This is a genomic window from Phytoactinopolyspora halophila (genome assembly GCF_003287285.1).
GTDB lineage: Bacteria > Actinomycetota > Actinomycetes > Jiangellales > Jiangellaceae > Phytoactinopolyspora_A > Phytoactinopolyspora_A halophila.
Genome location: NZ_QMIG01000004.1, coordinates 1 through 57,671, shown reverse-complemented (window position 1 = coordinate 57,671; position 57,671 = coordinate 1). Strand labels below are relative to the sequence as shown.

The 57,671-nt window shown below is 68.1% G+C and carries 50 protein-coding genes (1 of these 50 running past the window's edge); 39 read left to right on the top strand and 11 right to left on the bottom strand.

Going from position 1 to position 57,671, the window contains the following annotated elements:
* From DPM12_RS06890 to DPM12_RS06860, 7 genes are all read left to right on the top strand, one after another.
* On the top strand, positions 1-261 hold the 3' portion of the coding sequence (locus DPM12_RS06890) for a DUF167 domain-containing protein (RefSeq protein ID WP_112257716.1). Its footprint begins 21 nt before the window's first position; 261 of the gene's 282 nt are visible here — the last part of the coding sequence; the start codon falls outside the window, past its left edge; it ends in the stop codon at positions 259-261.
* A gap of 234 nt (positions 262-495) precedes the next feature.
* Entirely contained in the window at positions 496-957 is a 462-nt protein-coding gene (locus tag DPM12_RS06885) for a TraR/DksA family transcriptional regulator (RefSeq protein WP_112257566.1), read from the top strand.
* Positions 930-1,487 (top strand): signal peptidase II, encoded by a 558-nt coding sequence (gene lspA, locus DPM12_RS06880; RefSeq protein WP_112257565.1) that lies wholly within the window; start codon positions 930-932, stop codon positions 1,485-1,487. Before DPM12_RS06885 ends, lspA begins: the two co-directional genes overlap by 28 nt.
* Positions 1,484-2,416 carry an RluA family pseudouridine synthase gene (locus DPM12_RS06875; RefSeq protein ID WP_112257564.1) on the top strand — a complete coding sequence of 311 codons (933 nt, stop codon included), beginning with the start codon at positions 1,484-1,486 and terminating at the stop codon, positions 2,414-2,416. Before lspA ends, DPM12_RS06875 begins: the two co-directional genes overlap by 4 nt.
* A gap of 293 nt (positions 2,417-2,709) precedes the next feature.
* Positions 2,710-6,177, top strand: coding sequence for a DNA polymerase III subunit alpha (gene dnaE / locus DPM12_RS06870; protein ID WP_425467578.1), 3,468 nt, complete (start codon positions 2,710-2,712; stop codon positions 6,175-6,177).
* The gene (locus tag DPM12_RS06865; protein WP_112257562.1) at positions 6,167-6,754 is read left to right on the top strand and encodes a hypothetical protein; all 588 of its coding nucleotides are present in this window, start codon (positions 6,167-6,169) and stop codon (positions 6,752-6,754) included. The genes dnaE and DPM12_RS06865 overlap by 11 nt, the downstream gene beginning before the upstream one ends.
* An 8-nt stretch (positions 6,755-6,762) precedes the next feature.
* Complete coding sequence (locus DPM12_RS06860; RefSeq protein WP_112257561.1) at positions 6,763-7,671, top strand: SMP-30/gluconolactonase/LRE family protein; 909 nt, start codon at positions 6,763-6,765, stop codon at positions 7,669-7,671.
* Positions 7,672-7,716: 45 nt separating this feature from the next.
* Here the strand turns inward: DPM12_RS06860 and DPM12_RS06855 are convergent, their stop codons facing one another.
* From DPM12_RS06855 to DPM12_RS06840, 3 genes are all read right to left on the bottom strand, one after another.
* Positions 7,717-8,739: an ion transporter gene (locus tag DPM12_RS06855; protein WP_112257560.1), complete on the bottom strand. Its 1,023-nt coding sequence runs from the start codon at positions 8,737-8,739 to the stop codon at positions 7,717-7,719.
* A gap of 183 nt (positions 8,740-8,922) precedes the next feature.
* Entirely contained in the window at positions 8,923-9,429 is a 507-nt protein-coding gene (gene ybaK, locus DPM12_RS06850) for a Cys-tRNA(Pro) deacylase (RefSeq protein WP_112257559.1), read from the bottom strand.
* A 533-nt stretch (positions 9,430-9,962) separates the two neighbouring features.
* Positions 9,963-10,694: a phytanoyl-CoA dioxygenase family protein gene (locus DPM12_RS06840; protein ID WP_112257715.1), complete on the bottom strand. Its 732-nt coding sequence runs from the start codon at positions 10,692-10,694 to the stop codon at positions 9,963-9,965.
* Between the two features lie 151 nt (positions 10,695-10,845).
* On the opposite strand from DPM12_RS06840, the gene DPM12_RS06835 reads away from it, so the two are divergent.
* Positions 10,846-11,721: an AraC family transcriptional regulator gene (locus tag DPM12_RS06835; RefSeq protein ID WP_211658560.1), complete on the top strand. Its 876-nt coding sequence runs from the start codon at positions 10,846-10,848 to the stop codon at positions 11,719-11,721.
* 16 nt (positions 11,722-11,737) lie between these two features.
* Here the strand turns inward: DPM12_RS06835 and DPM12_RS06830 are convergent, their stop codons facing one another.
* Positions 11,738-14,896 carry an alpha-mannosidase gene (locus tag DPM12_RS06830; protein WP_112257713.1) on the bottom strand — a complete coding sequence of 1,053 codons (3,159 nt, stop codon included), beginning with the start codon at positions 14,894-14,896 and terminating at the stop codon, positions 11,738-11,740.
* A 181-nt stretch (positions 14,897-15,077) separates the two neighbouring features.
* Here DPM12_RS06830 and DPM12_RS06825 point away from each other — a divergent pair, with 181 nt between their 5' ends.
* The 7 genes from DPM12_RS06825 (at position 15,078) to hisB (ending at position 22,747) form a co-directional block, all read left to right on the top strand.
* Complete coding sequence (locus DPM12_RS06825) at positions 15,078-16,049, top strand: acetylxylan esterase (RefSeq protein ID WP_112257558.1); 972 nt, start codon at positions 15,078-15,080, stop codon at positions 16,047-16,049.
* Between the two features lie 48 nt (positions 16,050-16,097).
* Positions 16,098-16,826: a bifunctional 4-hydroxy-2-oxoglutarate aldolase/2-dehydro-3-deoxy-phosphogluconate aldolase gene (locus tag DPM12_RS06820; RefSeq protein WP_211658558.1), complete on the top strand. Its 729-nt coding sequence runs from the start codon at positions 16,098-16,100 to the stop codon at positions 16,824-16,826.
* Positions 16,823-17,767, top strand: coding sequence for a sugar kinase (locus DPM12_RS06815; protein ID WP_112257557.1), 945 nt, complete (start codon positions 16,823-16,825; stop codon positions 17,765-17,767). Before DPM12_RS06820 ends, DPM12_RS06815 begins: the two co-directional genes overlap by 4 nt.
* Before the next feature lie 49 nt (positions 17,768-17,816).
* Positions 17,817-19,115 carry an aminotransferase-like domain-containing protein gene (locus DPM12_RS06810; RefSeq protein WP_123788434.1) on the top strand — a complete coding sequence of 433 codons (1,299 nt, stop codon included), beginning with the start codon at positions 17,817-17,819 and terminating at the stop codon, positions 19,113-19,115.
* 544 nt (positions 19,116-19,659) lie between these two features.
* On the top strand, positions 19,660-21,033 hold the full coding sequence (gene hisD, locus DPM12_RS06805; protein ID WP_112257555.1) for a histidinol dehydrogenase: 1,374 nt from the start codon (positions 19,660-19,662) through the stop codon (positions 21,031-21,033).
* On the top strand, positions 21,030-22,136 hold the full coding sequence (locus DPM12_RS06800; RefSeq protein WP_112257554.1) for a histidinol-phosphate transaminase: 1,107 nt from the start codon (positions 21,030-21,032) through the stop codon (positions 22,134-22,136). The genes hisD and DPM12_RS06800 overlap by 4 nt, the downstream gene beginning before the upstream one ends.
* Positions 22,133-22,747 carry an imidazoleglycerol-phosphate dehydratase HisB gene (gene hisB, locus DPM12_RS06795; RefSeq protein WP_112257553.1) on the top strand — a complete coding sequence of 205 codons (615 nt, stop codon included), beginning with the start codon at positions 22,133-22,135 and terminating at the stop codon, positions 22,745-22,747. The genes DPM12_RS06800 and hisB overlap by 4 nt, the downstream gene beginning before the upstream one ends.
* Before the next feature lie 80 nt (positions 22,748-22,827).
* On the opposite strand, the gene DPM12_RS06790 is transcribed toward hisB, so the two are convergent.
* Positions 22,828-24,027, bottom strand: coding sequence for an alpha/beta hydrolase (locus tag DPM12_RS06790; RefSeq protein WP_112257552.1), 1,200 nt, complete (start codon positions 24,025-24,027; stop codon positions 22,828-22,830).
* Between the two features lie 29 nt (positions 24,028-24,056).
* Between DPM12_RS06790 and hisH the strand changes: the two genes are divergently transcribed.
* The 6 genes from hisH (at position 24,057) to DPM12_RS06755 (ending at position 31,274) form a co-directional block, all read left to right on the top strand.
* The gene (gene hisH / locus DPM12_RS06785) at positions 24,057-24,704 is read left to right on the top strand and encodes an imidazole glycerol phosphate synthase subunit HisH (protein WP_112257551.1); all 648 of its coding nucleotides are present in this window, start codon (positions 24,057-24,059) and stop codon (positions 24,702-24,704) included.
* Positions 24,705-24,706: 2 nt separating this feature from the next.
* Positions 24,707-25,450: a class I SAM-dependent methyltransferase gene (locus DPM12_RS06780; protein ID WP_112257711.1), complete on the top strand. Its 744-nt coding sequence runs from the start codon at positions 24,707-24,709 to the stop codon at positions 25,448-25,450.
* Between the two features lie 94 nt (positions 25,451-25,544).
* Complete coding sequence (priA, locus tag DPM12_RS06775; RefSeq protein WP_112257550.1) at positions 25,545-26,321, top strand: bifunctional 1-(5-phosphoribosyl)-5-((5-phosphoribosylamino)methylideneamino)imidazole-4-carboxamide isomerase/phosphoribosylanthranilate isomerase PriA; 777 nt, start codon at positions 25,545-25,547, stop codon at positions 26,319-26,321.
* A 49-nt stretch (positions 26,322-26,370) separates the two neighbouring features.
* A complete protein-coding gene (gene hisF, locus DPM12_RS06770) occupies positions 26,371-27,144 on the top strand; it encodes an imidazole glycerol phosphate synthase subunit HisF (RefSeq protein ID WP_112257549.1) in 774 nt (257 codons plus the stop codon).
* A gap of 268 nt (positions 27,145-27,412) precedes the next feature.
* Positions 27,413-29,413 (top strand): ABC transporter ATP-binding protein, encoded by a 2,001-nt coding sequence (locus tag DPM12_RS23550; RefSeq protein WP_425467577.1) that lies wholly within the window; start codon positions 27,413-27,415, stop codon positions 29,411-29,413.
* A gap of 73 nt (positions 29,414-29,486) precedes the next feature.
* Positions 29,487-31,274: an ABC transporter ATP-binding protein gene (locus tag DPM12_RS06755; RefSeq protein WP_211658554.1), complete on the top strand. Its 1,788-nt coding sequence runs from the start codon at positions 29,487-29,489 to the stop codon at positions 31,272-31,274.
* A gap of 106 nt (positions 31,275-31,380) precedes the next feature.
* Here DPM12_RS06755 and DPM12_RS06750 read toward each other — a convergent pair whose 3' ends face one another.
* Positions 31,381-31,893 carry a septum formation family protein gene (locus DPM12_RS06750; RefSeq protein ID WP_123788435.1) on the bottom strand — a complete coding sequence of 171 codons (513 nt, stop codon included), beginning with the start codon at positions 31,891-31,893 and terminating at the stop codon, positions 31,381-31,383.
* A 97-nt stretch (positions 31,894-31,990) separates the two neighbouring features.
* On the opposite strand from DPM12_RS06750, the gene hisI reads away from it, so the two are divergent.
* The 6 genes from hisI to trpC all read left to right on the top strand — a co-directional run bounded on the left by hisI (position 31,991) and on the right by trpC (position 36,517).
* Positions 31,991-32,359, top strand: a complete 369-nt coding sequence (gene hisI / locus DPM12_RS06745; RefSeq protein ID WP_112257708.1) for a phosphoribosyl-AMP cyclohydrolase — start codon at positions 31,991-31,993, stop codon at positions 32,357-32,359.
* 20 nt (positions 32,360-32,379) lie between these two features.
* On the top strand, positions 32,380-33,993 hold the full coding sequence (locus tag DPM12_RS06740) for an anthranilate synthase component I (RefSeq protein WP_112257707.1): 1,614 nt from the start codon (positions 32,380-32,382) through the stop codon (positions 33,991-33,993).
* A gap of 19 nt (positions 33,994-34,012) precedes the next feature.
* A complete protein-coding gene (locus DPM12_RS06735) occupies positions 34,013-34,768 on the top strand; it encodes a Trp biosynthesis-associated membrane protein (RefSeq protein WP_158542797.1) in 756 nt (251 codons plus the stop codon).
* A gap of 114 nt (positions 34,769-34,882) precedes the next feature.
* On the top strand, positions 34,883-35,143 hold the full coding sequence (locus tag DPM12_RS06730; protein WP_211658552.1) for an HGxxPAAW family protein: 261 nt from the start codon (positions 34,883-34,885) through the stop codon (positions 35,141-35,143).
* Positions 35,144-35,145: 2 nt separating this feature from the next.
* Positions 35,146-35,538, top strand: a complete 393-nt coding sequence (locus DPM12_RS06725) for a winged helix-turn-helix domain-containing protein (protein WP_112257546.1) — start codon at positions 35,146-35,148, stop codon at positions 35,536-35,538.
* 169 nt (positions 35,539-35,707) lie between these two features.
* Positions 35,708-36,517, top strand: a complete 810-nt coding sequence (gene trpC, locus DPM12_RS06720; protein ID WP_112257545.1) for an indole-3-glycerol phosphate synthase TrpC — start codon at positions 35,708-35,710, stop codon at positions 36,515-36,517.
* Between the two features lie 10 nt (positions 36,518-36,527).
* Here trpC and DPM12_RS06715 read toward each other — a convergent pair whose 3' ends face one another.
* Complete coding sequence (locus DPM12_RS06715; RefSeq protein ID WP_112257544.1) at positions 36,528-37,781, bottom strand: MFS transporter; 1,254 nt, start codon at positions 37,779-37,781, stop codon at positions 36,528-36,530.
* Positions 37,778-38,410: an ArsR/SmtB family transcription factor gene (locus DPM12_RS06710; protein WP_112257543.1), complete on the bottom strand. Its 633-nt coding sequence runs from the start codon at positions 38,408-38,410 to the stop codon at positions 37,778-37,780. The genes DPM12_RS06715 and DPM12_RS06710 overlap by 4 nt, the downstream gene beginning before the upstream one ends.
* A 178-nt stretch (positions 38,411-38,588) precedes the next feature.
* On the opposite strand from DPM12_RS06710, the gene trpB reads away from it, so the two are divergent.
* From trpB to pyk, 7 genes are all read left to right on the top strand, one after another.
* On the top strand, positions 38,589-39,836 hold the full coding sequence (trpB, locus tag DPM12_RS06705; protein ID WP_245951218.1) for a tryptophan synthase subunit beta: 1,248 nt from the start codon (positions 38,589-38,591) through the stop codon (positions 39,834-39,836).
* Positions 39,837-39,851: 15 nt separating this feature from the next.
* Positions 39,852-40,652, top strand: coding sequence for a tryptophan synthase subunit alpha (gene trpA, locus DPM12_RS06700; protein ID WP_112257541.1), 801 nt, complete (start codon positions 39,852-39,854; stop codon positions 40,650-40,652).
* 183 nt (positions 40,653-40,835) lie between these two features.
* Positions 40,836-41,675 (top strand): thioredoxin domain-containing protein, encoded by an 840-nt coding sequence (locus DPM12_RS06695; RefSeq protein WP_158542795.1) that lies wholly within the window; start codon positions 40,836-40,838, stop codon positions 41,673-41,675.
* 33 nt (positions 41,676-41,708) lie between these two features.
* The gene (lgt, locus tag DPM12_RS06690; protein WP_245951226.1) at positions 41,709-42,785 is read left to right on the top strand and encodes a prolipoprotein diacylglyceryl transferase; all 1,077 of its coding nucleotides are present in this window, start codon (positions 41,709-41,711) and stop codon (positions 42,783-42,785) included.
* Positions 42,786-43,148: 363 nt separating this feature from the next.
* Positions 43,149-47,666 (top strand): glutamate synthase large subunit, encoded by a 4,518-nt coding sequence (gltB, locus tag DPM12_RS06685; RefSeq protein ID WP_112257539.1) that lies wholly within the window; start codon positions 43,149-43,151, stop codon positions 47,664-47,666.
* Positions 47,667-47,836: 170 nt separating this feature from the next.
* Positions 47,837-49,306, top strand: a complete 1,470-nt coding sequence (locus tag DPM12_RS06680) for a glutamate synthase subunit beta (protein ID WP_112257538.1) — start codon at positions 47,837-47,839, stop codon at positions 49,304-49,306.
* 171 nt (positions 49,307-49,477) lie between these two features.
* Positions 49,478-50,917 (top strand): pyruvate kinase, encoded by a 1,440-nt coding sequence (pyk, locus tag DPM12_RS06675; RefSeq protein WP_170313672.1) that lies wholly within the window; start codon positions 49,478-49,480, stop codon positions 50,915-50,917.
* A 410-nt stretch (positions 50,918-51,327) separates the two neighbouring features.
* Here pyk and DPM12_RS06670 read toward each other — a convergent pair whose 3' ends face one another.
* Complete coding sequence (locus tag DPM12_RS06670; protein WP_112257537.1) at positions 51,328-52,074, bottom strand: TetR/AcrR family transcriptional regulator; 747 nt, start codon at positions 52,072-52,074, stop codon at positions 51,328-51,330.
* A 97-nt stretch (positions 52,075-52,171) separates the two neighbouring features.
* On the opposite strand from DPM12_RS06670, the gene DPM12_RS06665 reads away from it, so the two are divergent.
* Positions 52,172-52,912 carry an SDR family NAD(P)-dependent oxidoreductase gene (locus DPM12_RS06665; RefSeq protein ID WP_112257536.1) on the top strand — a complete coding sequence of 247 codons (741 nt, stop codon included), beginning with the start codon at positions 52,172-52,174 and terminating at the stop codon, positions 52,910-52,912.
* A gap of 27 nt (positions 52,913-52,939) precedes the next feature.
* On the opposite strand, the gene DPM12_RS06660 is transcribed toward DPM12_RS06665, so the two are convergent.
* Together DPM12_RS06660 and DPM12_RS06655 are read right to left on the bottom strand one after the other, a co-directional pair.
* Positions 52,940-53,770, bottom strand: a complete 831-nt coding sequence (locus DPM12_RS06660) for an ABC transporter permease (protein WP_112257535.1) — start codon at positions 53,768-53,770, stop codon at positions 52,940-52,942.
* Positions 53,771-53,774: 4 nt separating this feature from the next.
* Positions 53,775-54,764: an ATP-binding cassette domain-containing protein gene (locus DPM12_RS06655; RefSeq protein ID WP_112257534.1), complete on the bottom strand. Its 990-nt coding sequence runs from the start codon at positions 54,762-54,764 to the stop codon at positions 53,775-53,777.
* Positions 54,765-54,916: 152 nt separating this feature from the next.
* On the opposite strand from DPM12_RS06655, the gene DPM12_RS06650 reads away from it, so the two are divergent.
* From DPM12_RS06650 to DPM12_RS06640, 4 genes are all read left to right on the top strand, one after another.
* Positions 54,917-55,561 carry a TetR/AcrR family transcriptional regulator gene (locus tag DPM12_RS06650; RefSeq protein ID WP_112257704.1) on the top strand — a complete coding sequence of 215 codons (645 nt, stop codon included), beginning with the start codon at positions 54,917-54,919 and terminating at the stop codon, positions 55,559-55,561.
* A 108-nt stretch (positions 55,562-55,669) separates the two neighbouring features.
* Entirely contained in the window at positions 55,670-56,386 is a 717-nt protein-coding gene (locus DPM12_RS06645; RefSeq protein ID WP_158542793.1) for a class E sortase, read from the top strand.
* Entirely contained in the window at positions 56,387-56,542 is a 156-nt protein-coding gene (locus tag DPM12_RS23400; RefSeq protein WP_164465280.1) for a hypothetical protein, read from the top strand.
* Positions 56,543-56,791: 249 nt separating this feature from the next.
* Positions 56,792-57,574, top strand: a complete 783-nt coding sequence (locus DPM12_RS06640) for a hypothetical protein (RefSeq protein WP_112257532.1) — start codon at positions 56,792-56,794, stop codon at positions 57,572-57,574.
* The last annotated feature ends 97 nt before the right edge of the window (positions 57,575-57,671 follow it).

Below are 57,671 nucleotides of genomic sequence, written 5' to 3'. Positions count from 1 at the left end.
AAACCCGGCTCGGCACGTCCGCGTGTCGGGGGGCGGCACGCCGGCGCGCTCGTGATCGCCGTTCGCGAACGGGCCGTGGACGGCAAGGCGACGCGAGCGGCGCTGGACGCGCTCGTGCGAACGCTGGGCTGTCACGGGCGTGATGTTCGTCTCGTCGCGGGAGCGAGAAGCCGGGTCAAGACGGTCGAGATTCCCGACGAATTACGTGCGCAGTTCGAGTCGTTATGCGACGCTGCGACATCGGGCGATGCCGGGAATTGATGCCGAGCTGGTATTGCTGGATCCCTCAGAAGAAGGTGTCGATCAAGGCAATGCGGGTAGCATGCATGGTCAAGTCGCTCGCTTCCAGGGTCCGGGCGTGCCTGATCCGCACGATCGTAGCTGTGAAGACACTGAGAGAGGGCGGTTCGTTGAAGGCGAGCAAGGAAAGATCTATCCTCACCTGACCCGGACAACGAGTGGGCGGGCACGTGGCAGAACAGGGGGTGCGTAGGCATGGCCGAACGCACGGACAGCAAGCAGGCGACGGCTCGGGCGGAGCAGATGACCTCGGACGAACATGCGGCAACACTGGTGGTGGGTGCGGACGAGGATCCGTGGACGCCGGACGAGCTCGAGGAGGTCCGCACGGAGCTCCTGTCGGATGCCAGCCGGCTCCGGGAGGAGATCTCCGACACCGAGACCGAGATCGCCGAACTACTCAAGAGTGGTGTCGATGGCGGCGGTGAAGACCCCGCCGACACCGGGACCAAGGCCTTCGAACGCGAGCACGAGCTGTCCCGCGCGGCGAGCCACCGGGAGACGGTGCTGCAGATCGAGCGCGCGTTGCAGCGTATCGACAACGGTACGTACGGCATCTGCGAGAACTGCGGCAATCCCATCGGCAAGGCTCGGTTGCAGGCGTTCCCACGTGCCACAATGTGCGTGACATGCAAACAACAGCAGGAGCGTCGCTGAGCCACGACGCCGCGGGGCCCCGGAAGCCACGCCGTCGAACGGCGATGTTGCTCGCCATCGCCGTGGCGGTGCTGGGCCTGGATCAGCTGACCAAGGTATGGGCCGTCTCCGCGCTGGGTGATGGCCGTGTCGTGGACGTCATCGGCGAGATCCTGCAGTTCCGCCTGGTCCGCAACCCGGGCGCCGCGTTCAGCATGTTCACCGACCACACGTTGGTACTCACGATCATCGCGATCGCTGTGATCGCGGTGATCGTGTGGATCAGCCATCGGGTGACGAGCCCGATGTGGGCGGTGGCTCTCGGAGGGCTGCTGGGTGGAGCGAGCGGCACCCTGGCGGACCGGCTCTTTCGGGAACCGGGCCCCATGCGGGGCCACGTGGTGGACTTCATCGCGTTGCCGAACTGGCCCATTTTCAACGTCGCGGACTCCGCGATCGTCGGCGCGGCAATCCTGATCGCGCTGCTCAGCTTCCGGGGCGTGGCGTTCTCCACCGTGGGCGAGCGGGAAGCGGGGTCCGAACAGCGGTGAGTGAGCGGCGTGCGTTGCCCGTGCCGGAGGGCCTTGAAGGGGAGCGACTCGACGCCGCTCTGGCCCGGCTCTTCGGTTTCTCCCGCAGCAAGGCCGTCGAGCTTGTCCAGGACGGTCACGTGCTCGTCGACGGCGTAGCCGAGCCCAAGTCGAGCCGGGTGCAGGCGGGGGGCTGGCTGGAGGTGGAGCTCCCCGATCCTCCGGCGCCCGTGCAGGTGGTGCCCGAGCACGTGGAAGGGATGCGGATCGTCCATGACGACGCCGATGTCGTCGTCGTGGACAAGCCTGTCGGCGTCGCCGCGCATCCCAGTCCGGGCTGGACGGGCCCCACCGTGATCGGCGGCTTGGCCGCCGCCGGCTTCCGGGTTTCCACGAGTGGAGCGGCAGAACGGCAAGGGATCGTGCACCGGCTCGACGTCGGCACTAGCGGCATCATGATCGTCGCGAAGTCCGAGCACGCGTACACGTCGTTGAAACGCCAATTCCGCGAACGTGGCGTGGACAAGGTGTATCACGCGCTCGTCCAGGGTCATCCGGACCCGACACACGGCACCGTGGACGCGCCGATCGGGCGTCACCCCCAGCACGACCACCGGTGGGCCGTGGTAGCCGAAGGCAAGCCCAGCGTGACGCATTACGCGACCCTGGAAGCGCATCCGGCCGCGAGCTTGCTGGAGATCCGGTTGGAGACCGGGCGCACGCACCAGATTCGTGTGCACATGAGCGCCGTGCGGCACCCGTGCGTGGGAGATCTCACCTACGGTGCCGATCCCACGCTGGCATCCCGGCTGGGACTGTCGAGACAGTGGCTGCACGCCGTGCGGCTCGGGCTGGAACACCCGTCGTCGGGCGCGTGGACCGAATTCGAGTCCCCGTATCCGGACGATCTGCAGCAGGCGCTGGACACCCTCACGCACCAGTTCGTCTGAGTGCCATCCGGGCCCCGTCACCCACCGCTCTGGCCACCGTGAGAACGGGCCCCACCAGTGGATCCGCGAACGTTCGGAGCCAACCGGGGTGGCGCCACAAGGTTGTCGCGAGGTGCCCCTAGAGTGGCTGTTGTTGCCCGCGGATGGCCGTCCCGGTGGGGCCGGACCGTCCCGCGGCGCGTCGGTATCAACCGCGTGGATGCGCGAGGAGGCTTGATCTAATCGTGTCGAGTGCTGGGTCCAACACATCCGGCTCCAACTTCGTCCACCTGCACGTCCACACCGAGTACTCGATGCTCGATGGCGCGGCCAAGCTGGACGATCTGTTCACCGAGGCGACTCGCCTCGGGATGCCCGCGCTCGCCACTACCGACCACGGCAACGTGTTCGGCGCCTACGAGTTCTACAGCAAGGCCAAATCCCACGGCATCAAGCCGATCATCGGCACCGAGGCCTACCTCACGCCGAAGACCAGCCGGTTCGACAAGACGCGGGTCCGCTGGGCCGAGGGCGGCGAGGACGACGTCTCCGGCGGTGGCGCCTACACCCACATGACGCTGCTGGCCGAGACCACCGCCGGCATGCACAACCTCTTCCGGCTGTCCTCGCTGGCCTCCATCGAAGGGTTCTACTTCAAGCCGCGTATGGACCGCGAGCTGCTGGAGAAGTATGCCGGCGGGATCATCGCCACCACCGGATGCCCGAGTGGCGAGGTGCAGACGCTGCTACGGATGGGCAAGTACGACGACGCTGTGGCATCGGCTGCCGAGTTCCGCGACATCTTCGGTGCCGGAAACTTCTATGTCGAGCTGATGGACCACGGCCTGTCGATCGAGCGGCGCATCCGTGACGACCTGCTCCGCCTGGCCAAGCAACTCGAACTGCCGTTGCTCGCGACGAATGACCTGCACTACACCCACAAGGCCGACCACCAGGCCCAAGAGGTGCTGCTGTGCGTGCAGTCCGGATCCACGCTGGCCGACCCCAAGCGGTTCAAGTTCGACGCCGAGGACTTCTATCTCAAGAGCGCCGAGGAGATGCGCTCGGTATGGTCGGATCTCCCCGAGGCGTGTGACAACACGCTGCTGGTGGCCGAGCGGTGTGAGGTCGAGTTCGTCGAGGAAGCCGGCCGCTACATGCCGCACTTCCCGGTGCCCGAGGGCGAGGACGAGACGTCGTGGTTCGTCAAGGAGGTCGAGCGCGGGCTGCAGCGGCGGTATCCGGATGGCGTCCCGGACGATGCCCGCAAGCAGGCCGAATACGAGACCGAGGTGGTGACGGGCAAGGGGTACGCCGGCTACTACCTGATCGTCTCCGACTTCATCAACTGGTCGAAGAACAACGGCGTGCGGGTCGGTCCGGGCCGGGGGTCGGGCGCCGGTTCCATGACGGCATTTGCCATGGGGATCACCGATCTCGATCCGTTGAAACACGGGCTGTTCTTCGAGCGGTTTCTCAATCCGGAACGTGAGTCCATGCCGGACTTTGACGTCGACTTCGACGAGCGCGGGCGCGGTGACGTCATCCGGTACGTCACGGACAAATACGGCAGCGATCACGTCGCCCAGATCGTCACGTACGGCACCATCAAGGCCAAGCAGGCCATCAAGGACGCCAGCCGCGTTCTGGGTTATCCGTTCGCCATGGGGGAGCGGATCACCAAGGCCATGCCGCCCGCGGTGATGGGCAAGGAGATCTCGCTGGGCGGAATCTTCGACACCGAGAACAGCCGGTACTCCGAGGCGGGAGAGTTCCGCCAGCTGTACGAGTCCGACTCCGACGTGCGCAAGGTGGTCGACACCGCCAAGGGCTTGGAGAACCTCAAGCGCCAGTGGGGCGTGCACGCGGCAGGCGTGATCATGTCGTCCGAGCCGCTGCTCGACACCATTCCGATCATGAAGCGCGAGCAGGACGGCGCGATCATCACGCAGTTCGACTACCCGACCTGCGAGACGCTCGGCCTGGTCAAGATGGACTTCCTGGGGTTGCGCAACCTCACCATCCTCGACGACGCGCTGAAGAACATCGTCCGCAACGGCAAGGAGCCGGTGAACCTCGACGAGCTCGATCTGGACGATCCGGCCGCGTACGAGCTCCTGGCCCGGGGCGACACGCTGGGCGTCTTCCAGCTCGACAGCGGCCCCATTCGCAGCTTGCTGCGGATGATGAAACCGGACAACTTCGAGGACATCTCGGCGGTCCTGGCGCTGTATCGCCCGGGCCCGATGGGCGCGAACTCGCATATCAACTATGCCCAGCGCAAGAATGGCCAGCAGGAGATCACCCCGATCCATCCGGAGCTGGCCGACGCGCTGGAGCCGATCCTGGGCACCACCTACGGCCTGATCGTGTACCAGGAGCAGGTCATGGCCATCGCCCAGCAGCTCGCCGGGTACACGCTCGGCAAAGCGGACCTGCTCCGTCGCGCCATGGGGAAGAAGAAGCGCGAGGTGCTCGACGCGGAGTTCGTGACGTTCTCCGAGGGGATGCGCGCCAACGGTTTCTCCGACGCCGCGATCAAGACGCTGTGGGACATCCTCGTCCCCTTCTCCGACTACGCGTTCAACAAGGCGCACAGCGCGGCCTACGGTGTCATCTCCTACTGGACGGCATTCCTGAAGGCCAACTACCCGGCCGAATACATGGCCGCGCTTCTCACGTCGGTGCGTGGTGACAAGGACAAGACCGCGCTGTATCTCTCCGAGTGCCGGCGCATGGGTATCAAGGTGCTTCCCCCGGACGTCAACGAGTCCGAGGGCGATTTCACGCCGGTCGGAACGGACATCCGCTTCGGGCTCTCGGCCATTCGCAATGTCGGCGGGAACGTCGTCGACGGCATCGTCGCGGCCCGCAAGAGCGAGGGCCGCTACGAGAGTTTCCCGGACTTCATGAACAAGGTGTCGGTGTCGGTCTGCAACAAGCGCGTCGTCGACTCCCTGGTCAAGGCCGGTGCGTTCGATTCCATGGGGTACGCGCGGCGAGCCCTGGTGTCCATCGTGGACGACACCGTGGACGCGGTGATCACCCTCAAGCGCAACGAGGCGATCGGGCAGTTCGACCTCTTCGGTGGCGCCGGCGAGGAGTCCACCTCCGGTCTGGAGGTCAACGTTCCGGAGCTGGACGAGTGGGACAAGAAGGCAAAGTTGGGGTACGAGCGGGAGATGCTCGGTCTCTACGTCTCCGACCACCCGCTCCTCGGCCTGGAGCACGTGCTCAACGCCTCGACCGATCGCCCGATCTCGGCGTTGAACGACGAATCCGAGGTCTCCAGCGGCACCACGGTCACCATCGGTGGCCTGGTCACCGGTATCCAGCGCAAGGTGACCAAGCGCGGAGACACGTGGGCGATCGCCACGGTGGAGGATCTGGAGGGTTCCATCGAGTGCCTGTTCTTCCCCGCGACGTACCAGCTGTACTCGACGCAGCTGATCGAGGACGAGATCGTACTCGTGAAGGGGAAACTGGATCGCCGTGACGATTCGGTACAGTTCATCGCGAGCGAGCTGAGCATGCCGGATATCTCGCAAGCCCCGACGGGGCCGCTGGTCGTGGCCATGCCGCTGGCTCGATGCACCCCACCGGTCGTCGAGAAGTTGAAGGACGTGCTCGTGACCCATCCCGGCTCCACCGAGGTCCATCTGAAGCTGAAAAGCTCACAACGCACGACGGTGATGCGCGTGTCCGACGGGCTGCGCGTCACACCGTCGTCCGAACTCATGGGGGACCTCAAGGCATTGCTCGGTCCGGCCTGTGTCGTCTGAGGCGGACACCGGCGTGGGTACCCGGGCGCATCGGCACGGCGCGGCGGGACGATCACGCCGGCCACCACTGACGCCCAGACGGGTCGCTGCCGAGATCGTGGTGCTGTCGCTCGTGTTCGGTGCGCTGTACGGTGTGGCCTGGTATGCGCTCGCACCGGAGATCACCGGGCAGGTGGACGACAACGGCGTGGCGATCCCCATCGAGGAGGCCCGCGAGCTCTTCGATCGCGTGGCGGTGTTCGCTCTTCTGAGTGCCGGAATCGGTCTGATCCTGGGGGTGGTGTCCGGATTGCGCCACCGCGGGCGTCCCGTCACGGCACTGGCGACACTCGTTCTCGGCGGGGCCGGCGGGTCATTGCTCGCGCTGGGCGTGGGAATCCTGCTCGGTCCGGCGGAGAGCGACGACCCACCCGGAACGCCGGTGGCCCTGCCGATGGAACTCGACACCCCGTCGGCCCTGTTCGTGTGGCCGTTGGTGGCCTTGATCGTCGTTACGGTGATGACGGTCGCGCGCGATGATCGCACGCCGTGGAGTGCCGGGAGCGGGGAGGACGAAGGACGCGATCATGCCGGGTGAGGTGGAGCATGCCGGGTGAGGTGGAGATCGTGGACCGCCGGTTCGCGGATTTCGTGCTCGGTAACGCTTCTCTGGAACGGCTGGCGACCGGTATGCGCTGGGCCGAGGGCCCGGTCTATGTGGCCGATGCCGGTCACCTGCTGGTCAGCGACATTCCCAACGATCGCATCCTGCGCTGGGTCGAGGGTGCCGAGATGTCGGTGTTCCGGCAGCCGTCGAACTTCGCGAACGGGCACACGCGGGACCGCTCGGGCAGGCTGGTCAGTTGCGAGCACGGCACCCGGCGCGTGACCCGCACGGAAATGGACGGCTCCGTGACGGTGTTGGCGGACTCGTACCGGGGCCGGCGGCTCAACTCGCCCAACGACGTCGTGGTGAAGTCGGACGGCAGCGTGTGGTTCACCGACCCCACGTACGGCATTCTCAGCGACTACGAGGGACACAAGGCGCCGTCCGAGCTCGACGGCTGCTACGTCTTCCGGTTCGATCCGCAGACGGGCGAGCTCGACGTCGTCGCCGACGACATGGTCAAGCCCAACGGGCTGGCGTTCTCCACCGACGAGACCGTGTTGTACGTGGCCGACAGCGCCCGCACGCACGATCCCGGCGGCCCGCACCACCTGTGCGCGTACGAGGTCCGCGACGGTCGCGAGCTGCACGCGCCGCGGGTGGTCGGCGACGTGTCGCCGGGGGTGCCGGACGGCCTCGCCGTCGACGACGAAGATTTCTTGTGGTGCAGTGCCGGCGATGGCGTGCACTGCTACGCGCCGGATGGCACCTTGCTGGGCCGGATCCGGGTGCCGGAGACGGTCGCCAACTGCACGTTCGGCGACCCAAAGCGCAACCGGCTGTTCATCGCCGCCACCACGTCGTTGTACGCGATCTACCTGAACCGGCGCGGCCCCCAATTCCCGTGATCATGGTTCCGGTGATCATGAACACTAAGCGTTCCATGTAGCCGCCTAGTGTTCATGATCACCGGAACCATGATCACGGGAGGGGGAGTGGCGGGGCTGGTCCAGGCGTCGTTCCAGTGCCGTCACCTGTTCCTGCAGGGCGGTGATCGCCTGGAGGAGCTCGTCGTCCCGGGCGCGGGTGTCCCGACCGAGCGGGCCGTCCGGGCTGCGGGGGCCGTCTGGGCTGCGCGGGCTGTGTGGGCTATGTAGGCCATGCGGGCTGTCCGGGCGATCCGGGCCGTCCGGACCTTCGGCGCCACCCACCGCACCCGGCTCAGGGGTGTCGTGCGCGTTGTCCCGCTGGTGTTCCAGGGCTTCGACCGTGACCGCGATGAACAGGTTGAGCACCACGAACGTGGTGGTCACCACGAAGATCAGGAAGAACAACCACGCCGCGGGCTGCTGCCGGGCGACGGGTTCGGCGATGTCGCCGAGACCTCCGTCGCCGGTCATGATCCGGAACATCGACGCGGCGGACTGGCCGAGGCTGCCGAAGTGCTCCGGTGCCATCTCGCCGAACAGGTTCGTTGCCATCACGATGCCGACGTAGTAAAGGATGGCCAGCAGGGCGCCGATCGAGGCGATCCCGGGAATAGCGGTGATGAGGGCGCCGACCACGCGGCGCATGGACCGCACTGTGGACAGCAGCCGCAGGATGCGAAGCACCCGCAACACCCGCAGCACGGCCGCCTCGCCGGTGGCCGGTACCAGCGCGACCAGCACGACGAGCAGGTCGAACAGGCCCCACGCGGAGCGAAAGAACGCGAGCCGATCGACGTAGATCCGCAGGGCGATCTCCACCACGAAGATCGCCACGATGGTGCGGTTGAGCGGGACGAGCAACCATCCCCAGTTCGACGTGATCGTCTCGTAGGTCTCCAGGCCGAGCACGGCCGCATTGACGACGATCAGCGAGATGATCACGCGCTGGAAGTGCGTGGAGCCGACGATACGCCGGGCCCGCTCTCGCAGGGTAGGGGCGGGTGGCGGTTCGGGGCGGTCGAGCACATCGGTCGCCCGGTCGGTCATGTGAGCGGTCCTCGCGTGTCGGGTGAGCCTCGCGCTGGGAGCCGTCGCATCCCGGTCGGATCGTGCGGCTCACCGGTGGCGGCGAACGGAAACGGTGAGCACGGCGCTGTGCAGCCCGGCGCGTCCGACATTTTCGCACGAAAGGTGCATGCCCCCCGCGTGCAGGGCGGTTGTCACCAACGGTCAGGCCGGCGCGTCGGACCGGGAGATCGCGGCAATGGTGGCCCCGGTCAACGTCCGCAGGTCATCCGGGCTCAGCTCGATGTCCAGGCCACGCCGGCCACCGGAGACGTAGATGGTCGGAAATTCCCGGGCACTCTCGTCGAGGATCGTGGGTAGCTGCTTTCGCTGGCCGAGCGGGCTGATGCCGCCGGCGACGTAACCGGTGGCCCGCTCGGCCGTGGCGACCTCGGCCATGGTCGCCCGCTTGCCGCCAGCGGCCCGGGCGAGCGCCTTGAGGTCGAGCGAGTCGGTCACCGGGACGATTCCGACCACCAGGCGGCCGTCGACGTCGGCAAGCAGGGTCTTGAACACGCGCTCGGCGTCGACGCCCAGCGCGGCGGCGGCTTCGAGGCCGAACGAATCCGCCGAGGGATCGTGCTGGTAAGGGTGCAGCGTGTAGGACACGCCCGCGCGGTCCAGCATGACCGTGGCCGGCGTGCCCGAGTTGGCACGGCGTCTCTTGCTCATCGGGCACCATCATGCCCGGTGTCGATCAGCTGTCGATGTGTGGGACACGAGTGTCACCGCACTGGCGCGCGCGGCGCGTCGTCCTGAGGAGTGAATGTACAACGACAGAGATCATGTGCAGGACTCCTTGACGTCATGTCTGCACGCATCGCGTGACATCGTTTGTTGTTGACCGATTCATGCCGCTGATAGACGTTCCGTTCTCTCGTAATGCCACGATCGATCGACGAACTCATTGCTCGCGCCGCTGAGCTTGCGGACCAATTCGAAGACTATGAGCCTCGTGCCGAAGATCGGCATGAGCCTCCGATGATGGCATTGCGAAGGCTCGCATATCGCCGATCACAGGTGGAACGTGAGCTGGCCGATGCGGTACGCGATGCCCGTTTCCGGGGCATCGTGGGCCAAGATCGGGCACGAGCTCGGCACCACCGGTGAGGCTGCACGGCAACGCTATGGCGACCGGGTCGCATGACGGTGGCAAGAAGCAGCAGCTGCTCACCGGCCGTCGTCGTAGTCGAGCGGTCAGCGGCTCAAGGCGCGTAGTGCCGGTCCGGATCGAACGCCGGCCATGGCTGATACACGTTCACGCCCGGATCACCGCGCAGGTGGAACGCGCTGGGGTAGGGCTGTTCCTCGGCGGTGATCTTGGTCGACGTCGGGATGTAGCGAATGGTGAGCCCGCATCGGCGGTGTGGCGATGTGTTGGCCTCGCTGCCGTGAACGATCGCGGAGTGGTGAACCTCGACGTCGCCGGGTGCGAGCACCATGTTCACGGCCTGATCCTCGTCGACGTCTACGGCGATCTCTTCACCCAGGACGCTCTCCACGTCGGTGTTGGCGCGCTTGTCCGCGATATCCCAGGTGTGGGAGCCCGGAATGAGCCGCACGCAGCCGTTCTCCGGCGTGGAGTGGTCCACCGCAAGCCAGAGTGTCACGACGTCCATCGGCTCCAGCGGCCAGAAGGCGGCGTCCTGATGCCACAGGACGGGTTGGCCGGAGTAGGGCGGCTTCGAGATGTAGTGCGAGGCGAACAGCGCGATGTCGGGACCGACGAACAGCTCGGCGATACGCAGCAGCCGCTCGTCGCTCACCAGCCGGAGCCAGAACGGGTCGTCGCGCAGATAGATGTGGCCCAGCTGTTCCGGCCGGACATCCGGATGGCGTTGCCGCAACCATTCGACGTGGCCGTGCACCTCGTTGATGAGGTCCGGATCAATGACATCCCGGAAGATGATGTAACCGTCGCGCTCGAAGTCGTTCATGGCGCGTTCCCGATCGGCGTCACCGACGGGCCCGTCCGAGTGGCGTGAAAAGGTCTGCGGTGCCTCGTTGAGCATGATTCCTCCGTTAGGGTGCGTACCTCCATGGTGCGTCGCCCGGCGGTGTGCGGGATAGAACGCATGTTGCGAGAACATGTACCGTGTTGATGTGGTGGCGCTGCTGTGGTTTGACTCCCATGCCCGTGGACGCCCGTACCATGCCGCACGGGTGCGCTTCGAACCGAGATCGCCACAGTCCGACCTGCACGGACACGCTGATTTCTACGAGATCCTGGCCGTCACGGCCGGAAGCGGCGAGCACCTGCTGGCCGACGGGCGCCGCGAGTTGCGTCACGGCGACGTCGTCTTCATCCGCCCGCAGGATCGTCACGCCTTCCGCGGCCTGCATCCGGACGGCCTGGAGTTCATCAACGTCGCATTCCCGGCAGAGGGCTGGCGCCGGTTCGCCGAACTGGCCGGTATTGACCCGGAACGCACGTGGGAGCACCGCCCCGAACCGCCAGCCGTGACCGTGCCGCCCGCGTGGCGCGCTCATGCCCGTGCGGTGTTCGAGAGCGCGCTGGCCCGGTATTACTCCGATCCGCACATGCTCGACCTCACCCGGTTCTGGAGCGACGTGCTCGCCGTGGTGGCCGCACCGCGAGCCGAGCCGGATACGGCGGTGGCCGGGGCGCAGCCGCCCTGGCTGGCCGATGTTTGCCAGGCAATGCGCCACGAGGAGAACCTGCGCGGCGGGGTGGCACGAATGGTGCACGTGGCCAGAGTGAGCCCGGCGCACCTCGCCCGCACGATGCGGACTCACCTGGATACAACGCCGACGGAGTTCGTGACCCGGCTACGGATCGAACGAGCGGCGACATTGCTCGCCACGTCCACGGAATCGATTACCGCGATCGCCCACCGCTGCGGCTTCTCCAGCCAGTCCTACTTCACCCGGCGCTTCCGCGACCTGCGGGACGTGTCACCGCGCGAGTTCCGCAGGCAGGCCCAGCGTGCCTTCGTCCCGTAGCCGTTGCCGGGCCGCGTCAGGCACTGCGGGTCTGCTCGGCCAGGCGGGCCAACCGGAGAGTGACGATCTCGAATGGCCGCAGGCGCAACGTCACGGTGTTCCCGTCGAGCTTCGCAGCTTCCGGGCCGGCGTCGGACCCGGCCACACCGCGGGCGTCCCCCGCAGCGTCCCCGCCGGCTTCGTCGCCGCCAGAGCGTTCCAGCAGATCGGTGGTAACCGCGGAATCCACGGCGAACCCGGCGGTCAGCCGGGCTAGCGCCCTGCCTCCGGTGGCCTCGTAACACCGGACGATGACGTCACCGGAACCGTCGTCGGCGAGCTTGACGGCCTCGACGACCACCGCATCGTTGTCGATCGACACCAGCGGCTGCACGGTATGCCCGCCGGTGACCACCCGCTCGGGAATGTTGATGCGGTAGCCCTCGCGTGCCGCGTCGACGATGCCGGCTCCCGGCGCGAGCGCGTAGCCGAAGCGGTGCGTGCCCTGATCGGTCTCGGGGTCGGGGAACCGTGGTGCACGCACGAGTGACAACCGCACGGTCGTGGTGGTGCCGCCGTCGCCGGGGCGCACGGTCCGCGTGACGTCGTGGCCGTACGTGGAGTCGTTGACGAGCGCCGCGCCCCAGCCGGGTTCGCCGACGTGCACGAACCGGTGCGCGCAGATCTCGAACTTGGCGGCATCCCACGACGTGTTGGAATGCGTGGGCCGATTGACGTGACCGAACTGGGTCTCCGCCGACGACACCTCGGCCCGGACGTCGAGCGGGAACGCCGCCTTGAGCAGCTTCTCCGTCTCGTGCCAGTCGGTCTCGGTCGCGAAGTCCACGACGCGGCTCCCGGCCCGCAGGCTGACCAGCTGCGTCACCGTGGACTGGCCGAAGCTGCGCGTGACGCGCACGGTCGCGGCGTCCGGTCCGGTGCTATCCAGGGAGAGCTCGTTGACGCCGGTCAGATCGGTCACAGTGTTGCGGTAGTAGGACTCGATGTCCCACGCGTCGTACTGGATGGGCAGATCGGCGTGGAGTTGCAGCAGGTTGGCCGCAGCATCGGGCGCGACGGCGTCCCGGCCGGTGGCGTGCTCCACGACGGAGGTCACCAGCCCGCGCCCGTCGACGACGACACGGAGGTGGCCGTTGTCGAGCACCCAGCCGTCGCCGCGCTCCGTGGCCGTAACCCGGGCGTCGTCCACCGTGGCCGTGCTGGTGGCCGTGCTGCTGGCCGTCGGCGTGGTGGCCGCGGCCGGGGTCGCGGCTACGGGCCGGACGCCGGCGCCACCCGCGGGGATCCCCGCTCGCTCGTGTGGCGCGGCATTGAAGACGATGTGCTGCTCACCGTCGCCGGCCAGGGCGCTCTGGGCGTCCGCGATGATGTCGTGCAGCTCGTCGGCGACGGCCGCGTACGTGCTCGCCGCCTCGCGGTGCACCCAGGCGATCGACGAGCCGGGGAGAATGTCGTGGAACTGGTTGAGCAAGACCACCTTCCACAACCGGTCGAGCTGCTGGTAGGGGTACTCGAAGCCGGCACGGACGGCGGCCGTCGCGGCCCAGAGCTCGGCCTCGCGCAGCAAGTGTTCGCTGCGCCGGTTTCCTTGCTTGGTCTTCACCTGCGACGTGTACGTGCCGCGGTGATACTCCAGGTACAGCTCGCCCACCCAGACCGGGGCGTCCGGATAGTCCTCCCGGGCCTTCGCGAAGAAGGTGGCCGGGGGCTCGATCGTGACCTGCGGAGATCCTTCGAGGTCACGCATCCGGGCGGCGCGCGCGAGCATCTCGCGGGTGGCGCCACCGCCGCCGTCGCCGTGCCCGAACGGGACGAGGGAGCGCCGCGCCGGCCCCTTGTCCCGGAAGTTGCGCACCAGGTGGGCCATTTCCTGCCCGGTGAACTCGGCGTTATAGGTGTCGACGGGCGGGAAATGGGTGAACACGCGGGTCCCGTCGATGCCTTCCCACCAGAACGTGTGATGCGGGAAGGGGTTCGTCGTCGACCACGAGATCTTCTGCGTGAGGAACCAGCGCGAACCCGAGAGCTTGACCAGCTGGGGGAGCGCGGCGGAGTAGCCGAACGAGTCGGGCAGCCACACCTCGTCGGTCTCGATGCCGAACTCGTCGGCGAAGAACCTCTTGCCGTGCACGAACTGGCGGGCCATCGCCTCGCCACCGGGCATGTTGGTGTCGGCTTCGACCCACATGCCGCCAACCGGGATGAACCGCCCGTCGGCGATCTTCTTGCGTACCTGCTCGAAGACCTCGGGACGATGCTCCTTGATCCAGGCCAGCTGCTGGGCCTGCGACATCGCGAAGATGAACTCCGGATGGTCATCCATCAGGTTCACCGTGTTGGAGGCGGTGCGGGCCACCTTGCGCACGGTTTCGCGCAGGGGCCACAGCCACGCGGAGTCGATGTGCGCGTGCCCGACGGCGCTGACCTGGTGGGCGGACGCCTGCGCCGGGCTGGCCAGCGCGGGAGCGAGCCGCTCGCGGGCGGCGGCTGCCGTGGCGTTGACATCGTCGAGATCGAGAACGTCGAGGGCCTGGTTGATGGCTTGCAGAATTTCCCAGCGCCGGGGCTGGTCGAGCGGCAGCTGGTGCATGAGCTGTCCGAGCACGTCGAGGTCCTGGACGAGCTCCCACACGGCCGCATCGAACACGGCGAGCTCGGCTCGAGCCAGCCGGTAGAGCGGGTCGTCACCGGCGGTGGTGGTGTCGCCGAGCCACGTCACCGGACCCTCGATGAGGGGGTTCGCCGCCGCCTCCACGTAGAACAGCACGTCGTCGTCACCGGCCGCCGGCTCGGCGACGCGTACCCACCGGCTACGCGGGTGCAGGCCCTTCACCGTGCTGCCGTCGGGAAGGTAGACGAGCCCTTCGGCGCAGAAGCCGGTGCGGTCCGAGTCGAAGCCGAGATCGATGACGGCTTCGACGGTCCGGCCGTGCCAGGATTCCGGTACGTGGCCGCTGAACCGGAACCACGTGGTGCCCCAGGGCGGCCCCCACGGGTCGCCGACGGCGCCGGGCTCGTAGGTGGCGGCGAGCCCGGTCGCGGCCGGGACCGGCTCGCCGGGGACATGCCACATCTCGACGGCCAGCGGTGCCGTGTAGGGGTACACGGCGGGGCGGATGCGTTCGCGCAGGACGCGATCGAGCCGGTCTTCGATCAGCTTGCGGTCGTCGTGCATCGGTGCCATGTCCTCCGGTCGTGGGGTGGTGAAGATGTCCTGACATACACGCTACCCCCACCCTGTCCGCTGATCATGAACACTATGTGTCCATATGGGGTACACAGGCGTTCATGATCATGGGAGGGGTGGCTAGGCTGCGACATGTCCCTCTCCGGCCGATCGAGTAAGGAGCCTGCCCGTGCCCCTGTTCGACAAACCTCTGGCGGAACTGCGCGAATACCGGCCCGAGCGCGACGAGCAGCCCGACTTCGACGCGTTCTGGCAGCGCACGCTCGCCGAAGCGCGCGACCTTCCGCTGGAGGCGGAGTTCACTCCCTACGATGCCGGATTGAGCGTGATCGACGTCTACGACGTCCGGTTCTGCGGCTGGGGCGGACACCGCATCGCCGGCTGGTTCATGCTGCCTGCCGGCACGACGGAGCCGCTGCCGACCGTCGTCACGTACATCGGATACGGAGGCGGCCGTGGCCTTCCTCACGATTGGCTGACCCTCCCGGCCGCTGGCTATGCGACGTTCATCATGGACACCCGGGGCCAGGGCTCGGTGAACATCCCCGGCGACACGCCCGATCCCGTCGGCGGCGCCAGCCCGCAGGCGCCCGGGTTCCTGACGCGCGGCGTGCTCGACCCGGACGACTACTACTACCGCCGGGTCTTCACCGACGCGGTACGCGCCGTCGAGGCGGCCCTCACCCATCCGTGCGCCGACGCCGGGCGCGTCGTCGTCGATGGTTCCAGCCAGGGCGGCGGAATCGCGCAGGCGGTGGCCGCGCTCTACCCGGGACTGCTCGGAGCGATGATCGACGTGCCGTTCCTCACCGGATTCCGGCGCGCCACCGAACTCGTCGACACCATGCCGTACCGCGAGATCGTCACCTACCTCGCCACCCACCGGGACCACGAGGAACAGGTCTTTCGCACGCTGTCCTACTTCGACGGGACGAACTTCGCGCCGCGCTGCACCGTGCCGGCGCTGTTCAGCGTGGCGTTGATGGATGCCACGTGCCCGCCGTCGACGGTCTTCGGCTCGTACAACCATTATGCGGGCCCGAAAGAGATCCGGGTCTGGACGTACAACCAGCACGAAGGTGGTCAGACCTTCCAGGTGCGCGAACGGCTGACCTGGCTGCGTGACCTGGTCAAAAGCTGATCTTGACTGCTGGATAGGGTGGCAAGGGACGAAAGGGGAGATGTGGTGATGAACGAGGGCGACGCGTCCGGCCGGATGCCACCGACGCCGCAGCTGCGGCAGACCGGCGTGATGGCCATCCTGCGAGCCCCGTCGGCCGCACGCTTCGGCGAGATCTGCCGCGTTCTCGTGGATTCCGGGGTGACCTGCTTGGAGATCACCCTGACCTCGCCGGATGCGATCGAATCGATCAAGGCTGTGCGGGCCGATCTGCCGGATCATGTCGAGGTGGGTGCGGGCACGGTGACCACGGCTGAGCAGGCACGAACTGCCGTCGAGGCCGGCGTGGATTTCCTCGTGTCGCCGTCGGCCGAGCTCGACGTCGTCCGGGTGGCACGCACGGCGGGCATCCCGTCGTACCCCGGAGCGCTGACCCCGACGGAGATCCACGCGGCGTGGCGCGCCGGAGCCAGCGCGGTCAAGGTGTTTCCCGCATCGACGGTCGGGCCGTCGTACTTCAAGGACGTTGCCGGGCCGTTCCCCGACATCCGGCTCATGCCGACCGGAGGCGTGTCGATCGACAGCATCGGGGACTGGATCCGCGCCGGCGCCGTAGGCGTCGGGCTGGGCGGGCCGTTACAAGGTGATGCCGCCGAGGGCGGCGACCTGGATGCGCTGGCCGAGCGGGCCAGAAGGGCATTGGACGCGGTCCGCACGGCCCGGCAGGCGGTGTCCGGTGCTACCGGATCGCCTGGAGAGGCGAGCGCGCAGCCGTCAGGCGGGCAGGCGCTCGCATGAGCGGTCATCTCGTCACCGCCGGGGAAACGATGGCGCTGATCGCGGCAGTGCAGGTCGGCTCGCTGGCGAGCAATCGCGACATGCGGTTGTCGGTGGCAGGCGCGGAGACGAACGTCGCGATCGGGGTGGCCCGGCTCGGCGGCCGGGCCACGTGGATCAGCCGCCTCGGCAACGACGGCTTCGGTGAGCTGATCCAGCGTGAACTGCGTGCCGAACGGGTCGAAGCCCTCGTCCAGATCGACACCGGCCGCCCTACCGGTTTGATGATCAAGGAACGTCCGAACGCCATGCGCACTCACGTGCGGTATTACCGCTCGGGCAGCGCGGCGTCGGCGATGACCGCGTTCGACGTCGACAGCGAGACCATCGCTGCGGCGGACGTCCTGCACGTCACGGGAATCACACCTGCCCTGGGTCCGGGTCCGGCGTCGGCGGTGCAGCACGCCGTCGACATCGCCCGCCAGCACGGCACGCGGGTCTCGGTCGATCTGAACTACCGGTCGAGCCTGTGGAGCCGCGAGGACGCCGGGCCGGTCCTGAAACACCTGGTGGAGCGTGCCGATGCGGTCTTCGCCGGTCCGGAGGAGGCGGCGCTGGTGGTGCCCGACGGGCACCACGAGGAGCTCGCCCGCTCCCTGTCGGGCCTGGGGCCAGACCAAGTGATCTTGAAGCTCGGCGGCGACGGTGCGTACGCGCTCGTCGACGGGCAGCCGCACACGTTGGCGGCGCTGTCCGTGCCCGTGGTGGACACGGTCGGCGCCGGTGACGCCTTCGTAGCCGGATACCTGGCGGAGTGGATGGCCGCCGAACCCCCGGCGCAGCGGCTGCGTACCGCTGTCACGGCGGGTGCATTCGCGTGCACGGCCCTCGGTGACTGGGAGGGCCTTCCGACCCGAGAGGACCTGCGGACCCTGGGTTCCCCGGACTCCGTGCAACGCTGAGTCCCTGAAGGCTGAATTCCTGATGATGGACACGTAGCGGGGTGATGGGATGGTTATGATCGATTGGTCGGCGCATGCCGCGTCGCGTACGCGAAGGCTCAAGCCGTCAGCGATCCGGGAAATCCTGAAGCTGACCCAGACGGGCGACGTCATCTCGTTCGCGGGTGGATTACCGGCACCAGAGCTGTTCCCCGTGGCGGAAATCGAGGATGCCACCCGGCGCGTACTGGCTCGCGAGGGTGCCAGCGCCCTGCAGTACAGCACCACCGAAGGGCATGCGGCGCTGCGGGAGTGGGTCGCCGCCCGGCATTCCGGTGCCGGAACGGTCAGCGTGCCCGATGCGGGTTCGGCTGGCGTCTCTGGTGCGGGCTCGCATGGCGTTCCCGGTGTGGGCCCGGCTGGTGCATCGGGCACGGGTGCCGCGGCGGAGGTGGACGGCTCCTGGGTGCAGATCGTTTCCGGGGCGCAGCAAGGACTCGATCTGGTAGCCAAGTGCTACCTGGATCCCGGCGACACCGTCGTCGTTGCCGCTCCGACCTACCCGGGCGCGCTGCGCGCGTTCGACCCGTATGAGGTGCGCTACCGTGCCGTCGACACGGACGGCGACGGGTTCGTCGTGGAATCTCTGGAAGCTGCGCTGGCAGCAGGCGCGAAGCTGATCTACGTGATCCCCACCTTCGACAACCCCAGCGGCGTGAGCCTGAACCTCGAACGGCGGCACGCGGTCATCGAGCTGGCGCGTCGCTATGGCGTTCCCATCCTCGAAGACAACCCGTACGGTGAGCTGCGCTTCGACGGCGACGAGCTGCCGCACCTGTTCGACCTGGCGCCCGAGCAGGTGATCCACGTGGGGACGTTCTCGAAAACCATGGTTCCGGGTCTCCGGCTGGGATGGCTGGTCGCCACGCCCGACGCGCTCGCCCCAGTCCGGCATGCCAAGCAGGCCGCCGACCTGCATACGTCGACCCTGGCGCAGATGGTGGCGGTGGAGGTCGCCGGGGACGGGTTCCGGGACGAGCATCTGCTGAAGATCCGGGACCACTACCGCAGCCGCCGGGACCTGATGCTCCAGGCGCTGGAACGCCATCTCGGCGCGGGATGCCGATGGACCCGCCCGGAGGGTGGCATGTTCATCTGGCTCACGGTCCCCGACGGGCTCGACACGATGGAGCTGGCGCGCGAAGCTGTCGACGCTGGTGTGGCATACGTGCCGGGTCACGCCTTCTATCCCGACGGAGGTGGGGCGAACGGCCTGCGGCTGAGCTACTCGGTGGCGACGCCGGAGCAGATCGAGTCCGGCGTGGCGATCCTCGGCCAGCTCCTCCGCTCCACCCCCGGCTCCGAATGATCATGTTTGGTACGTTTTCTTGGGCCGTAACACGGCTGTAGACGTGTTACGGCCCGAGAAGTCCTGGTGCCGTGACGTGCTCTGAAGGGGGTGGCACGCACAGGGGGTGACGTGGCGGTGCGTGTCGGCAGGGCCGTGGAGCCGCTTCGTGCCGTTGCCGTGCGCTCAGACTCGTCGGCCTGGCTCGCCGGGAGCTAGCCCTTCGCCGGGGAGCTACTCCCCTCTCCTCGGGGCACCTACCCCCGTGGTACTGAGCCCGCCTTATCGTGCTGATTCCGCCCACATCGTGCACATCGTGTTGGGCCCGAGCATGTCGCGTCGATCCTGCCACGTTGCGTCGAGCTGATCTTGCCCGCGTCGCATTGGTCGGTCGCGTTACGCCAACACGCTTTCTCGGCCCGTGACACGTCTGCAGCCGTGTTACGGGCCGAGAAAACGTACCAAACATGATCATTCGGAGCTGGAGGCGGAACTGGAGGGGAGGGGTGTCTTGGTATGCGATCGGGCTGTCCAGGTGGTGGACCACGTCCTTACACTTGAGCGCGTGATACGCCGCATCGACCTGCGCGGTCGCCTCGCCACCGGTGAGGTGCTCGACTACCGCGCGCTCGTCCCCCGTGCCCCTGTCGACGTCGAGGCAGCGCTCGACGCCGTGCGGCCCATCTGCGCCGACGTGCGCCATCGGGGCGTGGCCGCGCTGAAGGAGCTGACGTCCCGCTTCGATGGCGTCGACGTTGACGATCTCCGGGTGCCCGAGAGCGTGTTACATGCCGCGCTTGACGGGCTGGACACCGACGTACGAGCCGCGCTGGACGAGTCCATTGTCCGTGCCCGCAGGGTCCATGCCGATCAGCGGCGCACCGATGTGACGACCACCGTGGTTCCCGGCGGAACGGTGACCGAGCGCTGGGTTCCCGTGCAGCGTGTAGGCCTGTACGCGCCAGGCGGGCTCGCGGTCTATCCGAGCAGCGTGGTCATGAACGTCGTCCCTGCCCAGGAGGCCGGCGTCGAGGAGATCGCGGTGGCTAGCCCGCCGCAGCAGGGCCCGGATGGCCTGCCACACCCCACCATCCTTGCCGCGTGCGCGTTGCTCGGCGTCACCGAGGTCTATGCCGTCGGCGGTGCGCAGGCGATCGCCATGTTCGCGTACGGGGCCGGCGACGACGCGGGGACCGGGTGCGCGCCTGTCGACATGGTCACCGGGCCGGGCAATGTCTACGTGGCCGCGGCGAAGCGGCTGCTCAAGGGCGTCATCGGTATCGACGCCGAGGCCGGACCCACCGAGATCGCGATCCTCGCGGACGCCGCCGCGGACCCGCGGCATGTCGCCGCGGACCTGATCAGCCAGGCCGAGCACGACACGTTGGCCGCCAGCGTGCTGGTTACCGACGACGGCGCGCTCGCCGACGCCGTGGAGGCCGAGCTGGATGTGCAGGTCGCCGCGACGAAGCACGTCGACCGGGTGGCGACGGCTCTGGGTGGGGACCAGTCCGGCATCGTCCTCGTCGACGATCTCGAGCAGGGACTCGCCGTCGTCGACGCGTATGCGGCCGAGCACCTGGAGATACACACGCGTGACGCGGCCGACGTCGCGAGCCGGGTGCGCAACGCCGGTGCCGTCTTCGTCGGGCCGTGGTCGCCGGTGAGCCTCGGTGATTACGCTGCCGGTTCCAACCATGTGCTGCCCACGGGCGCCTCCGCCCGGCACACGTCCGGGCTGTCGGTGCAATCGTTCCTGCGCGGGATCCACGTGGTGGAGTACGACGAGGCGGCACTGCGCGATGTCGCGGCCCACGTCGAGACGCTCGCCGACGCCGAAGATCTGCCCGCGCACGGAGCGGCCGTGCGGGCCCGGTTTACGGCGGGTGGCGTCCAAACGGGCGGCTCGGCCGGCACGACCACGGGAGATACGTCATGACGGACCTGCCGATCCGCGAGGAGCTCCGCGGGATCCAACCGTACGGGGCTCCGCAGCTGGACGTTCCGATCCGGCTGAACGTGAACGAGAATCCGTACCCGCCGTCGGAGGCGCTGGCGGCGGATGCGGCGAAGGCGGTCGCGGACGCCGTGGCCGGGCTCAACCGGTACCCCGACCGCGAGGCGCTGGACTTGCGCGCCGACCTGGCCACCTACCTGGCGGGTGAGTCGGGTGTCGATCTGACACCGGAACAGGTGTGGGCGGCGAACGGCTCCAACGAGATCATGCTCCAGATCTTGCAGGCGTTCGGCGGTCCCGGCCGGCGCGTGCTCTCGTTCGCGCCCACGTACTCGATGTATCCGGAGTACGCCCGGAACACGGCGACGGAGTGGGTCACCGCGCCGCGTCGCGAGGATTTCACCGTCGACGTCGACGACGCGCTGGCCGCGGTGGTGGAGCACCGGCCGTCGGTGGTGTTCGTCGCGTCGCCGAACAACCCGACGGGAACGGCCGTCTCGCTTGATCTGGTGCGTGCGCTGCACGACGCCTCGCCGGGGATGCTCGTCGTCGACGAGGCGTACGCGGAGTTCCGCCGTGCCGGCACGCCGAGTGCGCTGAGCTTGCTGGCCGAGTGCCCGCGGTTGATCGTGACCCGGACCATGAGCAAGGCGTTCGCCTTCGCGGGTGCGCGGGTCGGATACGCCGCGGCCTCCACCGAGGTGGTCGACGTGTTGCGCGTGGTGCGGCTGCCGTACCACCTGTCGGCGGTGACGCAGGCGGTGGCGCGGGTCGCCCTGGCGCACGCGGCCGAGCTGCAGGAGCGGGTGGAGCAGCTACGCTCGACCCGGGACGAGCTCGCAGAGTCGTTGCGCTCGCTGGGTCTGCAGGTGCCCGATTCGGACGCGAACTTCGTGCTGTTCGGTCCGTTCGACGACCGGCACGCGATCTTCCGGGCGCTGCTGGAGCACGGGGTGCTGGTCCGGGAGACGGGCCCGGAGGGCTGGCTGCGGGCATGCGTGGGCACGCCCGAGGAAACCGAAACATTCGTTCGTGCCCTGCGAAAGGTGCTGGCACGGGAACCAGGCGAGGATACGGGGACATGACGCACGCAGACGGTGCCCGCACGGCAAAGATCGAGCGGACGACCAGCGAGAGCGCGGTGGTCGTCGAGGTAAATCTCGACGGAACGGGGACGCACGACGTCTCCACGACGGTGCCGTTTTACGATCACATGCTCACGGCCCTGGCCCGGCACTCGCTGATCGATCTCTCCATCTCCGCGCACGGGGACACCCACATCGACGTGCACCACACGGTGGAAGACACGGCCATCGTGCTGGGTCAGGCGCTGCGCGAGGCGCTCGGCGACAAGTCCGGGATCATCCGCTACGGCGATGCCCTGGTGCCGCTGGACGAGGCGCTCGCCCAGGCCGTCGTCGACGTCTCGGGGCGGCCGTACTTCGTCCATTCCGGCGAACCCGCTGGCCAGGAGTATGTGCTGATCGGTGGGCACTTCACCGGCTCGCTGACGGCGCACGTGCTGGAGAGCATCGCGCACCACGCGGGCATGACGATGCACGTCCGGTTGCTTGCCGGCCGCGATCCGCACCACATCGCCGAGGCGCAGTTCAAGGCGCTCGCCCGGGCGCTACGCACTGCCGTCGCGCTCGACCCGCGGGAACGGGGCGTGCCGTCGACGAAGGGCGCGCTGTGAGCTGGATGGCCGCGATGCCTGGCGGCGCGGTGAGCTGGATGGCCGCGATGCCTGGCGGCGCGCCGGGTAGCTCGGGGCGATCAGCGCAGGCTGCTCAGGAAGTCGGTGACGGCGGCGTCGTAGGCATCGGTGTCGTGATTCCACGAGCGCACGTGCCCGACGCCCGCGGGCCGGATGTAGGTGACGATGTCGGGCCGCGCCGCCGCGTACTCGTCCGACGAGCGCGCCGGCACCGTCGGATCGGCACTGCCGTGGAACAGCAGGACGGGCACGGAGGCGTCGTCGGCGTTGCGAATCTGGTCCATGGCGCCGAGGTCGATGCCGGTGCGCACGCGCACGACCGCCGACGCGACGTGCGCCGCGAACCCGGGCAGGTTACGGTTCGCCGACTCGTGGGCCAGCACGTCCGCCCACGACAGGACCGGCGAGTCGTAGATGAGGCCGGCGATACCCGTTTCGCCGTGGACACGCAGGTAGTTCCCCACGACCGCACCGCCCATCGAGTACCCCACGAGCACGACGTCGCGAGCGCCGCGTTCGCGGGCATGGGCCACGGCAGCGGCCAGGTCTTCCGACTCGGTCCAGCCGAGCCCGTACTCGCCGTCGGAGTCGGACGGCGCATCGTCGTCGTTGCGGTAGGAGATCGACAGCTGCGGGTATCCGAGCTGGTGGATCGCCGGCACGAGGCGGTACGCCTCGGCGCGGTTGCCGCCGCGGCCGTGGACGTGGATCACCCAGCGGTCACGTTCGCCAGGAACGTAGGTGGCGGGATAGGCGCCAAGCGGCCCGGGGAAGTGGACCTCGGTGGCGTCGAGCGTGCTGACGGTGCGAAAGGTCGCGAGTTCGGATGGGAAGGCGTAGCCGTCGACGCGCGCCTTGGTGCCGGCTTCGGGCACGTCCGGAAACGGGACGAGCGGGCGGATCACCCGGTTGCCCGACCGTGCGATCTCCGGGCCCAGCCGGGCGTATCCACTGTTCCACTCCAGTCCCACGAGCCCCGGCTGGTCGGCGTCCGTGCCGGTCAGGGTCACGGTGTCGCCGGTCACGTCGAGCACCTCCACCGGATATTCTGCCGGCGAGGCGTCCACCAGCAGGAGCTCGTCCGCGTAGTACCAGCCGCCGGCCGTCGTCGTCGCCACCACGACGACGATCACCGTCGCCGATGCGATGGCGGCGCGCCGGGGCCAGCGGCGCGCTGGCATGTCGGCGGTAGCGTGGGCAGCCCGGCCGATCTCGTCGAGCTGGCTTGGATCTGGGCGGGAGGACTTGTCCACGGTCACGGTGAAAGTGTGGCACGAGGAGGGCAGCGATGAACGCGTCGCGCCGTGTCGTCGTTCTCGATTACGGCTTCGGCAACGTCCGGTCGGCGACCCGTGCGCTGCGGAGGGTCGGTGCGGACGTCGAGCTGACCGCCGAGCGGCGAGCCGCCGAGGACGCCGACGGCCTGGTCGTGCCCGGCGTCGGGGCGTTCGCGGCGTGTGTGCAGGGGGTGCGCGCGGTCCGCGGCGACGAGGTGATCGGCCGCCGGCTGTCCGGCGGGCGCCCGGTGCTGGGGATCTGCGTGGGCATGCAGGTGCTGTTCGAGCGGGGTGTCGAGCATGGTGTCGAGAGCGACGGGCTGGGCGAGTGGCCGGGTACCGTCGAGCGGCTGGATGCCGCACCGTTGCCGCACATGGGCTGGAACACGATCACCGTCCCGTCCGGTTCCGGCCTGTTCGCCGGGATCGAGAGCGAGCGGTTCTATTTCGTGCATTCGTACGGCGTGCGGCGCTGGGAGATGCCCCGCGACACCACGGCGGCGCGGATTCGTCCTCCGCTGGTGACCTGGACGGAGCACCAGCACGACCGTTTCGTCGCCGCGGTGGAGAACGGTGCCCTGGCGGCGACACAGTTCCATCCGGAGAAGTCGGGTGAGGCAGGACTTGCATTGCTGCGCAATTGGGTGAAAGGTCTGTGAGCGTGACGAACTGGGATGCCCGCACGTACGACCAAGAGTTCGCGTTCGTCGCGGCGTACGGCGTCGAGCTCCTGGACTGGCTGCGGCCGCAGCCCGGCGAGAAGATCATCGATCTGGGCTGCGGAACCGGCGAGCTCACCGCCCGCCTCGTCGATTCCGGCGCCGACGTCCTCGGACTGGACGCGGACCAGACGATGATCGATGCGGCGCGGCAGCGGCTGGGCGACTCGGCCGAGCTGCGCGTTGTTGACGCGCACGACTTTTCCGTCGAAGAGCCGGTGGACGCCGTCGTGTCGAACGCGGCCCTGCACTGGATGCCGGCACCGGTGGAAGTCCTTGGATGCGTCTCCGACGCCCTGCGCCCGGACGGGCGATTCGTCGCCGAGATGGGAGCTACCGGCAATGTCTCGACCATCATGACCGTAGTCGACCAGGCATGCCGCGAGTCCGGCCTGCCGGAGCGGCGCTGGCCGTGGTACTTCCCGTCGCCAGCGGAATACGCGGCGATGCTGGAAGACACCGGCCTGGAGATCCGCCAGCTCGATTTCTACGACCGGCCGACGAAGCTGACCGGGCCCGACGGCTTGCAGCGATGGCTGGAGATGTTCGCCTCGGACGTGCTGGCCGACATGTCCCCGGGGGTGCTGAACCGCGTCGTCGAGCTCGCCCGGCCCGAGCTGTGGCATGACGGCGCGTGGTGGGCCGACTACCGCCGGCTGCGTTTTCGGGCGGTGAAGCTGGCGTGAGGGCGCGTGCCGTCGCGTGGCGAGCTCGGGCGGCGGCAGGCGGATCGAGACGATAGACGGCATCGGACATCGAAAGACTCGGAGGACGAGGCACATGAGCGAGGGACGGCTGGTCTTGCTGCCCGCGGTCGATGTCGCCGACGGCCAGGCGGTACGCCTGGTACGCGGCGAGGCGGGCACGGAGACGTCGTACGGCTCCCCGCTGGAGGCGGCGCTGGCGTGGCAGGAGGCCGGAGCGGAGTGGATTCACCTCGTGGATCTCGACGCGGCTTTCGGTCGCGGCTCCAATCGCGCGCTGCTCGCGGAGGTCGTGGGCCGCCTCGACGTGCATGTCGAACTTTCCGGCGGCATCCGCGACGACGAGTCCCTCGAGCATGCGCTGAAGACGGGGTGCGCGCGGGTGAATCTCGGTACCGCCGCGCTGGAGGACCCGGACTGGACGGCGCGGGTGATCGCGAACCACGGCGAGCGCATCGCCGTCGGGCTGGACGTTCGTGGGACCACGTTGGCGGCCCGGGGCTGGACCCGGGAGGGTGGCGAGCTGTGGAACGTCCTGGAGAGGCTCGACGCGGATGGCTGCGCGCGCTACGTCGTCACCGACGTCACCAAGGATGGGACGCTGCGTGGACCGAATGTCGAGCTGTTGCGATCCGTGTGCGAGCGGACCGATCGTCCCGTCGTCGCCAGCGGTGGCGTGTCGACGCTCGACGACCTCGCCGCGCTGCGCACGCTCGTCGACGACGGCGTGGAGGGCGCGATCGTGGGCAAGGCGCTGTACTCGGGCGCGTTCACCCTCGAACAGGCGCTGAACGTCGCCGGCCACCCCACGGCCCACACCCCGCCCCCTCAACCCGCTGATCATGAACACTAGCCGGCCTCTGTGATGGGGTACGTGTTCATGATCATGGGAAGGTGAAGGTATGAGCGTTGCAGTCCGGGTCATCCCGTGCCTCGACGTGGATGCGGGACGCGTGGTGAAGGGCGTCAACTTCGTCAACCTGCGGGACGCCGGCGATCCCGTCGAGCTCGCGGCGGCCTACAACACCGAAGGTGCCGACGAGCTGACGTTCCTCGACATCACCGCATCCAGCGACGACCGCGACACCGTCTACGACGTCGTGGCCCGCACCGCGGAGGAGGTGTTCATCCCCCTCACCGTGGGCGGTGGCATCCGGTCGGTCGAGCACGTGGACCGGTTGCTGCGCGCCGGCGCCGACAAGGTCGGGGTCAACACGGGTGCGATCGAGCGTCCCGAGCTGATCGGCGAGATTGCTGACCGGTTCGGCGCGCAGGTGCTCGTGCTCTCGGTGGATGCCCGGCGCGGCGGCGACACGACGTCCGGGTTCGAGGTCACCACCCACGGCGGGCGCCGCGGGACGGGCATCGACGCGGTCGAGTGGGCGCGCCGTGCCGCCGATTCCGGTGCGGGTGAGATCCTGCTCAACTCGATGGACGCCGACGGCACCAAGGCCGGCTACGACCTCGAGATGATCATGGCCGTCCGGAACGCGGTGGGGGTCCCCATCGTCGCCAGCGGGGGAGCTGGTGCCGTGGACCATTTCTCGCCCGCCATCGACGCCGGTGCCGATGCGGTGCTCGCCGCGAGCGTGTTCCACTTCGGCGAGCTGCGGATCGGCGCGGTGAAGGAGGCACTCGCGTCCGGCGGCCACGCCGTACGCGCCGCTCCCGAATGATCATGTTTGGTACGTTTTCTCGAGCCGTAACACGTCTGTAGTCGTGTCACGGCCCGAGAAGTCCTGTTGTGGTATCCGGGAATCGTCCGGCAGTGACAATCTGTTTCACGAGCGTCGGAGGCGGTTGGTACCGTACAGGAATTCCGGGCGTTCCCACCCTTCACGCCGACTCGGCGTGAAGGGTGGGAACGCCCGGATACGGCATCTGACGAGGGCGGACACAGTGAGCGACAGGCGGCCCGAACGGCGGGCGACGCTCGGTGAGGGCATGCGCATCCTTGGCCGGGCCTTGCGGGACGAGCCCGTGGTCCTCGGTGTCGCCATCCTCGGCAGCGCCCTGTACGGACTGATGACCGTCGTCGCCGCCGAGGTGATCGGGCGGGTGACCGATCGCGTCGTCGTGCCGGCTTTCGCCGAGGGCAGGACGACGGCTGGGGCACTGGCGGTGGCCGCCACGGCCATCATCGGTGCGGCGATCTTGAAAGCGGCGGGCATCGTGCTTCGCCGGTACTACGCCGGGATGGGGCAATACCGTCTCCAGGCCTCGTATCGCAGGCAGGTCACGCGCCAGTACCTCAAGCTTCCGCTGTCGTGGCATCATCGCCACTCCGCCGGCAGGTTGCTGTCGAACGCGAACGCCGACGTGGAGGCGACATGGTGGCCTATCGCGCCGCTGCCGTTCGCGCTCGGCGTGATCGTCATGCTGGCGATCGCGCTGGTGTCGATGGTGCTGGTCGATCCATGGCTGGCACTCGTCGGGTTCCTGGTCTTCCCGACGATCCTCATGATCAATTTCGTCTACCAGCGCCGCCTCTCACCGGTGGCGACGCGCGCGCAGGCGCTGCGCGCCGACCTGTCCGGCGTGGCGCACGAGTCGTTCGACGGCGCGGCTCTGGTCAAGGCGATGGGCCGGGAGTCGGACGAGACCGAACGATTCCGCCGCGTCGCTCACCAGCTGCGTGACGCGAACGCCAGGGTGGGCCGGATCCGGGGCGCGTTCGACCCGATACTCGAGGCGTTGCCCAACCTCGCGATCCTCGTCGTGCTGTTGATCGGCTCGACGCGCATCGCCGGTGGGACTCTGGAGCCCGGGCAACTCGTTCAGGTCGCCTATCTCTTCACGCTCACCGCGTTCCCCATCCGGGCGATCGGCTTCGTGCTGGGCGAGCTTCCCCGGGCCGTCGTTGGCTGGCGCCGGGTGTCGGCGGTCCTCGACGCGACCGGGGCGCTGCCCTACGGCGAACGACGCCTCGACGGTGCCGGCAGCGCAGCACGCGTCGGCGTCGAGGACGTGAGCTTTGCGTACGAGACCGATGCCGGCGAGACCCTGCCCACGGTGGCGGAGCGCGAGCGACGCGCGGGTCGCGCGATGACCCGCCGCACCGCGGGCGAGCGCCGCGGCGATGCCAGACCGGGAGGGGAGCACGCAGCTGGACAGGCAGGAGGCGAGCGCCACGCCGGTGAGCAACGCGATGACGGTGAGCAACGCGACGGCGACGAGCGCCGAGAGAGCGACGAGCGCCGAGATGGCGACGAGCGCCGAGATGGCGAGCACCGGGTCCTGGAGGGCGTGACCCTGGACGTTCCGCCGGGGCGGACGATCGCCGTCGTCGGGCCGACGGGATCTGGAAAGTCGACGCTGGCCGGGTTGCTCGTCCGCCTGGTCGATCCCTCGGATGGTTCGGTGCTCGTGGACGGCGTCGACATCCGGTCGCTGACGCGTGGGGAGGCTGCCGACGCGGCGGCGCTGGTGTTCCAGCAGCCGTTCGTCTTCGAGGACAGCATCCGGGACAACGTCACGCTGGGCCGCGACGTACCTGACGGGGACGTCTGGGCGGCCCTGGAGCTCGCGCAGGCCGACGACTTCGTGCGCCAGGACGACGGCGGGCTGGACGCCGTGGTGGGGGAGCGGGGAACGACGCTCTCCGGGGGCCAGCGGCAGCGGCTCGCGCTGGCGCGGGCACTGGTGCGCCGGCCTCGCTTGCTGGTGCTCGACGACGCGACCAGTGCGGTGGATCCGCAGGTGGAGCGCCGGATCCTGGCCGGTTTGCGGGAGGCGGGGCTGCCGTCGACCGTCATCGTCGTGGCGTATCGCCGCGCGACGATCGCGCTCGCTGACGAGGTCGTGTACATCGAGGACGGCCGGATCGCGGGGCGTGGGAGCCATGCCGAGCTGATGGTGACGTCGCCCGGATACGAGCAGCTGCTGACGGCGTACGAGCGAGACGCGGCGGACCGGGCGGCGGACGGAGATGGAGGTACGCCATGACCCCCGTTCCGCTGATCATGAACGTAAATCGCCCTCACAGATCGACTCGCGTTCATGATCATGGAGGTGGGTGGTGAGCGTGGCATCCTCCCGGCTCGGGGAGAAGAGGTCCGACGGCGCGCTGCGCACCATCGCACGGGGCCTCGCCCTGTCTCCCGAGATGAAGCAGGGCCTGCCGCTGACGCTCGTCATCGCCATGGTCGCCACGGCGGGCCGGGTCATCGTCCCGATCGCGGTGCAGCAGACGATCGATCGCGGTTTGAACGCGCCCGGCGGGGCGGACCTGGAGTTCGTCCGGTGGATGGCCGTGGTGGCGGGGTGCGGAATCGTGATCACCATCGGTGCCACCTACCTCATGAACCGGAGGCTCTTCCGGGCCAGCGAGGCGGGTCTGGCCACCTTGCGCACCAAGGCGTTCCGGCACGTCCACGACCTGTCGGTACTCACCCAGAACACCGAGCGCCGCGGAGGGCTCGTGGCGCGCGTTACCACCGACGTCGACACGATCTCGCAGTTCGTGCAGTTCGGTGGCTTGTTCCTGCTGGTGAATATCGGCCAGTTGATCATCGCCACGGTGATCATGGCGATCTATTCGTGGCAGCTCACGCTCCTGGTGTGGCTGTGCTTCCTCCCGTTCTTCGTCGCCCTGCGCTGGTTCCAGCGCATGCTGTCCGCGGCGTTCATGGTGGTGCGCGAGCGGGTCGGCGCGATGCTGGGCGCCGTTTCCGAGTCGATCGTGGGTGCGCAGACCGTCCGCGCGTACGCGATCGAGGGCCGGACGCAGCAGCGGATCGACGAGGCGGTCGAGGCGCATCGCAGCGCCGCCACCCGGGCACATCGCCTGGCCGCGTTCACGTTCTCCACCGGGGAAGTGTTCGCCGGGATCGCCAACGCCGCCGTGGTGCTCGCCGGCGTGGGACTCGGTATCGCCGGCGACATCACCCTGGGACGGCTCCTGGCGTTCATTTTCCTCGTCACCCTCTTCGTCGCCCCCATCCAGGTTGGTACGGAGGTGCTGAGCGAGGCGCAGAACGCGATCGCCGGCTGGCGGCGCGTGCTCGGGGTACTGGACACGCCCGCCGACGTCGCAGACCCCGGCGACGCCGGCACGACGCTGCCCCACGGGCCCGTCGATGTCCGGTTCGAGGCTGTTTCGTACGCCTACCCGGATGGGCCTCGGGTGCTTCACGACGTGAACGCGGAAATCCTGCCGCGTACGAAGGTGGCCGTGGTCGGGGAGACGGGTTCGGGTAAGACGACGTTCGCCAAGCTTCTCACCCGCCTGATGGATCCGGTGTCGGGGCGGGTGGTTCTCGACGGCGTTGACCTGCGTGAGGTGCGGTTCGATTCGCTGCGCCAGCGCGTCGTGATGGTGCCGCAGGAAGGTTTCCTGTTCGACGACACGCTCGCGGCGAACCTGCGTTTCGCGCGTCCGGATGCCACCGACGACGACCTGTGGTGGGCCCTCACCGAGCTGGGTCTCGCCGAGTGGGCGGAGTCCCTACCCGGTGAGCTCGACGCGTCGGTGGGCCAGCGTGGCGAGTCGCTGTCCGCCGGTGAGCGCCAGCTCGTGGCGCTGGTGCGCGCCTACCTGGCCGATCCGGATCTTCTGGTGCTGGATGAGGCGACCAGTGCGGTCGATCCCGCGACCGAGGTGCGCCTGGCGCGAGCCCTGGAGGGGGTGTCGCGAGGGCGCACGTCGGTCACCATCGCCCACCGCCTGTCCACCGCGGAGACGGCCGACGAGGTTTTCGTGTTCGACGCCGGCCGTCTCGTCGAGCGGGGCCCACATGTGCAGCTGGTCGAGGCTGGTGGCGTGTACGCGAAGCTGCACGTGGCGTGGATCGCCCAGTCCCGGTGAGCACGACGGCCGGTTCCACGACAGCCGGTTCCACGACGGTTCGGTCGGAGGGGCGATCAAGGGATCGGTGGCGGGACGATCGAGGGACTGGTGCCTACGGGTGAGGCTAGCGGTCGGCGCCTTCGAGGCTGCCGGTGACCGTGCCGGCGGGGTCGAAGACGGTGCAGACGATGTCGCGGTCACCGTCCGCCCAGGTGTCCTGTGACGGGGCGAGATAGTTGACGTCCAGTTCCGACTCTTCGTAGGCGACGCCCACGTGCTCTTCGAACGCGGGCAGGCACTCGTCGATCACGAGTTCTTCGAGTTCCTCGTCGCCCGGCAGCTCATCTTGTTCGATCTCGGTGATGAGGAATACCTGCTGGAAATGTTCTTCGTCGCACGGATAGAGGTCGACCGTGTCCACTGAATCCTGGGCGAACTCGCCGATGCAGTCGCCTTCTTCGATGTCGAAGACGCTGATGTCTTCCTGTTGTTCCGTGACCTGGCCGGTCTCCTCGTCACGGTCGGGTTTGTCGTCACCCATCAGGTCCTCGAAAGCACTGCAACCGCTCATGATCAGCGCCGCAGCCGCCAGTGCTGCGACACCGACGATACGGGAACGCAGAGTGTTACGTATCACGAATAGCTCCTCGGTCACGTCATCATCTCAACCCAGGAACCGTATCGCAGCGGCCACGAGCATCAGCGATGCACCGGTGTCCGGCAGAATGGATGGCATGTCCAGTCTCGATCCCGCCTTGGCAGAGCGCCTGAGGCGCACCACCGATGGCCTGCTTCCGGCTATCGTCCAGCAGCACGACACCGGCTCGGTGCTGATGCTCGCGTGGATGGACGACGAAGCGCTGCACCGCACGCTCAGCACCGGCAGGGCCACGTATTGGAGCCGGAGCCGCCAGGAGCACTGGGTGAAGGGCGAGACGTCAGGTCACCGGCAGTGGGTGCGCGAGGTCAGGCTGGACTGCGATGCCGATACGATCTTGCTGAAGGTCGAGCAAGAGGGGCCGGCCTGTCATACCGGCGCGTCGACCTGTTTCGACGACGGCTTGATCGAGCCCGTGAGTACACCATCCGGAGGAATGGCATGACCGATCCCACGCCCATGATCATGAACGCTGGTCGTCACACGGAGACGACCAGCGTTCATGATCATGGGACGTTTGAGCAGCCGATCGGGCTCGACGTCGCGCCCGATATCGACACGTTCCGGAAGCTCGCCCGGGACCGCCGCGTGATCCCCGTCGTGCGCCGCCTGCTGGCCGACGCCGAAACCCCGGTCGGCATCTACCGCAAGCTGGCCGGGAACCGGCCCGGGACCTTCCTGCTGGAATCCGCAGAACACGGGGGAGTGTGGTCGCGGTACTCCTTCATCGGTGCCGATTCAGCGGCGATCCTCACCGAGCGCGACGGCGCCGCGATCTGGCACGGAAACCCACCGACCGGCCTCCCGTCGGGAGGCAACCCGTGGGAAGCCCTCGCCGGCACCCTCGAGATCCTGCGGACTTCCCACTTGCCTGGCCTGCCGCCGCTGACCGGTGGCCTGGTGGGCTTCGTCTCCTACGACGCGGTACGGCGCCTGGAACGGTTGCCGGCCAGCACCGCCGACGACCTCCGGCTGCCGGAGATGGCCTTCCTGCTCGCTACCGACATCGCCGTGGTCGACCACGACGACGGCACGGTGCTACTGGTCGCGAACGCCGTGAATTGGGACGACTCCGACGAGAGAGTGGACGAGGCGTGGTTCGACGCGGTGACCCGCCTCGACCGGATGACCGCGCAGCTGGCCGCACCCACGCCGTCGTCGGTCAACCCGTACGTGCCGGAGATGGTCCCCGAGCACCACAGCCGCACCAGCAAGGAGGATTTCCTGGCCTCCGTCGAGCGGGCCAAGGAAGAGATCTACGCCGGCGAGGCCTTCCAGGTGGTGCTGTCCCAGCGGTTCGAGGCCACCACCCAGGCCGATCCGCTGGACGTGTATCGGGTGCTGCGCCGCGACAACCCGAGCCCTTACATGTACCTGCTGCGGTTTCCCGGGCCGAACGGCGACGGGCACGACGCCTTCTCCGTCGTCGGTTCCAGCCCCGAGGCCCTGGTCAAGGTGGAGGGTGACCGGGTGATGACGCATCCCATCGCCGGGACCCGGTGGCGTGGCGAATCCCCCGAGGCCGACGCGGCGCTGGCGGCCGAACTCGTCGACGATCCCAAGGAGCGCGCCGAGCACCTGATGCTTGTCGACCTGTCCCGTAACGATCTGGGCCGGGTGTGCGCTCCGGGCACGGTCGAGGTCGTCGACTTCATGTCGGTCCGCCGCTACAGCCACGTCATGCATCTCGAGTCCACCGTGGTGGGCCGGCTCGGCGAGGAGCGCAGTGCGCTGGACGTGCTCGCGGCGTGCTTCCCGGCGGGCACGCTGTCGGGTGCGCCCAAGGTGCGCGCCATGGAGATCATCGACGAGCTCGAACCCACCCGGCGCGGCCTGTACGGCGGCGTGGTCGGGTATCTGGACTTCGCCGGCGACCTCGATGTCGCCATCGCCATCCGGACCGCGCTGATTCGCGACGGCGTCGCCTACGTCCAGGCGGGTTCGGGCGTGGTGGCCGATTCCAACCCCGAGGCCGAGTGGACGGAATCGCGGAACAAGGCGGCGTCGGCGTTGCGCGCGGTCGCGATCGCCGATGCCATGCGCCCCGTCGCCGAACGCCGAGAACATGAGAGCCCGTGAGACCCGGATGGAGAACGCGGTGACGGACCTGGCTGCGAGGCATCGGCGAGCGGCCCGCAGGGAGTGCCTGGCAACGCTCGGCGCGCTCGTCCTCGGCTCGGGGACGGGGCTGTGGGGAGCCACGCGCACCTGGGCGACGGCCGAGGTTCCGGCGACGTTGATGCGCACGACGGTCGAGGTGACCGGCAGCGATCTCGTCCCGCTCGCGTCGGCCGTGTGCCTGGTCGGGCTCGCGGCTGTCGTGCTGGTGCCGGCCGTGCGGCGGATGGGCCGGCGGATCGTGGGTGCCGTGCTCGCGCTGCTGGGGTCCGTGCTGCTGGTCAACGTGCTGGTCGTCGCCGCCGATGTGGACGGCCGGGCGGCGCGCTGGATCGAGCGCGGAGGCGAGGGATCCGGTCCGGTGGACACGCTCTCCACCTCGCCCGGGTGGGTCGTCCCGACGGCGGCGGGTGCGGCCTTGATGGTGGCAGCCGGCGTGCTCGTGGCGCTGCGCGGTCACCGCTGGCCGGCCATGGGCCGCCGGTATGAACGGACCGGCCGTACCGGACGTACTGGACGTGCGGGCCGGACGGATCAGATGGATCGGATGGATCGGACTGACCAGGCGGGCCGGGCGGACGGGTCGGGTAATGCGGACCGGGCGGACCACGCCAGTCACCCCGATCGTCGCGCCCAGCTCGGCGGCGGGCAGGCGGTTACTGAGGGTGACGGTGAGGCCGGCAGTTCGGCGGCCGTCTGGGATGCGTTGGACCGAGGTGACGACCCGACAGCGTGAACTCGCGCGCATCCGGCACAATAGTCATATCGAGATTCTCAGCACGGTGCGTAAGCGACGAACGTAGACGAACACGGATACTGCCCGCAGGTATCTAGCTCGCAAGGAGACGAGATGGCGTACAACAGCCACGGCCATACCCCGGCGGCCTGGACGGCCGTCATCATGATCGTGGCCGGGTTCGTGGTCGGTGGTATCGGCGTCATGATGCTGAACTGGCAGGTGTTCTGGTTCGGAGGCGTCGGGCTCATCGTCCTCGGTGGCATCGCCGGCAAGGTGCTGCAGATGATGGGATTCGGCCAGCACGAGCGGATGAGCTCGAAAGAGCAGTCACCCGAGTCGGTCCCGGCGGGTTCCGAGGGCAGAGACGGCTAGTCATGAGTAGCGGCGCCGGTGGCCGAGCGGCGAGCCGACCTGGTGAAGGCGGATCGTCGGTCTCGGTTGCTGGAGTCACGCTCGATGTCGCCAGACGCACGGCCGTGCTGCCGGCGGCGGGTCGCTCGATCTCGCTGACCCCGGTCCAGGCGGCGGTTCTGGGATACCTGATGCACCGTCCAGGACGGATTTGTACCCGCACGGAGCTGATGTGCGAGGCACTGGGTTACCCGAACCCGATCGGTTCACGCACGGTCGACGTCCACATCGCGTCGTTGCGTACCAAACTGGGTGGAGCGCTGGAAATCCACGCGGTCCGGGGTGTCGGATACGCGCTGGATCCGCCGCGTGTCCCGCATTCGTCCGTCTCGCCGCGGAGTGACGAGGTGCCATGAAGTCACCGAACGTTCAGCGCTGGCCACCGAATCGTCGTGTGCTCGATGCGCGACGCGATCCACACAGGGGGCCGCGGCAGGACGCGTCAGGACGCGTGGCTACTCTGGATCGGTTGAGTCCCCCCACATTAGTTGTCATATGCACACAATCACAGGGCGGAGAGCAAGCGTGAGCGTACTCGAGGAGATCCTCGACGGTGTCCGCGCCGATCTTGCCGCGCGCCAGGAACGGATCCCACTGGGCAATCTGAAGGAGCTGGCGTCGAAGCAGCCGCCGGCGCGTGACGTGACGCCACTGTTGCGTTCTCCCGGAGTCTCGATCCTTGCTGAGGTAAAACGGTCGAGCCCGTCGAAAGGTTCCCTGGCGGATATCTCGGATCCCGCGGCACTCGCCGTCGATTACGAATCCGGTGGTGCGGTCGCTATCAGCGTGCTAACTGAAGGCCAGCGCTTCAACGGTTCGCTCGACGATCTTCGCGCGGTCCGCGCGGCCGTCGATGTTCCCATCCTGCGCAAGGACTTCATCATCACCAGTTACCAGCTCTGGGAGGCGCGCGCGCACGGCGCCGACGTCGCGTTACTCATCGTGGCCGCTCTCGAGCAGAACGCGCTCGTGAGCCTGATCGAGCGGGCGGAGTCGATCGGCCTGACCACTCTCGTCGAGGCGCATACCGCGGACGAGGTCCACCGTGCCGTCGACGCGGGTGCGCGCATCATCGGCATCAACGCGCGCGATCTGAACACGCTCGAGGTCGACACGTCGACGTTCCACCGGCTCGCCTCGCTGGTGCCGGACGGAGTCGTGCGTATCGCCGAGTCGGGCGTGCGGGGCCCGCACGACGTCATCGAACTGGGCCAGGACGGTGCCGACGCGGTGCTCGTTGGCGAGAGCCTGGTGACGGGCAAGGAACCGCGTAGTGCGGTGGCCGACCTCGTGGCGGCTGGCGCGCATCCGGCGCTGAACAACCGTTCGCAGTAGGAGCCGCCGGTCACCGGCGGTCCATCTCGCGCCAACTGCGCTGCAAGCCGGGCAGGATGGTGGTGACGAGGTAGGCGATGCCCAGGATGATCAAGGCGGGCGACAGCCCGACCGCCGCGGTGATCGCGCCCCCGGCGAGCCCGCCGAACGGGACGCCGGCCCAGGCGAGGGACGTGCCCAGCGCGCTCACCCGGCCGACGAGATCGGCCGGGATCCGCGCGAAGATCACTGCGCCCAGGATCGGATTGATGAAACCCGCGGCGAAGCCCGAAACGACGTAGACGGAAACGATGGTGCTCAACGGCACGTCGAGCACGAGAACGATGAACCGGGGCGCGCCGGCGATCAGGAAACTGGCCAGGTACGTCGCACGACGTGGCATGCGGTGCCCGATGGCCGCCGCGAGCATGCTCGCCGCTACCGCAGCGGCGCCGAACGCCGCCGCCAGCAGGCCGATCTCCGCGGGTCCCCGCCCGGAGCTGTGCGCCCAGACCGGGAGCAGCACGGAGAACGTGGCCGCATCCAGCAGGTTGGTGATACTGGTCATCATGTAGATCGCGCGTAGCAGGCGATCGCGCCAGATGAAACTGGCGCCTTCCCGGAACTGGCCGAGGTAGCCACCCGCGACGCGAGTATGCGGTCCGTACCGGGACGGCGCCGTGGCCATCACGATCACCGCTGCGAACACGAACGTCACGGCGTTCACGGCGAGTGCGGGGGCGGCGCCCAGAAAGGCGACGACGCTTCCGGCTGCGGCCGCGCCGATAGTGCTGGCGAGCCGCTCGATCGTCCCGGTCAGCCCGGTGACTCGTTCGAGGGGTACCTGGGCCCGCTCGGCGACTGCCGGGATCATCGCGGATTTGGCGCCGTCGGCCGGACCGCTGGCCATCCCGACCAGCGCCACCAGCACCAGGAACGTGCCGAATGGCAGCGCGTCGGCGGCGTGCAGGACGGGGATCAGGCCGATCGCCGCCGCGCCGGCAATCTCGGCGACGATGGTGACCCGCCGGGGTCCGAGGCGATCCACCACCGGGCCGGCCAGGGCCTTGGCGAGCACGTATGGCGTCATCTGGGCGAAGGCCGCCAGGCCCGTGTTGACGGCATCACCGGTGCTGGTGATGACGTACCAGGGCAGCGCGATCATCGACAGGCGGGTGCCGGCGAGCGAGACGATGTTCGCGGCCAGCAAGCCGTACAGGCTGCGCGGTTCGCGCGGTTCGCGCGGTTCGCGCCCGGCGTGCCCCGCGCCCTCCGGGTCGCTCATCCGGTCTCCTCGGGCGGTTCGGCGTCGGCGAGCTTGCTCGCGTCCGGAAACACCTGGAGCTGGAGGGTGACCGGCGTGGCATCGGCAGGGGCGGGCGACGGATGGTCCGGATCGTGCCGCCGGTAGCGGGCCATGACCTCGAACAGCTCGGACACCAGCCGCGTGGACTCGTCCGGTGTCAGCATCAACATGGTGTCGCTGAGCGTGCCGGCGTCCCGCCATTCGGGCGGCAGGGTGGCGTACTCGTCGATGGCTCGCTGGATCTTCTCGGAGTAGATCTGCCCGATTGCCCGGACGAATGCCTCGCCGGTCTCGTCGCCGGTCAGGGCGTTGCGGTCGAAGTAGGTGGACCGGTGAGCGGCGCGCCACCACCGCTCCCGCGTGGTGCCGCGGCCCGAATCCTCCACGATGAACCCGTATGCCGCGAGCTGGCGCAGGTGGTAACTGGTCGCGCCGGTGTTCAACCCGAGCTGCCGGGCCAGGCTCGTTGCCGTAGCGGGGCCATCGGTTCGAAGGAGTCCCAGCATCTTGAGGCGGATCGGATGCGCCAAGCCACGGACCGAGAGGGCATCCAGGCGCACCGCGCGCTCGTCGTCGTCCAGCGGAGGCCCTTGGGGCGTGTCGTCCATGATGCAAAGGTATATTTGCAAACGAGTCTTTGCAAGTTGCGCAAACCCGCGTGGTGGACGTGCACGGGCGCAGGCTAGGGTCAGGCCAAGGTTCGTCGTCGGCGCGCGCCGCGCCGGCGACGAGCGGGAGGGGCGCACGCCCGCCGGTGTCGACGCACGCATCTTCGAGGAGCACGAGGTGACCGAGGAGCACGAGGTGACCGAGCGACCCGAGCGGCCATCCGAGAGACCGGGTCGGTTCGGTCCCTATGGGGGCCGCTACGTACCCGAGGCACTGGTCGCCGCCCTGGACGAGCTCGATCGCGAGTATCAGGCAGCCGCCGCGGATCCGGCATTCGGGGCCGAGCTCGACGGCCTGCTGAAGTCGTACAGCGGCCGCCCCACGCCACTCACCGACGCGACGCGCTTCAGCGCGGAGGCCGCATCCGGCGCGCGGATCCTGCTCAAGCGCGAGGATCTCAACCACACCGGCTCACACAAGATCAACAATGTGCTCGGCCAGGCACTGCTGACCAAGCGGATCGGCAAGACCCGCGTGATCGCGGAGACCGGGGCCGGCCAGCACGGCGTCGCCACGGCGACGGCGGCCGCGCTCATGGGCCTCGAATGCGTGATCTACATGGGCGAGGAGGACACCCGCCGGCAGGCGCTCAACGTCGCCCGCATGGAGCTGCTCGGCGCGCGTGTCGTCCCGGTCTCCACGGGATCGCGCACCCTCAAGGACGCCATCAACGAGGCCATGCGTGACTGGGTGACCAACGTCGAGACCACCAACTACGTCTTCGGCACGGTCGCCGGCCCGCACCCGTTCCCGACCCTGGTCCGCGACCTGCAGCGCGTCATCGGTGTCGAGGCGCGCCAGCAGGTCCAGGAGCTCACCGGGAAGCTACCCGACGCCGTGGCAGCGTGCGTCGGCGGCGGATCGAACGCCATCGGCATCTTCCACGCCTTCATCGACGACACCGAGGTCGGGCTGTATGGATTCGAAGCCGGCGGGGACGGCGTCGAGACCGGCCGGCATGCCTCGACCATCTCCTCCGGGGCACCCGGGGTGCTGCACGGCGCCCGCTCGTACCTGCTGCAGGATGAGCACGGGCAGACCATCGAATCGCATTCCATCTCGGCAGGTCTGGACTATCCCGGCGTCGGCCCCGAGCATTCCTGGCTCAACGACAGTGGCCGCGCGGTGTACGAGCCCGTGGACGACGCCGCCGCGATGGAGGCGTTCCAGCTGCTCAGCCGCACCGAAGGCATCATTCCCGCGATCGAGAGCGCGCACGCGCTCGCCGGGGCACGCCTGCTGGGAGCCAAGCTGGGCCCGGGCGCCGTCATCGTGGTCAATCTTTCCGGGCGCGGGGACAAGGATCTCGACACCGCAGCGCGGTGGTTCGGGTTGCTCGATCCGGACGCGCAGGAAGGAACGTAGCGAAGTGAGGACGACGTGAAGACATCGACAGCGTTCGCGAAGGCGCACGCGGAGGGGCGTGCGGCCCTGGTCGGCTACCTGCCGGCGGGCTACCCGTCCGTCGACGGCGGGATCCAGGCGCTCACGGCCATGGTCGAGGCCGGCGTCGACGTCGTCGAGGTGGGCCTTCCCTACAGCGACCCACTCATGGACGGGCCGGTGATCCAGGATGCCGTGGACGCCGCGCTGCGGGGCGGCACCCGGACGCCGGAGGTGCTGCGCACGGTCGAGGCCGTCGCGTCGACGGGTGCGGCAGTACTCGTGATGTCGTACTGGAACCCGATCGACCGGTATGGCGCAGAGCGATTCGCCTGCGATCTCCAGTCGGCCGGGGGATCGGGGGCCATCACCCCGGATCTGATTCCCGACGACGCGCAGGAGTGGCTGCCGGTGGCTCGGGCCCGCGAGCTCGACACCGTCTTTCTCGTGGCGCCGTCGTCGACGGACGAGCGGATCGCGCTGACGACGCGGGAGTGCCGGGGGTTCGTTTACGCCGCCTCGACCATGGGCGTGACCGGTACCCGTGGGCAGGTAGGAAACGCCGCTGCGGGGCTGGTCACCCGGACACGCGCGACGACCGACCTGCCGATTGCGGTGGGCCTCGGCGTTTCCAGCGGGGACCAGGCCGCCGAGGTCGCCAGCTTCGCCGATGGCGTCATCGTGGGGTCGGCGTTCGTGCGCCGCCTGATGGACGCCGACGATGCGGCGAGCGGCGTGCGCGCGGCCGCGAGCCTGGCCGCAGAGCTCGCTGACGGCGTGCGGCGCGCGACGCCGTGAGCGGTCGACGGGAGCCCGATCTCGGGGCCAAAGGGTAATCAATCTGTGATTGCCGCGATGGTGCCGGGAACTCGTCCCTGCCCTGCAGAAGTTGTACCGTCGTCGACGGCTAGTTGTGAACGGCTTGCCCCGCGGCGTCGTCGGTAGATGTGCACGGTTCGAGGTCATTCGAAAGAGGCAGCGATGAGCAATAAGAAGGCGGAGGCCCGAGAGCGCGTCAAGGCGATGCGCGAGGAGCAGGCACGCAAGGAGCGCGCCAGAGAGCGCATGATGCGGTTCGGAATCGCGGGCGCCGTCCTGGTCGCTGTCGCGATCATCGCGGTCGCGGTCATCAGCACGCGGGGAGACGACGGCGATAGCACGGCGAGCGGGAACTCCGCGGTGCCGACGGCGGCAACCGGCGAGTACGACGGGATCATGCTGGGGAACGAGGATGCCCCCGTCACGGTCGAGTACTGGATGGACTTCCTCTGCCCGGCATGTCAATCGTTCGAACAGAACAGCGGGCCCGTCCTCAAGCAGTTCATCGAGTCCGGCGACGTGCAGCTCATCGCCCACCCGATCACCTTCACCGGCGGTGTCTACTCTGCACGGGCCAGCAACGCCTTCGCCTGTGCCGCCGAAGAGGGCATGGGCTCCGAGTTCAAGACGGCGGCGTACTCTGGGGATTCGTTGCCCCAGTGGACCGACAACCAGCTCGCCGACTTCGGGGCAGACCTCGGGATCGAGGGCGAGTACGAGGAGTGCGTGGACGATGGCACGTACTCGGACTGGGCAACGTCGATGACCGACAAGGCACGTGAAGCCGGGATCGAGGGCACGCCCACCGTCATCATCAACGGCGAGGTCCTCCAGGAATGGCAGTCGCCGCAGGCGTTGCAGTCGGCCATCGAGGCCGAGCTCGACGGCGGCGATGGCGGCTCCGGCGACGGCGAGGAAGCCGGCGATGAGGGCGCCGAGGACGACGGCGCCGACGAGCCGGGCAACGAGGAGGACGGCGATGCCGGCGCGGATGATGACTAGTCGCGCTCGTACGGGTACCGTCGCCTCGTGACCATGATCATGGCGAATATCGCACCGACCACGCTGCCTGCCTCGATCCCGAGCCCGGACGAGGGAGTGTGGCACATCGGGCCCTTCCCGCTGCGGGCGTACGCGCTGGCCATCATCGCCGGGATCGTCGTGGCGATCTGGCTGGGCAGCCGCCGGTGGCAGGCGCGCGGAGGCAGCGCGGGAACGGTGTCCGACATCGCCATCTGGGCCGTGCCGTTCGGCATCGTCGGCGCGCGCATCTACCACGTCATCACCGACAACCAGCTGTACTTCGGCGAGGGTCGCGATCCGTGGCGGGCGCTGCAGATCTGGGAAGGTGGTATCGGCATCTGGGGGGCCATCGCCGGTGGTGCGCTGGGCGTGTGGATCGCCTGCCGCCGGCGCGGCATCCCGATGCCGGCCATGGCCGACGCCCTGGCTCCGGGCATCCTGCTCGCCCAGGCGATTGGCCGGTGGGGCAACTGGTTTAACCAGGAGCTCTTCGGCCGCCCCACGGACCTGCCGTGGGGGTTGGAGATCGACCCCGGCAACCGCCCGGCCGCCTACGCCAACGCTGAGACGTTCCATCCAACCTTCCTGTACGAGTCGTTGTGGGCGGTTGCGGTCGCGCTGTTCCTTCTCTGGGCCGACCGCCGGTTCCAGCTCGGGCACGGCCGGGTGCTGGCGCTGTACGTCGCCGGCTACACGCTCGGCCGCGGGTTCTTCGAGTACCTGCGGGTCGACCCGGCCAACGAGATCTTCGGGCTCCGCGTCAACATGTGGGTCTCCGGCCTGCTCTTCATCGCGGCCATCGTGTACTTCGTCCTCTCGGCACGGCTGCGGCCCGGGCGCGAGGCGCCGGAGACGGTGGCTGGAACGCCTGCTGGCGCGGAAGCGGAGGAGGAAGCGCAGGAGAAGGTCGTCGCGGGGACGGCGAGCGAGACTGCCGATACCGGGGCGGCTGGTGATGCCAGCGGCGAGACGGCCGGTGACCTCGATAGCGAACCCGGCAGCGTGGCCGGTGACGACGGCGGTGCTGGCGGAGACGGGGAGGACGCTGGAGGCAGCGGCGACACCGGCGGAGAGCCGGAACGGACGTGAGATGCGCCACGGCGGTGTCCGTTGCCGTTCCCGGTACGGTGACGGATGCGGACGTCACGGTGACGGCGGCGGGGTCGCCGCCGTCCGGTGAGCGGCTTGTCGCATATCCATAAACGTGTCACGTGCGGTAAGGTTGCAAGACGCAATATCGAGCACGCGGCCGGGATGTGCCATTTTCGGTGGTGTCGCTGGTATTGCGTACGGCACAGGCGCCGTTCGGGGTGGACCCGGTATGTCCACATATGCTGAGACAGCACAACGTGATCTTGTGCTCGTGATGTAATCTCCTCCAAACTCTCGAAGAGAGTTGTCTGGGCCAGCGCTGTCCCACCCGCTGTCACTTCGACGACGACGGGAGTGCCGATGCGCTTCATGCCTGCCACCCAGGGCTTGTACAACCCGCAGTTCGAGCACGACGCCTGTGGCGTGGCGTTCGTGGCCACGTTGGATGGCGTCCCCAGCCGCGAGATTGTCGACCACGGGTTGAAAGTTCTGGCCAACCTCGACCATCGGGGAGCCTCGGGATCCGAACCCGACTCCGGTGACGGGGCGGGCATTCTCGTGCAGATCCCCGATGCCTTCTTCCGGGCCGTGGTGGGCTTCGAACTGCCCGAACAAGGCTCGTACGCTGTCGGTCTGGGATTCTTGCCCGACGATGATGAGGCAGCACAGAAGGCTGTCGACACCATCGAGCGGATCGTCGGCGAGGAAGAGCTCGACGTCCTCGGCTGGCGTGACGTGCCGACGACGCCGGGGCTGGTGGGCGCCACGGCGCGCTCGACCATGCCGCGTTTCCGCCAGCTCTTCGTCGGCGGCACCGGTGGCGGGGTCACCGGCATGGATCTGGAGCGTCGCGCGTTCGCGGTGCGCAAGCGCGCCGAGCACGAGGCGGACGTCTACTTCCCGAGCCTGTCGGCGCGCACCCTCGTGTACAAGGGCATGCTGACCACGGGACAGCTGGAACCCTTCTTCCCGGATCTCTCCGACCGGCGCTTCGCGTCCGCGATGGCCGTCGTCCACTCGCGGTTCTCCACCAACACGTTCCCCAGCTGGCCGCTGGCGCATCCGTACCGGTACGTCGCGCACAACGGCGAGATCAACACCGTGCAGGGCAACCGCAACTGGATGCGGGCGCGCGAGTCGCTGCTGTCCAGTGGCCTCATCCCGGGTGATCTCAGCAGGCTGTACCCGATCGTCGATCCCACGGGTTCGGACTCCGCCAGCTTCGACGAAGTTCTTGAACTGTTGCACTTGGGCGGGCGCAGCCTGCCGCACGCTGTGCGGATGATGATCCCGGAAGCGTGGGAAAACCACGCCAATCTCCCCGCCGAGCGCCGGGAGTTCTTCGAGTTCCACAGCACGGTCATGGAGCCGTGGGACGGCCCGGCGTGCGTGGTGTTCACCGACGGCAACCAGCTCGGCGCGGTGCTCGACCGCAACGGGCTGCGTCCCGGGCGCTGGTGGGTCACCGACGACGGCCTCGTGGTGCTCGCGTCCGAGTCGGGCGTCCTCGACGTCGAGCCGTCGAAGGTGGTGCGCAAGGGCCGGCTGGAGCCGGGCCGCATGTTCCTCGCGGACCTGAGCGAACACCGTCTGGTCAACGACGACGAAGTGATGAGCGAGCTGGCGCAGGCCAAGCCGTACGGCGAGTGGCTGCATGCCGGGCTCATGCACCTCGACGACCTTCCCGAGCGCGAGCACGTCGTGCACACCCACGCCAGCGTCACGCGCCGGCAGCAGACCTTCGGCTACACGGAGGAAGAGCTGCGCGTGCTGCTCACGCCGATGGCGAAGGCGGGCGCGGAACCCATCGGGTCGATGGGGACCGACACGCCGATCGCGACGCTGTCCGAGCGTCCGCGCATGCTCTTCGACTACTTCACGCAACTGTTCGCCCAGGTCACCAATCCGCCGCTGGATGCGATCCGCGAGGAGCTGGTGACGTCGCTGGCCGGCACCATCGGCCCGGAAGGCAACCTGCTCGAGCCCGGCCCGGCGTCGTGTCGCCAGTTGGTGCTGCCGTACCCGGTCATCGACAACGACGATCTGGCGAAGATCATCCACATCAACCAGGACGGCAACCTTCCGGGCTATGCCACGCACGTCGTGCGGGGTCTGTACGACGTCGCCGGGGGCGGCGCCGCGCTGTCGCGCCGGTTGGACGAGATCTGCACCGAGGTGTCGAAGGCGATCGACACCGGTGCCCGGATCATCGTCCTGTCCGATCGGCACTCCGATGCCACCCGGGCGCCCATCCCGTCGCTGCTGCTGACCAGCGCCGTGCACCATCACCTGGTGCGGGAGAAGACGCGCACCCTGGTCGGGCTCGTCGTCGAGGCGGGAGACGTCCGCGAGGTGCACCACGTCGCGCTTCTCATCGGCTACGGCGCCTCGGCCGTCAACCCGTACTTGGCGATGGAGAGTGTCGAGGATCTCGCCCGCCGGGGAACGCTGCTTCCCGGCGTCGAGCCGGAGAAGGCCGTGGCGAACCTCATCAAGGCGCTCGGCAAGGGCGTGCTCAAGGTCATGAGCAAGATGGGGGTCTCGACGGTCGCGTCCTACACGGGCGCGCAGATCTTCGAGGCGATCGGGCTGTCGCGAGAGCTCGTCGACCGGTACTTCACCGGCACCACCTCGCGGCTGGGCGGCGTCGGCGTCGACGTCCTCGCCGAGGAGGTCCGGCGGCGGCACGTGCGTGCCTACCCGCCGGGCGGCACGGCGCCCGCACACCGCACGCTCGAGGTCGGCGGCGAGTACCAGTGGCGCCGCGAGGGCGAATATCACCTGTTCGACCCCGAGACGGTGTTCCGCTTGCAGCACTCCACGCGAAGCGGCCGGTACGACGTGTTCAAGCAGTACACCCGCCGGGTCAACGAGCAGTCGGAACGCCTGATGACGCTGCGCGGGATGTTCGGCTTTAAAGAGGGCGCGCGCCCGCCGGTGCCCATCGAGGAGGTCGAACCGGTCGAGTCGATCGTGAAGCGGTTCTCCACAGGCGCGATGTCGTACGGCTCGATCAGCCAGGAGGCGCACGAGACGTTGGCGATCGCCATGAACCGGCTCGGCGGCAAGTCCAACACCGGTGAGGGCGGTGAGGACGAGGATCGCCTGCACGATCCCGAACGGCGCAGCGCCGTCAAGCAGGTGGCCAGCGGCCGTTTCGGTGTCACTTCGGACTATCTCACCAACGCCGACGATCTGCAGATCAAGATGGCGCAGGGTGCGAAACCCGGCGAAGGTGGACAGTTGCCCGGGGGCAAGGTCTGGCCATGGATCGCCAAGACCCGCCATTCGACGCCTGGCGTGGGCCTCATCTCGCCACCCCCGCACCACGACATCTACTCGATCGAGGATCTGGCACAGCTGATCCACGATCTGAAGAACTCGAACCCGTCGGCGCGGGTGCACGTCAAGCTCGTCGCCGAAGTGGGCGTCGGGACGGTCGCCGCTGGCGTGTCCAAGGCGCACGCCGATGTCGTGCTCATCTCCGGGCACGATGGCGGTACCGGTGCCTCGCCGCAGACCAGCCTGAAGCACGCCGGTGCCCCGTGGGAGCTCGGGCTGGCCGAGACACAGCAGACGCTGCTGCTCAACGGCCTGCGTGACCGCATCGTCGTGCAGACCGACGGCCAGCTCAAGACCGGCCGCGACGTCGTGATCGCCGCGCTGCTCGGAGCGGAGGAGTACGGCTTCTCCACCGCACCGCTGGTGGCGTCCGGGTGCGTGATGATGCGCGTGTGCCACCTCGACACCTGCCCGGTCGGGATCGCCACGCAGAATCCGGAGCTGCGCACGAAGTACACCGGCCACGCGGACTTCGTCGTCAACTTCTTCGAATACGTGGCCGAGGAGGTCCGCGAGTACCTGGCCGAGCTGGGCTTCCGCAGCCTGGACGAGGCGATCGGGCACGCGGACATGCTGGACACCACGGTCGCGGTGGATCACTGGAAGGCGTCCGGCCTGGATCTCACGCCGCTGCTGTACGTGCCCGAGCTCGCCGAAGGCACGCCACGCCACAAGGTGGTCGAGCAGGACCACGGCTTGCAGAAGGCGCTCGACAACCAGCTCATCACGCTGGCCACGGACGCCCTGGAGCACGGGGAGCCGGTTCGCGCGCAGTTGCCGATCCGCAATGTCAACCGCACGGTCGGCACCATGCTCGGCCACGAGATCACCAAGCGCTTCGCTGGCGACGGTCTCCCGGACGACACGATCGACATCACGCTCGTCGGCTCCGCCGGGCAATCGTTCGGCGCGTTCGTGCCGCGGGGCGTCACCCTGCGCCTGGAAGGTGATGCCAACGATTACCTGGCCAAGGGCCTCTCCGGTGGGCGGATCATCGTCCGGCCCGACCGCGAGGCGGCGTTCGCCCCGGAAGAGAATGTCATCACCGGCAACGTCAGCGCCTACGGCGCGACCGGCGGCGAGCTGTTCGTCCGGGGCGTGGCCGGCGAGCGGTTCTGCGTGCGCAACTCCGGGGTGACCGCCGTGGTCGAAGGTGTCGGCGATCACGCCTGCGAGTACATGACCGGGGGAGTCGCGGTGGTCCTCGGCCGCACCGGCCGCAACATCGCCGCGGGCATGTCGGGTGGCACCGCGTACGTGCTCGATCTCGACCCTGCCCTGGTGAACCCGGAGATGGTGGAGCTGCAAGAGCCATCGACGGAGGAGCTCGACCAGCTGTACGAGATCATCACCAAACATCGGGACGAGACCGGCTCGACGGTGGCGGATGCGCTGCTTGCCGACTGGGAGCGGTCCGCCTCCCGGTTCACCACGATCATGCCCCGTGATTTCAAGCGAGTGCTCGCCGCCAAGGCCGCCGCCGAGCGCGAGGGACGCGACGTCAACGAGGCGATCATGGAGGCAGCGCATGGGTGAGGCGCCCGGTGGGTGGAGGCCCTCCTCGCCCGCTTCGGGCTCCTTCGTCACCCTACGCACGCCCGACCACGCCCTGAAGGCCCTCCACCCACCGGGCCCTCTCGTGCTCGTCCGATGGGAGAGACCTCGACAGTGGCGTGTGGCGCCGACCAGGAATATGGAGGCAGCGCATGGCTGACCCACGTGGGTTCATGACGACTGGCCGGGAGGGTGCGAAGCCCCGGCCGGTTTCCGAGCGGGTGCAGGACTGGAACGAGATCTATCCGAAACCCGGAATCGGCAAAACATTGTTGCCGATCATCACCGAGCAGGCCGGTCGGTGCATGGACTGCGGCATTCCGTTCTGTCACGACGGCTGCCCTCTGGGAAACCTCATTCCCGAGTGGAACGATCTCGTGTGGCGGGACGACTGGCACGAGGCGTCGGAACGGCTGCACGCCACGAACAACTTCCCGGAGTTCACCGGCCGGCTCTGCCCGGCACCGTGCGAGGCGGCCTGCGTCGTGGCCATCTCCGACGACCCGGTCACCATCAAGAACGTCGAAGTGGCGATCATCGACCGGGCGTTCGAGGAAGGGTGGGTCGCGCCCCAGCCTCCAGAGCGGCTCACGGACCACACAGTCGCCGTTATCGGATCCGGTCCCGCCGGTCTCGCGGCGGCGCAGCAGCTGACCCGCGCCGGGCACACCGTCGCGGTGTACGAGCGTGACGATAGCGTCGGCGGCCTGCTGCGTTACGGCATTCCCGAGTTCAAGATGGAAAAACGCCATATCGAGCGCCGGCTCGACCAGATGCGCGCCGAAGGCACCATCTTCCGTACCGGCATCGAGGTCGGTGAGACCCTGACCGGTCAGGAACTCAAGCGCCGCTACGACGCCGTGGTCCTGGCTGTCGGCGCCACGCAGGCCCGTGACCTGCCGATCCCGGGACGCGAGCTGGACGGGATCCATCAGGCCATGGAGTACCTGCCGCAGGCGAACCGGACGGCCCTCGGGGAGCACGTTCCGGACCAGATCACCGCCGAGGGCAAGCACGTGGTCATCATCGGTGGTGGCGACACCGGAGCTGACTGCCTGGGCACGGCACACCGCCAGGGAGCGGCGTCGGTGACGCAGCTGGAGATCATGCCCGAACCCCCGGAGCAGCGTCCCGAGTCCACCCCCTGGCCGACATGGCCGCTGATCCTGCGCACGTCGAGCGCTCACGAAGAGGGCGGGGAGCGTCTCTTCTCCGTTTCCACGCAGGAGTTCCTCGGCGACGACGACGGCCGGGTTCGGGCGTTGAAGCTTGTCGAGGTGCAGCGCACGGCGTCGGGTTTCGAGCCCGTCGAGGGGAGCGAGCGCGAGCTCCCGGCCGACCTTGTGCTACTGTCCATGGGGTTCACCGGGCCCGAGCAATCGCCGCTGCTGGATCAGCTCGCTGTTGATCGCGACGAGCGCACGAACATCGTTCGGGACCGCACCTACGAGACGAACGTGCCCGGCGTGTTCGTCGCCGGTGACGCCGGTCGTGGGCAGTCCCTGATCGTGTGGGCGATCGCCGAGGGGCGCGCGTGCGCGGCCGAGGTTGACCGTTGGCTGACCGGTGCGAAGCGGTTGCCGGCACCGGTGGAGCCGGCCGATCGTCCGCTGACCGTCTAGGGGACGATCGGGCTCGCGCGGGTGGTGCCGGACCGGGAACCTGCACCGGAGACGGTGTTGATGTCGCCTGGCGGTACCGGGGAACGCTCCGGTGTCGATAACGGAAACTTTACGCTGCGCGGGGCCATCGGGCTCGTCGGCACGAGGAGAAGAGGTCTAGAGTTGATAGACGTGCGTAGAGCGAAGATAGTCTGCACCCTCGGGCCGGCGACCGACTCCGACGAGCGCTTACACGAGCTGGTCGAGGCGGGCATGGATGTGGCGCGGTTCAACCTGAGCCACGGCAGCCACACCGAACACGAGGAGCGCTACGCCCGGGTCCGCAAGGCCGCGGCCGAGGCCGGGCGCAACGTCGGCGTACTCGTGGACCTGCAGGGACCCAAGATCCGGCTCGGTACGTTCGCCGAGGGATCGGTATTGCTTCACCAGGGTGATCAGTTCACGATCACGACGGACGACATCGCCGGAGACGACGAGCGCAGCTCCACGACGTACTCCGGCCTTCCAGGTGACGTGCAGCCCGGCGACACGGTGCTGGTCGACGACGGCCGGATCTCCCTCGAGGTGCAAGAGGTCACCGGCAACGACGTCGTGACCCGGGTGGTTCTTGGTGGCCGGGTCTCCAACCACAAGGGTCTCAACCTGCCCGGGACCGCGGTCAGCGTGCCGGCGCTGTCCGACAAGGACACGGACGATCTGCGGTGGGGCCTGCGTACCGGAGCCGACATGATCGCGCTGTCGTTCGTGCGCTCGGCAGACGACGTGGATGTCGTGCACCAGATCATGGACGACGAGGGCATCCGGCGGCCCGTGATCGCCAAGATCGAGAAACCGCAGGCGGTCGAGAACCTGAGGGAGATCGTCGACGCCTTTGACGGCGTCATGGTGGCCCGCGGTGATCTGGGTGTCGAGCTGCCGCTGTGGGACGTGCCTCTCGTGCAAAAGCAGGCCATCGAGATGTGCCGGCAGCAGGCCAAGCCGGTGATCGTCGCCACCCAGATGCTGGACTCGATGATCAGCAACCCCCGGCCGACCCGGGCCGAGACCTCCGACGTCGCGAACGCGGTGCTCGACGGCGCCGACGCGGTGATGCTGTCCGGTGAGACGAGCGTCGGCAGCTACCCGATCGAGACGGTTCGCACGATGAGCAAGATCGTGTCGACCGTCGAGGAACATGGCCACGAACGGATTCCACCGCTGGGAACGCTGCCACGGACCAAGGGTGGCGTGATCACCCGCGCGGCGGTCGAGGCCGCCGAGTTGCTGGACGCTCGATACATCGTGGCGTTCACGCAGACGGGAGACTCCGCTCGCCGGATGGTCCGGTTGCGGCCGCCGGTGCCCTTGCTCGGATTCAGCCCGCTGGAGTCGACCCGGCACCAGCTTGCCCTCTCGTGGGGGATCGAGGCCTATACCGCCGAGCACGTCGACCACACGGACGAGATGGTCAAGCAAGTGGACCGTGTCCTGCTGGAGCAGGGGCGATGCGATAAGGGCGATCTCGTGGTGATCGTCGCCGGTTCGCCTCCCGGCATCCCCGGTTCCACGAACGCCATGCGCGTGCACCGTATCGGTGACGCGGTGGGCCAGGTCGCCCCCGCATACCGGTGACCACTCCTCACGGCCAGCTCGTGGGCGAGGTCGTCTCCGCATAGCGATGATCGCCTCACGGCCAGCACGTGGGCCGGGTCGCCCCGCATGCCGGTGCGCCCCCTCTCACGGCCAGCTCGGGATCGCACCACACGCGTTCCTGGCAGCTGGCCGATCCGGCATGCGTCGTCGTCCCGCTATGTGCTGTCGAGTCCCGGAACCGGCATGCGTGGTCCGCTGGTGCACGCCGAATCCCCGCGCCATGCACGCTGAATCCCCACATCCGGGTTCCGGAAAGCGCTTGCTTGGGTGTACTCAACGTGCATGGCTAGCGAGGGCGAGGGGCATGACTGGGCGAGCCGCAGTGGTCGCTGCGCCCGGTGCATAGTGAGGTCGACCTCTAACGGCGTAGGGCTTCGGCCGAGGTCTCTTCAGGCCGGAGGGGTTGACGGAGCTCGGCCGGTGCCTGCCGAGGCGGCAGAGGTCGGGGCTCCCGCTTCGGTGCCCGCATCGCCGGTGTCCGTGCCGCTGGCGCCCGCCTCGCCGGTACCGCCAGGGTCCGCTGCGGCATCCTCCTGCTGGAGGAGCGTATCCCAGGCGAGCATGGCCGAGTCGACGATCGATTCCAGGGTCGTTCGGGAGACCCCGTCGCGTGCTTCGATCGCCATTCCGTGCAGTACGGTGCCGTAGAAGGCGGCCATCGCGCCGACATCCGTGCCGGCGGGCAGCTCACCTTCGCGAACGCCACGGGCCAGCCGCCGTTCGATAGCGGCGACGGTCTTCCTGCGTTGCTCGGCGACGAAGTCGTGTACCTCGCTGCTCTTCGTGCTGTAGTTGGTCGCGGAGAGTACGAACATGCAGCCACTCGGGCGGCCCGGCTGGGCGTAGAGCGTGGCGTTCCCACGCAGGATCGCTTCCACGGCGCGGCGCGCCGTCGGTTCCTCGGCGAGCGCCCGATCGGTCATCGAGCCGGCCGTGCGGGCATAGAGATCCAGTGCCTCGCGGAAGAGTGCCGCTTTGCCGTGGAAGGCGGAATACAGGCTCGGAGTATTGATGCCCATGGCGCGTGTGAGGTCGCTGATGGCCACTCCTTCGTAGCCGTGCTCCCAGAAGAGCTCCATCGCTTGCCGCAGGGCAGCATCCCGGTCGAACGACCGCGGTCGGCCACGGTCTGCCATAGCTAGCTTCCTCCCGGCCCATGGTGCGGATTTTGACTCCGGCTGTGCCTCCTGATACTAATTTATTTATCGATCGTTACAAAATAGGAGGACGGAAATGCCGGATCTGACGGGCAAGGTGGCTGTGGTCACAGGGGGCAGCCGGGGGATCGGTGCGGCCATCGCAAGCAGGCTGGCCGAGGACGGCGCGGACGTCGTCGTCACCTACCGCAGCAGAGCCGACGAAGCGGCGACGGTCGTCGAGAAGATCGAATCCGGAGGTCGGCGGGCGCTCGCGCTCGCGGCTGACAGTGCCGACCCCCAGGCCGTGACCTGGGTCATCGACGAGACGGTGCGCCAGCTTGGCCGGCTGGACATTCTCGTTGCCAACGCCGGGGTGTTCCCCATGGGACCACTTGAGGAGGTCACACTCGACGAGGTCGACAGCACCCTGGCTGTCCACGTGCGCGGTGTCTTCCTGGCTGCGCAGGCTGCGGCGGCGCATATGGGCGACGGGGGCCGCATCATCAGTATCGGGAGTTGCCTGGCCGAACGCGTGCCGGTCGCGGGCATCACGCTGTATTCGATGAGCAAGTCCGCCTTGACCGGGTTGACCAAGGGACTGGCCCGGGACCTCGGACCGCGAGGTATCACGGCCAATGTCGTCCATCCCGGCCCGACGGACACGGACATGAACCCGGCCGACTCCGACGAGGCCGCGGACGAGCGCGCCCTGACGGCGCTGGGCCGGTACGGGACACCCGCCGACGTCGCCGGCATGGTGTCGTACCTCGCCGGCGGCGACGGTGCGTGGGTGACCGGTGCCTCGTTCGCCGTCGACGGTGGGTACGGGGCATAGGTGGGTACGTCTCGTGCCGATCGGGATTTATCGCGACCTTCGGTAGCGCCCCACGGCAAGGGGAAAGAATACGAGGATGAGCACGAGCGGCCAGAGAACGGCCAGCAGTGTCGCGTGTTCGGCCGCCCAGGACTCGCCGGTGAGTCCCGGGTTGCCGAAGAGTTCCCGCGTCGCGGTGACGGTGGCGGACATGGGGGTGAACTCGGCCACGGTGCCGAGCCAGGAGGGCATGAGAGCTGGCGCCACGAACGCGTTGGAGACCATGGCGAACGGCAAGACGAGCGGCGAGATCGCCGATACTCCCTCGGCGGTGCGCAGAATCAGGCCAAGATAGATGCCGACCCAGATGAGCGCGAGCCGTAGCAGCAGCAACAGGCCGAGCCCTCCTAGTGTGGCGGCGACAGTACCGTGCGAACGCCAACCGACGAGCGCGCCGCAGCCGATGAGAACGAGGAGATCGGCGCCTGCGCGAACCATGTCGGACGTGCTGCGGCCGATCATGACCGCGGACGACGAGATGGGCATCGCCCGGAACCGATCTGTCACGCCGCGTTCCGTGTCGGTCACCACGGCTCCCGTGGTGATGACCAGCCCAAAGATCATCGTCATCGCGAACAGCCCGGGCATGAGGAATTCCCGGTACTCGCCTCCTCCGGGAACGGGGATCGCATTGCCGAAGACGTATCCGAAGAGCAGCACTGTGATCAACGGAAACACCAGGCTGCCGAATAGCTCTTCGGGAGAGCGGATCCAGTAGACGAGGTTGCGACGGGTCATGAGCCAGCTGTCGGCGAGTGTCGCTCGCAGCCTCGTGGTCGCCGTCGCCGGGATCGTGGGCCACACGTGTGTGGTTGTCATGCAATCAGCTCCGAGAGTCTGGGATGTTCCGGGTGAAGTGGGCAAACACGTCGTCAAGGGTGGGGCGGCGCAGGGAGACGTCGTGCACGGCGACGCCGTCGTCGTCGAGCGTGCGCGCTACCTGCGCGAGCGTGCCCACGCGGTCGTTCGCGGTGACAGTCACCCTCCTGGCAGTGGGTGTGACCTGCGGTATGGTTCCAGTGGATCGGGTGAGCAGCTCACTTACGTATGCGATATCGGCTTCGTCAACGATCACGTCGACCCGGTCTCCGCCGATAGCGGACTTGAGATCGTCCGGGGTGCCGCGAGCGATCACCCTTCCGTGATCGACCACGGTCAAGGCGTCGGCGAGTTGGTCGGCCTCGTCCAGGTAATGCGTGGTCAGCACCACCGTTGTCCCCTCCGCCACGAGCGCGCGCATCGCGTTCCACACTTCCTGCCGGTGCCCCGGATCCATGCCGGTGGTGGGTTCGTCGAGAAAGAGCACGGGTGGTGCCATGACGAAGCTGATAGCCAGGTCGAGTCGGCGCCGCATGCCGCCCGAATAGTCTCGTGGTGGCCGGTCAGCGGCTTCGACCAGGTCGAAGCGTTCGAGAAGCTCGGCGGCCCGGTTCCGGGCGGCGGTGCGGCTGAAGCGGTAAAAACGGGCGAACAGCTCGAGATTCTCTCTGCCGGTCAACCGGTCTTCGACGGCCGGCAGCTGGCCCGTGAGGCCGATGCGATAGCGCACCTGAACCGGGTGTGTGACGACGTCGAGTCCGGCCACCTTGGCCCTGCCCGAGTCGGGCTGCAGCAATGTGGACAGGATGCGTACCGCGGTGGTCTTCCCGGCTCCGTTGGGTCCCAGTAGGCCGCACACGGTGCCATAGGGCACCGTCAGGTCGAATGCATCGAGAGCCAGGGTGTCGCCGTAGCGCTTGACCAGTGCCGTGACGTCAATGGCGGGGGTGGCGTTGGTATGGCGATCGGATGTCTCGGTGGTGAGCAGGTTCATGAAATATGTCCTCGCACTCTTATACTCGAAAGTATATACGCAAAAGTATAGTAAGTCGGGGAAACGGGCAAGCGGCCGATCCGTCGAGCCTCCGCACCGAATGTGTGGCCACTACACTCGTGCGAACGGCGCAGGCGGCACAGTGGGGAGCGATGGGTTCGAACGACCACGAGGAGTCCGGGGCGGCGGGTAGCGAGATCGATCGAGCGGCCCGCGCGGACGGCAGGTCGACGGCCCGTCGGCGACTGCGCAAGGAGGAACGCCGGGAGCAAATCCTGCGGGCCGCGACGCGGGCGTTCGCGCGTTCAGGCGGGTTTGCACATACGGGGCTAGAAGACGTCGCGGCTGCGGCCGGCGTCACCCGCATGATTCTCTACCGGCACTTCGACTCGAAGACCGAGCTGTATCACTGCGTGATCGATCGAGCGGTGACGCGCTTGCACGAGGCGACGACGACGGCAGGTGCGCTCGGTGAGGGCAGCGTGCCCGGCATGATCGAGTGGGCACGCGCCGAACCCGACGCGTTCCGCCTGATTTTCCGGCATGCCGCCAGTGACCCGGAATCCAGCACCGAGATCGAGGAGTTACGAGCGGGGATGGTCGCGACTCTGCGGCCATACCTCGCCGAGGATGTCACCGACGAGCGCTGGGCTGGCTGGGCGGCACGGGTCGCTACCTCCATCGTGATTGAGTCGATCATGGCGTGGCTGGATGCGGGTGAGCCGGATCCTGATGTGGCGGGCGCACGGATATTGACGGTGGTGGACGGCGTGTACCGGGCAATCGACTCCGCGTGAGCACGCAATGTGGCGTACATGGAACCTCGCCGGCAATGCGGTCGTTGTGGGGATGGCCGGCGTCGTCGGCTCGCGACCTCGTGCGGAGATCGATCTCTGGGAGAACAGGTGACACCTGAGACGACCGACGTGCGCCGACATGCGCACCGGCGAAGAAGCCCGCGACGGAGTCCGTTCGCGGTGTTCGTGGGTTTCATTGGTGAACTGTTACTCACGGCCGGCGTGATCGTGCTCCTGTTCGTGGTCTATCTCCTGTGGGGAACCGGCCTGCAGACGGCCTCGGCGCAGGACGACTTGCGGGAGCAGCTCGACTTCGACCAGGAGCAGTCCGACGGCGATTCGTCGTCGAGCCTGCAAGACCTGGAGCTCGGTGACGCGTACGGCATCATCCGGATTCCACGTTTCGGTGACGATTGGGAGTGGGTCATCGTCGAGGGGGTCGAGGATGACGACCTGCGCAACGGTCCCGGTCACTACCCGGACTCCGCAGATCCGGGCGAGCTGGGCAACTTCGGGGTCGCCGCGCACCGGGCCGGACATGGTGAACCCTTCGCGGACTTTCCCGAGCTGCATGTCGGAGACATCGTCGAAGTGGAGACGGCAGAAGGTGTCTTCACCTACCGGCTTGACGACGCCCCGGACGGCGATTCCGACGGCAACAAGATCAATATCAGTGACACCTGGGTGGTAGACCCGGTGCCCGGAGAGCCGAGCAGTACCGAACCCGACGAGGCACGCGTGACATTGACCACGTGCTGGCCGAGACTCGGCTCCTCGCATCGCATGTATGCGACGGGAACCCTGATCGACGTGGAGGAGCGCTAGATGTATGCCTTCGTGTGGCGGCAGCTGCCCGGGCCGTGGCCGGCGAAGCTGATTCTGTCCCTGGTGCTGTTCGCTGTCATCGTGTATGCCCTGTTCATGTGGATCTTTCCCTGGGCCGAGGAAACCCTGGGCATCACCCAGGTCACCGTCGACTGAGCTCGATTCGTGTCGGACAACCGGACCTGGGTCTCGATCCTGCCGGGCGCGTTCCCGTTAGCTGGGATCGGTGCCTGCTCGTCCTCCGATGGTGATAAAGATCTCAGCCGTATCACGGCGATGGTGCAGGCGCAGCAGCCGGAGGTCTCGTAGCATCGTCGGTCGGTCGGCTGGCAAGTCGACCGACCGACCGACTGCACGAAGTCTATGGAGGATGAAGCAAGACTCATGCGTAAAACGAGGATGTGTGTGGCGATACTCGCCGGCCTGGTGCTCGCGGCCTGTGGTGGCGACGACGGTGAGGACGCCGAGGACGCCACCGGCGACAACGGTGCCGAAAGCGAGACGGAGAACGGCATGGCGGACGACGACGCTGCGGACAGCGACGACACCGCTGATGAGCCCGATGACGGTGCAGGTGCCGGATCGGACGTTGACCTTTCCGAGGTTCTGCTCACTGCGGATGATCTTCCTGACGAAGCCGAGGTCGGACCTCAGTCGGCTGTGGACATGACAATGGTGACGAGCATGGAACGGCTGGTCGAGGTCCAGAGCGAGGAGGCGTCCGTCGAGCCATCCGAGTGCGAGAACGCGTCGAGCAGTCCGCTGGCTCGCGACGACGTGGAGTCGGCCGGGGTGGTCGCGGAGGTCGAAGAAGAGGAACTCGTGTGGAAGGAACTCCGCGGCGCCGTGTATGCGAACGCCACGGCCGATGACGTCGATCAGGTCGCGGAGTTCATCGAGCAGTGTGGCGAGTACACGCTCAACCTGCCGGAAGGCGGTGAAGCAACGGCCGGTTCCGCCGAGGTCACGATGGTAGTGTCCGAGACCGATGCTCCTGAGGTGGATGCCGAGGAGGTCATCGCCTTCGAGAAGGCCGAGGAGGGCGAGATCGGCCAGTCCTTGGAGATCGTCTTCATGATTGATCAAGGTTACGGCGTGGTGCTGGCCGCCGACTCGGACTCGACCGCCTTCGACATGGACGAGCTCTCGCAGAAGGCGTTGGAGCGCTTGCGCTCCGCGCTGGCCTGAGCACGCCGCCCCTTCCCGCTGATCATGAACACAAGCGGGTCTTCGGATCTCAGCGGGGAGGCCATCCTTCGGGGTGGCCTTCTTTGTGTGTGCGTGG

Coding starts and splice junctions, on each gene's coding strand:
- hisH (WP_112257551.1), top strand. CDS start 24,057: ATGAACGCGTCGCGCCGTGTCGTCGTTCTCGATTACGGCTTCGGCAAC.
- lspA (WP_112257565.1), top strand. CDS start 930: ATGCAAACAACAGCAGGAGCGTCGCTGAGCCACGACGCCGCGGGGCCC.
- DPM12_RS06680 (WP_112257538.1), top strand. CDS start 47,837: ATGGCTGACCCACGTGGGTTCATGACGACTGGCCGGGAGGGTGCGAAG.
- ybaK (WP_112257559.1), bottom strand. CDS start 9,429: ATGAGCAAGAGACGCCGTGCCAACTCGGGCACGCCGGCCACGGTCATG.
- lgt (WP_245951226.1), top strand. CDS start 41,709: ATGATCATGGCGAATATCGCACCGACCACGCTGCCTGCCTCGATCCCG.
- hisF (WP_112257549.1), top strand. CDS start 26,371: ATGAGCGTTGCAGTCCGGGTCATCCCGTGCCTCGACGTGGATGCGGGA.
- DPM12_RS06655 (WP_112257534.1), bottom strand. CDS start 54,764: ATGAACCTGCTCACCACCGAGACATCCGATCGCCATACCAACGCCACC.
- gltB (WP_112257539.1), top strand. CDS start 43,149: ATGCGCTTCATGCCTGCCACCCAGGGCTTGTACAACCCGCAGTTCGAG.
- DPM12_RS06815 (WP_112257557.1), top strand. CDS start 16,823: ATGAGCGGTCATCTCGTCACCGCCGGGGAAACGATGGCGCTGATCGCG.
- dnaE (WP_425467578.1), top strand. CDS start 2,710: ATGCTCGATGGCGCGGCCAAGCTGGACGATCTGTTCACCGAGGCGACT.
- DPM12_RS06710 (WP_112257543.1), bottom strand. CDS start 38,410: ATGGACGACACGCCCCAAGGGCCTCCGCTGGACGACGACGAGCGCGCG.
- DPM12_RS23400 (WP_164465280.1), top strand. CDS start 56,387: ATGTATGCCTTCGTGTGGCGGCAGCTGCCCGGGCCGTGGCCGGCGAAG.
- DPM12_RS06695 (WP_158542795.1), top strand. CDS start 40,836: ATGAGCAATAAGAAGGCGGAGGCCCGAGAGCGCGTCAAGGCGATGCGC.
- hisB (WP_112257553.1), top strand. CDS start 22,133: ATGACGCACGCAGACGGTGCCCGCACGGCAAAGATCGAGCGGACGACC.
- DPM12_RS06855 (WP_112257560.1), bottom strand. CDS start 8,739: ATGACCGACCGGGCGACCGATGTGCTCGACCGCCCCGAACCGCCACCC.
- DPM12_RS06715 (WP_112257544.1), bottom strand. CDS start 37,781: ATGAGCGACCCGGAGGGCGCGGGGCACGCCGGGCGCGAACCGCGCGAA.
- DPM12_RS06665 (WP_112257536.1), top strand. CDS start 52,172: ATGCCGGATCTGACGGGCAAGGTGGCTGTGGTCACAGGGGGCAGCCGG.
- DPM12_RS06830 (WP_112257713.1), bottom strand. CDS start 14,896: ATGCACGACGACCGCAAGCTGATCGAAGACCGGCTCGATCGCGTCCTG.
- DPM12_RS06885 (WP_112257566.1), top strand. CDS start 496: ATGGCCGAACGCACGGACAGCAAGCAGGCGACGGCTCGGGCGGAGCAG.
- DPM12_RS06860 (WP_112257561.1), top strand. CDS start 6,763: ATGCCGGGTGAGGTGGAGATCGTGGACCGCCGGTTCGCGGATTTCGTG.
- DPM12_RS06725 (WP_112257546.1), top strand. CDS start 35,146: ATGAGTAGCGGCGCCGGTGGCCGAGCGGCGAGCCGACCTGGTGAAGGC.
- DPM12_RS06740 (WP_112257707.1), top strand. CDS start 32,380: ATGAACGCTGGTCGTCACACGGAGACGACCAGCGTTCATGATCATGGG.
- priA (WP_112257550.1), top strand. CDS start 25,545: ATGAGCGAGGGACGGCTGGTCTTGCTGCCCGCGGTCGATGTCGCCGAC.
- DPM12_RS06835 (WP_211658560.1), top strand. CDS start 10,846: ATGTACCGTGTTGATGTGGTGGCGCTGCTGTGGTTTGACTCCCATGCC.
- DPM12_RS06800 (WP_112257554.1), top strand. CDS start 21,030: ATGACGGACCTGCCGATCCGCGAGGAGCTCCGCGGGATCCAACCGTAC.
- DPM12_RS23550 (WP_425467577.1), top strand. CDS start 27,413: ATGCGCATCCTTGGCCGGGCCTTGCGGGACGAGCCCGTGGTCCTCGGT.
- DPM12_RS06840 (WP_112257715.1), bottom strand. CDS start 10,694: ATGAACGACTTCGAGCGCGACGGTTACATCATCTTCCGGGATGTCATT.
- DPM12_RS06730 (WP_211658552.1), top strand. CDS start 34,883: ATGGCGTACAACAGCCACGGCCATACCCCGGCGGCCTGGACGGCCGTC.
- hisI (WP_112257708.1), top strand. CDS start 31,991: ATGTCCAGTCTCGATCCCGCCTTGGCAGAGCGCCTGAGGCGCACCACC.
- DPM12_RS06660 (WP_112257535.1), bottom strand. CDS start 53,770: ATGACAACCACACACGTGTGGCCCACGATCCCGGCGACGGCGACCACG.
- DPM12_RS06820 (WP_211658558.1), top strand. CDS start 16,098: ATGAACGAGGGCGACGCGTCCGGCCGGATGCCACCGACGCCGCAGCTG.
- DPM12_RS06810 (WP_123788434.1), top strand. CDS start 17,817: ATGGTTATGATCGATTGGTCGGCGCATGCCGCGTCGCGTACGCGAAGG.
- DPM12_RS06650 (WP_112257704.1), top strand. CDS start 54,917: ATGGGTTCGAACGACCACGAGGAGTCCGGGGCGGCGGGTAGCGAGATC.
- DPM12_RS06670 (WP_112257537.1), bottom strand. CDS start 52,074: ATGGCAGACCGTGGCCGACCGCGGTCGTTCGACCGGGATGCTGCCCTG.